Consider the following 55,232-nt stretch of genomic DNA (forward strand, 5'->3'; position numbering starts at 1 on the left):
CGGAAAATACGGCTGAAGACGCGCCATCTGCTCGTCCGTCAGCCAATACAAATCACTCATCATTCAGGCTCCTCACCCCAAGCCTGAATCACAGCCGTCACCGCAAATCAATGGGTCCTGACCCTAGCGGTTTCGAAAGGAACAGATGCGGCCGCTTCGTTCCAACATCTTTAAGTCTAAGTCAGCTTTATTGCTGCCGCGGCCTCCAACTATATCTTCGCGCAATTTGCTGCCATGAATAGCCGAATAAGCTGAAGAGGCGATCGGCTTGGGGGAGAAATTTCGATGTGGCCTTTTTCGAAGAAAGCCAAGACGGCGGAGCCCGAACAAACAAGGCCCAGCACACTTCCGCATGATGTCCTTGCGCAAGGCATATTGCTCACCACCTGCAGCGGCGTCCGCCTGGCAGCCGTTTATGCAAACATGGCCGGCTTCCCTGACGAAGTCATCACGCCCGAGAATGCGGCGCGCTTCGACGAGATCATCCAAGCGCCTCCGGCCTTCACGCCGGCGGGGATCGAGGTCGGCGTGAACCGCGTGGTCGAAGGCTGCAATATCCTTTGTCAAAGCGGCGCCTTCAACACTTTGATCTTCGGCGTCACAGGCCAAGATCATGCCGCCAATCGGCCAGAGCTCGAGCGCTTTTGTTCATCAGTGCGGCGTCAAGGGCTGAGCAGTCTCTGTGCGGAGGCCGGCTTTGATCTTCGAGCTTTTTTGACCGAGACGAGCACCGAGCGGCGCGAGGCCGATTTGCGAGCGCTGTTCGCAAAGCTTGAAGAAAAGCGAGATTATATGAAGCCGCTCTTGCTCCGCGCGCGCGCCAAGGGCCGGAACAAATATGGCGACCTTGATTATACGGATTATGTCGCCGAGCTCGCCGAGTTCCTCCGGACCTATTTCAAAGACGGGGATCTTCAGTTTTTCTACAACCGCGTCCCGCTGCTGGCTTGCATGAATTTTATCGAGGACTGGTTTGGCGAAGGCCTAGATCCGCTCGCAATGCCGCTTGATGGGATTGATTTTGAGCATTGGTGCGCATCGAGGATAGAGGCCCAAGGCTGGTCAGTTCGGGTGAGCAAATCGACCGGAGACCAAGGCGTCGATATCGAGGCCATGCGCGACGGAAAAACGGTCGCGATTCAATGCAAACGCTATCAGCAGCCGATCGGCAATAAGTCGGTTCAGGAGGCCTTTACGGGTATGACGCATTACCGCGCGGACCTTGCGATGGTGATTGGCACGGGGGGCTTTACGAAGGCGGCGCTGGATGTCGCGGCAAGTAGCGGCGTCATTTTGCTCGATGCGGAAAATATCGGCGAATTTTCGTCCATCGTGGAAACCCGCTTTCAGCAGATGGGATAGGGCAGCTGTAAGGCGCGGTGGGGGCCGGATCGCCAGCTGACGAAGTCACGCTTCGTTATGCGACGATCTCTTTTGGAAGTTCTTTGAATTGAGCGGAGCCAGCAGTCTGACTATCTTGCTGGTTGGGGGAGAGAAATATGCGCGCAATTTGTTTGGCACTGGCCGGCACGCTTCTGGCAGTTCCGGAGACCGCAGCCGCGCGCAGCTGGCCCGAGACGGCCGGCTGGACGGTGTTCGAGGGCGATGACCATTGCGGCGTCACGATGGAATATGAGGGCAAGGGCTCGAGCGAGCTTAGCGTTGGCGTCAACGTCGATGGCGGCGTGATCGCGCTTTTGACCAATACAGGATGGAGCACCTCGGAGACCGAAAGCTATGAGATCAGCTGGGTGCTCGGCGACCGGGAATATACGGGAACGAGCAAAGGCTTTGGCAAAAGCTATGAGATGCGCAAGGGGTTTGGGGGCAAATTTGGCCCTGAGTTCTTGGATGATTTTGCCAAAGCCTCGAGCCTACATGTTTATCGCGGCGAGATGCTGATCGATCAGCTCTCGCTGAGCGGGAGCGGCGCCGCGACCGCAATGGCGCGCCGCTGTCTTCAGACGATTAAGACGCGGCTCGCGGCTGAAGAGAAGGAGCGCCAGCGTTTTTCGCATATTGCCGATGATCCTTTCGCTGGCGGCCCGACGGCTGAGGAGAGCGCCAAGCGTGCCGGCGAGCCCCCTCGCCCACTCAACCTTTCGAGTTGGGGACAGATGAGCGATTATCCGGCGCGTGCGATGCGCGAAGAGCGCGAAGGCACGGCGCATTATCTTTTGACGGTGAGTGCAGCGGGCCGTGTCACCGACTGCCGCGTGACCAAATCAAGCGGCCATGCGGATTTAGACGCCGAGACCTGCGCGGTTGTACTGCGGCGTGCGCGCTTCGAGCCAGGAGGTGTTGAGGGCCAATATGAGGGCGAAATGAAATGGGCTCTGCCGCGATAACAAAACTCTCCCCATCAACTCAAATTGGCAGACCCAATTGACCTATGATTTTCGTTCGCTGCTGGCGGCTGATTTTGAAGATTTGGCGCGTGATCTGATCGGCGCAGCGCTTGGCATTCGTTTCGAGGCCTTTGGCGCGGGGCGCGACGGCGGCATGGACGGCCGGCATACGAGCGCGGCGGGCAACATTATTTTGCAAGCAAAGCATTATGTCGACTCGAGTGCTGCAGCGCTTGTGTCCACGATGCGCAAAGAGCGGCCAACGATCGATGCGCTTGCCGCGAAGCGCTATATCCTCGCAACATCGCAGCCGCTCAATGCTGACAGAAAAAAGAAGCTTGCGGCCGAGATCGGCCCAACGCTGCGGCGCCATTCGGATATTTTCGCGCAAGGCGATCTCAATGCGAAGCTGCGCAAATTCCCAGAGATTGAGCGCACGCATCTGAAGCTTTGGCTCTCGACGACGACGGTGCTCAGCGCGGTATTGGATGGGATTGTGAATGCGGGATCGCACGCGTTCACGATGACGAGCGCGGCTGAGATTGCCGCGAAGGTGAAGGTTTATGCGTCGAACCCGAGCCTTGCGGCAGCGCGCGATCTTCTCGACCAGCGGCATGTGCTCATTGTGTCTGGCCCGCCGGGGGTCGGGAAATCGACGCTCGCGGAGATCTTGACCTTTGCGTATTTGAGCGAGGGCTGGGAGCTTGTTGCGCTTCGTTCGCTAGAAGATGGCTTTGCTCGGATTGACGACAGCCGGCGTCAAATTTTCTTCTTCGACGATTTTCTCGGTGCCATCGCACTCGACCGCAAAGCCCTATCCGCGAAAGATAATGAGCTCGCCAAATTCATGCGGCGCGTTCAGTCGAGCCCCAATGCGCGGTTCATTCTTACGACGCGCGCTTATATCCTCAATGAGGCCAAACAGGTTTCGGAAAAGCTCGCCGACAAAAGGGTCGACCTTACAACCTTCGTTCTGGATCTCAGCGCTTATACGCGCGGGATTCGCGCGCGCATCCTCTACAATCACCTGGCACTAAGCGGCATCCCTCACAGCCATATTCTGGCGCTGATCGACAGCGAGGAGCTGCCGAGCGTTGTTGACCATCCGCATTATAGCCCGCGTATTATTGAATGGATGACCGATGCGGCGCGCCTCGAAACCATGGCGTCGCAAGATTATCCCGCCGCCTTCCTAGCCGCCCTCGACAATCCCACCGAGCTTTGGGACAAGGCCTTCCAGCACCATATCGATGCGGCGTGCCGGCATCTTTTGATCACCCTCTTCTTCGCACCAGCATTTGGAGCGAGCATAGCGCAGCTACGCCGACAGTTTGAGGGTGTCCACGTGAGGATGTGCGATGCGCATGGGATAGCACGCGACGCAAAAGACTTTGAGCAAAGCCTCAAAAAGGTGGAGGGAAGCTTCGTCACGATCGTCGACGGCGAGGTCGACTTCATCAATCCTTCGGTTCGCGACTATTTGTCGAGCTATCTAGCAGACGTTTCTCTCTTATGTCGGCTCGCCCCAGAGCTTGCGGTAGTGGAGAGTGCGCGTGAGATATGGCGCTTGGCCAACAATCGATTTCGCGACGACGCGCAGGCACTGCGCGAGATAGCCAGGGCCTTAGCGCAATCTGCGCCTCGGGTGGCCGAAGCATCCGATGATTGGACAGTCTTCTACGGCCCTGCTGATCGCATACAGCTATTGCTCGATTGGTGGGCGCACAGCGGGGAGCAGATATGTTTCGCGACGGCGCTCGAAATTGCGCAGAATCCGCCGCAAGCTTTCTCGGTCTGGAGCGATGGCACAGAGCTTTTGAACATCATTCACAAACTCCATCCCGAAAACCATTATAGCCAGACGGAAGAGACGGAACAGTTATCGAACCTGCTGGAAGAGATCGCCATCACATTGTTTGAGGAGAGCATGGGAAGCGATCATCTTCTCGCCATGTCCGAGCTGGTTGAGCGCCACGCTTGCTACTCCGAAGCGATGCGGATCGCCGTTCGCGAAGCGATTGAGAATGAGATCGACAATGCTTGGCGAGCTACGTCAGATCTCTCTTCAGAGTCGGAATTGGAAGACCATTCTGAAAATCTGAAAGCGCTTGCGAAACTGGCAGGGACATCACCCACAAAGCTCCAGAAGGCGATTGAAGCGATCGATGAGCGCATCGCGGAGCTGGAGCTCGAGAGCCAGTCGTTCGAGGGTCCGGACATTGGCAAACTTGATGTCGAAGATGATGACATATTCGGCGACGACGCGCTGCACGATCTGTTCGGCAGCCTTCGCTACACACCGGCAGATTAGGTGATCGACTACCGATCCTTAACGGCAGCTTTGAGATGAACGACACTAGCTCGTGAGCGACGAAAATGAGGCGCATTGCCGTCGAAATGCGAGGTTACCTTTTAGGTCCACGCCGCCACGCCGATGAGCGTCCAGAACGCCCCCAACAGCAATCCGCCGGTGCCCGCCCAAGTCACCCACCAATCCTGTTCCGCACTCGAGCGCTTCTGCTTGATCATGCCCTCGACGCGCCCGAGCGACCGGACCAGCTCCGCGCGGGCCTCGCCGACGGATTTGCGATCCTCGGAGCCATAGGATCGCGAGGCTTCGTGGCTTTCGGCGGCGAGTGTGAGCGGCGTGAGGCGCATAGCCGGCTTGTCATGAATGCTTTCGACGCGCTGATCGATATTGTCGAGACGCGCCTCGATCTTGCGAAGCGTGGGCGAATAGTCGGGCATTTTCTCCTTCGCGGCAGTGAGGCCTTCGATCGCCGCGTGCAGAAGAGACACCTGGTTGCGCAGCTCGTCGAAGGCTTCGGCGGCATTGTTGGAGGGTGTGGGCGAGCGGGTCCGTTTTGCAGTCATGGCTTTCGTCTACATCGATATTCCCATGCCGCGCGAGCGGCCGAGCCATTGCTGGAGGTCGTGGGACAAACTTCCTGTCGCACGCGATTTCAGGCCCAGTTCGGCGCGGCGGTCTCGGAGCAGCGACTCGAGCTGCGGATCGCGGTGGAGGCTCTTCGCCATGTCGTTAAGATTGTCACGCGCCGCGTCACGCGCGGCGTAGGTCGGGGCGTCTTTCACCTTCGCGCTCTCTTTCTTCCATGTCGCAACGAACAGCTCCGCGCGCTTCTCGGTATCGACAGCCAGCCGCTTCGCTTCGGCGGCAAGCCGTACGCGTTCGCGCGCTGCGCGCTCGGCCGCGGCTCGTTCGGCTGCGCGAGCGGCATCCTGACGATCCATCGCCGCCATAGCGCCGGCGGTCCGACCCTCCGCTGCGTCCTTCGTCAGCTGGTAGCTCTTCCCGAACGCTTCGCGCAGATCGTTCGCGCCGCCCGGACGCAGCGCATCGAGCTCGGTTCGCGCCCTGCGATAGGCGTCGATCTCGTGCGGCAGTTCCTTCCCGCCGCCCCGCCGCACATCGACGATCTGTTTCGTGATACCCGCAAAGCGCTCGACCGCCTTGTGGAGCGGCGACTGCGCCGGTGCCGCATCGAGCGAGCGAGCATTCACGCGAACATCCGCAAGCCCGACTGCCCGCTTGACCTCGGGCACCGCCTTCCTAGCATCTTTGCGCGACACGGAGAGCTTCAGCCCGTCGAACATGCCGCGCTTGGGCTCCGCCGCCTTGGCGGGTGCCGGTGTCCGATAATCGCTCGCCATGTCCTTGCCGCGCTCGCGCGAGGCAGCCCGAACGAGCTTGGACTGGCTCGCAAAATCATCGCGTCCGTAGTATAAGTCCGCCTGCTCGCGATGCCTGGACAGCGCGACGTAAGTCGAGTGGCTGTCTACCCCCGGCGTCGCGAGCACCTGCACGCGGTCGATCGTCATGCCCTGCGCCTTGTGGATCGTCGCGGCATAGCCATGATCGACATGGGCATAGTCCTTCAGGTCGAACGCCACGCTACGCCCGTCGTCGAGCATCACCGCCATGCGCATGCGATCGACATTCTGCACCGTCCCGAGCGAACCATTCTTCACGCCGATGCTCCGCTCATTCCTGAGGAACATCACACGGTCATTCTCGGCGAACATCCGTTCGCCGCGTTCAACGCTGAGCGCGACCTCGGCGCCGAGCGCGCCGCCTGCCTTGAGCCGGTCGCGAACCTCCTCGTTGAGCGCCCGCACCTCGTCATTGGTGTGAGTCAGGATGATCCGGCTGGCATCGGGATATAGCTGCCGGTCGCGATCCCAGGCATCAACCAGCTCGGCGCGCGCCGCCTCGCGCGTCGCGGCGGCATGAACCATGCCGGCCTCCGCATAACGCCCGATCGCCTCGCCCGTGCGCGCGGTCGCGAGCTCGCGCGTTGCCTCGCGCTGCCAGTCTTGTTGCTGGCGACGGATGTCCATAATCTCGATGGCGCCATGTCGTTCGGCGACAGATCGGAATGCCGCGCCCGCCTCGATCGCCTGCAGCTGCTGCGGGTCGCCGACCAGCACGACTTTCGCGCCCTGAAGCTCCGCTTCGGACACGACGCGCTCGAGCTGGAGCGTGCCGACCATGCCCGCCTCGTCGATGACGAGGATATGTTGGTCGGTCAGACGATTGCGGTCATTGGCCCATTGATGTTCGAGGCTGGCGAGCGTGCGCGAACCGATGCCCGAACCATGCTCCAGTCCCTCCGCCGCGATGCCCGACAGCGCGGCGCCCTGCACCTGATAGCCCGCGGCTTCCCACGCTTCGCGCGCGACACCCAGCATCGCGCTCTTCCCCGTGCCGGCATAGCCGATGATATTGCTGATTCCGCGCGAACTGGTCACATGCTCAAGCGCGCCGCGCTGCTCGACGGAGAGGTCGAGACCCCGTTTCGCGGCCAGCGCCAACGCACGCTCGCGCTGGCGGTCGGGCACCGCATGATTGCGCCGCGTATCAAGCGTCGCGGTCGCGCGTTCGAGACGCTGCTCGGTGTCGATCATCGATCGCGACGTGAACCGATCCTCGCCACGCCCGTCTTTGCCGAGCGCGACGAGGTCGGGCGATGATTTGACTGCCGCCATCACGGCGTCGAACTGTTCTTTCCCATCGCTATGTCGGTGCACAAACATGGCAAGGTCGCGGTTCGTGAACGTCGCCTGCCGGTGGGTTATCGCGTCGAGCGCGATGCTGGGATTGGCGATGATCCTCTCGCCATTCGACCGCGCGATCTCGAGGTGCTCGCCGAACCTATCGGCGTCCAGTCCTTCCGCCGCCATGCGCGACGCCGCCGGGCCGATCTTGTGCTGCGGCTCGAGGTCGATGCCCTGCGCTTGGAGCGACCGATGATCGACGCGCGCATCGATATCGAGCGCGGCCAGCCGCTCGTTGACATGCTCGGCCCACGCTTCGCGCCAATGGCTTAGCAATTCGGTGCGGTTCCAGTCGCGCACCTTGGCGCCGAACTCGGCGCTACCATCCTCGCCAATGCGGATCTCGCGCATCGTCAGCATGACATGCGCGTGCGGCTTCGCGAGCCCGTCGGCGCCAATATCCCAATGGACATTGAGGTCGGCGATCATACCGCGATCGACGAATTCGCGGGCCACGAAGTCGCGGGCAAGCTCGATGCCTTGGCTCTCGGTCATCTCGCGCGGGATTGCGAACTCGATCTCGCGCGCGAGCTGCGCGTCCTTGCGGATCTCCGCCGCCTCGACATCATTCCAAAGCTCTTCGCGGTCGCGCCACTCTTCGGGCACACCTTCGGGCAGCATCACCTCGCTGTGCACGACGCCCGCCTTGTTCGAGAAGTCGTGGGCACGGCCGAGCCGCTCATCGTGAAGGCGATCGGCCGAACGATAGGCCGCGGCGGCGACCGCACTGCTGCCGGCGGCGCGGGAAATCACTTTTGCGGAGAAATGATAGATCGCCATGAGGGCAATCCATTTACAGCAAAACGGGCACGTCGGCACGACGTATAAGCGCGCCCTCACACGATTTCATCGCGCTCGGGATCACGGCATCTCATTAGATTTCAGCACCTTGCCGGGCTTTGAGATTCGGCATAGCTGGTTAGTCCGACCCACAAACATGGAAGGACAGACGATGCGGAAACCGCGTGATTTTGATGCTGAACTCCAGGCGCTCACCGACAAGGCGAAGGCGCTCAAGAATAAGAAGCAAAGCCAGCTTGGCGAGCTGGTCGTGGCGACAGGCGCCGATGCCCTTTCGATCGAGCAGCTTGCGGGCGCGCTGCTCGATGCGGCGGGTGCCGACGCCGCGCGAAAGGAGGTGTGGCGCAAGAGCGGCGCGAGCTTCTTTCGCAATGGAGGCACCCGCGCTCGCAAAGTCGCTGGCCGGAACGCGAGCGGCGGCGCGCCGAGCGATGCAGGCGCACAATCGCCTTCAGGCGAAGCGGGCGCGGCATGACACGCGGGCATGGCAGGTGAAGCGCCGCGAGCGAACGCGCCAGCTGATCGAGCTTGGCGGCCTCGTCGCTAAGACCGACCTGATCGAGCTGACCGGCGACGATCGTGCGGTCATTCTCGGGCTGCTCGTCGAGGCGTGTGCGAAGCTGCGCGGCGAAGAACGCGAGCAGCAAATGGCATTATGGCGCCGCCGGGGGCGGCGCGCCTTCGGTCCGGAAAATTGCTTGTAGCAGCTGGCGGTCAGTCGAGCGTCGCTTCTCCCGTCGTCGTGGCATCGGCGCCAATCTGCGTGCGCGGCGGATCAACTGATTTGAAGTCGATCGCACCCGGTTCAACGTCAGGAGCTTTGGCGCGCTCGGACCGAGCCGAACATCCCGAAGCGAACAGGAATATGGTCGCCGCTGCCACTATTTTAAGCGTCATAAGCAGTCCCCCATCACCGATGTCAGCGAGATTTGCCTACAGACTATTTGCCCTTGGCGCCACCGCGCCCACGCGCTGCGGGCTTGCGTCCGCCCCCGCGCTCCTTGGTTCCAAGGCCGATCTGCTTGGCGAGAACGCGCCGCTTCTCGGCATAGTTCGGCGCGACCATCGGGTAGTCGGCGGGCAGGCTCCACTTCGCGCGATAGTCGTCGGGCGTCATGCCAAAATGCGTCATCAAATGACGGCGCATCATCTTGAGCTTTTTGCCGTCTTCGAGACAGACGATATAGTCGGGCTTCACCGATGCGCGCACCGATACAGCAGGCTTCTGCGGCTCGGGTTCGGGTTCGGCGCCGGAAGCCAGCCCCGCAAGCGCTTCGTGGACCGAGCGGATGACGAGCGGAATATCCGATATGGCGACGCTGTTGTTGCTGACATGCGCGGCGACAATATCGGCGGTGAGCGTGACCAGCGTTTCGGCATCTTCCATTTCGAGCACTTCCCTTCGAACGCTAAGTTATTTCGCTTGGCGCTCTAGCAGAGCGATGCGCTCCGAACAAATGGCATGAACCGCGCGCCCCAATTCTTCAACGCGCTCGCCGAGCCACAGGAGCTCTTCCTCGGTGATCCGGAAGTGTTTTGAATATCTCGCCTTGACGTAAGCTTCTTTCAGCTTCTCGAAACGCGAGCGGTCGGCTTTGATTTCGCGCGGCCAGGCATCAACGAGGCGCATGTCGATGCGCTCGGCCTGTGTGCGCAAGAAGCCGAGATTGTGAACGTGCGGCGTGTAGAAGGTGCAGACCAGAAGCACGGTGTGATACAGGCGCTCCGCCGTCTGATGAAGGTCAAAAGCGGCCTTTTTCAGATCGCCATCATCAACCGCGTGTTTATAGCCACGAAGGAAGCTCTGCGCGCTCGGCACCCAATCTTCGAAATACTCCTTTGCCATGTCTAGCGCCTGCTGCGGCGTCTTGGGCTTCGGCGTGTGCAATTCCTTGTCGTCGAACTCGTATAGCGCGATGCCGTCCTTCGCGATGTCCATGAAGAAATAACGCCCGTGCGCGAGACCGTCGTTCACCTCCTGCATCGTGTGAACAATGAAGTTCACCGGTGTATGCAGCGTCTTGTCGATCGCAAGCTCGCGATTAAGCCGATCCTCGACCTTCAGCCAATAATCGACCTTGTCGGTGAGCCTTTTGTCGCTGACGATGATGAGCAGATCGAAGTCGGAGCGATAGCCCTTCGCGGTGTGCGGCTCATCGACCCAGCCGCCGCGCGCGTAGCTGCCGTAAAGGATCAGCTTCTCGATGCGGCCTTTCCTCTTCCAGTTCATTGTCGCGAGTGCGATGCTGTCGGCAAATTCCTCGAAGATGATATTCTTCACGCGCTCGATTTCGCGCTGCTTGTTGGCCGGAAGATGATCAAGGTCGGTACGCATTGATTTCACCCTGTAATTGCGCGGGCCGGATGGCAAGCGCCATCCGGCCCGCCGGGCCTCCTAAAGCCGGAATCGCCACCACCATGGATCCTTTTCGTCCATGGCAGTCATGAGGACGCGAAGCGCGCCCGAAAAATGCCATTCGACCTCGGCGACCGTGATGCCGAACCGCACGGCGATTTCGGGATAGCTGAGTTCCTCAACACGGATCGCGAGGAAGATTTTGCGGTCCATCTCCTCCATCCGGTCAACGGCGCGCTCGGCACGCCACAGGCGCAGCCGGTCGTCGCGCGGCATGCGGGCGCTCATTGTCCGTCACCAACAAAAGCGAGCAGAAAATCGCTCGCGTTGCTTGCCGCACTGGCAGCGCGAAAGATCGCCTTCTCATCGTCCCGCAGCACCGACAGCCATGATGCGATATAATCCGCGTGGCGAACGGTCGGCGCGATGCCGAGCGAAGCACAGGTGAACGCCGCCGCCATCTCGGCAACAAGCTCCTCCTTGGCGTAGGCCTCCGACCCGAACCCGCCCTTCTGATCGCGATCCAACCGGCTCCCATGACCGGTCCAGTGACCAAGCTCATGGAGCGCGGTGCGATACCAATTCACCGGTTCGTGGAACGCGGCCTGCGGCGGCACCTGCACAAAATCATGGCTCGGGCTATAAAAGGCTTCGCCGCCGCCGATATTGAAGTGCGCACCGCTTGCGGCGATCAGCGCATCGGCCTCGGCGATGGCGAGGACCGGATCGGGGCTGACCATCGGGGCGATGAAGTCGTCGGGCAGTCCCTCGCACTGGTCGACGTTGAACACGACAAAGCGTTTGAGGAACGCCACTTGCCGCGCCTCGCGATCCTCGCCGCGCGCCGCCTCGGCTTCGGCCTTGGGTGTGAACCGGTCTGCGTAGCAGATGACGGTGCCTTTCGCTCCGCGCTGCACGTTGCCGCCCGATGCTTCGGCTTGCCGGTAGGTCAGCCAGCGCTGCGACGCATAGCCTTTGGCAATAGCTTCCGCCCACAGGATCAAGACGTTGATGCCGCTATACTTGCGGGCGGTTCCGGCATTCTGCGGCATGGTGCATCCGCACGCCGCACTATCCCACGGCTGCACCCAAGGCAGCCGCCCGTCTTCCAGCTCAACGATGATCCGGTTGGTGACCTCGCTGTAGAGGCTGGCCCGTTCCTTTCGTTCCGCACGCATATCCCTTCTCCTTCCAGCCACCGCACCCCGGCCCGGAAGGGGGCGGGGTGGGCGGCAGGAGGGAGCCGGCAGACCCGCATTATCGGGCGGGCCGCACCCGAAGGGCCGGAACGAAGAGTAGGACCCGCGGAACGCGGGTTGCGGCCCGGCCGGGCGGGGCTAAGCGAGTGACGCCCACCCTGCCCCCGCCCCGCCGGGAACAATCGACGCCGCCGCATAGCGGCGACCGCTTGGGCGCCGGAAGCGTCCGACCATAGCGAATCGATAGCGCCGCGCCGGTCACGGCGCGACATTCGGCAACCTCGCCGTGCGGTTCGAGACATAATGAGAATAAAAATGGCGGAATGCGCCGGGGTAGTCTGGAGCTGCCTGAAGATGCCTGCGGATGCCGGCGGATGCCCACGGAACTACGCTCTCGCGCTACGCCAGAACGCGTGGTTTTCTGCGGTGTTGACTATGGATGCGGGCCTCCCCTTCTATGGTTTTACGTCGACGTATGATCCCGCAACATATGGAGAAATACCGCATGGCATATCAGTCACCCTTGCGCATGATGCGCCTCGATGAAGTCCTCGCCCTCACCGGCCTCAGCCGCGCGACCCTCTACCGCAAGATCGCCGCCGGAACCTTCCCGCCACAGCACAAACTCAACGAGCGCTGCTGCGGCTGGCGCGCCGGCGAAGTCGACATCTGGCTTCGCAATCCGATCTCGTTCACCCTCGCCGATCTCAAGCGCGACGCAAATCGCGACGCCGCCTGACCTGCACGGCAAAGCCCCGCGCCGCATCTGCGGCGCGGGGTGGAAGCCCAGCTCAGTCGGCGGGGTTCCAGATCAGCGCGTAACCGTCTTCTCCGTCTTGACCGGCGGCGCGGCCGAGGTTGGCATAGAGGCGGCGCGGCCCGAACTCGGGAGCGGCGAGGCTGAGCGACACATATTGCTCGCCCGAGACCTGACCGACGCGGATCCAGCCGGCACCGATCTCGACGCCTTCCGAATAGACCCGGTAGTCGGGCTGGACGTCGCCGCTCTTCGAGCGGTTGGGCCGAATCTCGATCGCCGCGCGGATCGAGAGGGTTTTCAGCTGGCCCACGAAACCCGTTTCGATGGTGCCGTTCACAAAGCCGATTGCTGCCATTGGTCGTCTCCTTGAATTTACCGCGGGACCATCCCTGCGGCATGGGCGGACCAAGGACCGGCGCATGAGGTGACCCGCGAACCTGCAGGGCCGCAGCGAAGCGGAGGAGTGCGGCGGCGCGATTATTTGAAGCGAAGCGGCCGCGAGGAGACTGCGCAGCAGTCGGGGAAATAATCACGCCGCCGCACTTTCGCGGGACGCCGCGCCGGTCCAGGTCATATCGCCCGTCGCCGGGGATGGATCTGCGGCTGAGGTCGCGGAGACGGTGGCAGCTTCGCCTTAGCGACTAGCGAGAATTTCGGGGGTGCAAGCGGAGGTCGCGTCACGCGCGCTGCTCATTTCTACGCCCGGAAGGCGGCCCAAGCCCTTCCAGGCTATCCAAGGCTAGTGGCCGAGAATCCCGAGGTGGGACAATCGGCCGAGGAAATTGCGACGAGTTGCAGTGGTTTGCTCGCAACTCTGTCGGGTTTCTACAATCCTGCGATCCCGCCACCGTTAATAAGTAGGGTACGAAATCTTCCGCTGGGCGGTCGCTACTGCGACCCACGCGACGGCTCGGTGGTGGGGGGCGATGTTTTGCGATGCATACATCGTTGAAGGGCGGCGCGAGGAATTCCTCACGCCGCCTTTCTTTTTGTACCCGCGCGCCGATGCCGCCTGCGGCAGCGGCGCGCGCCGAACGACCAACGCCGCGCCGGTCCACAAGACCGGCGCGTCAATTTCCCCCGAGGAAGAAGAGGCGGGCGACCGAAGCCGCCCGCCCAGCCGGTCAAGCCGCCAAAGGCGGCTGCTCCTCGTCATCACCCTCTTGGGCTTCCGCAACGTCGGCGCTCGCCGCAAGCTCGTGCCGGACGCTCGCAGCCGAGTTCACGCTGCCGACCCCACCGCGCGTCGTGTAGGCCGACGGCGGAAAGGCCATCCACTGCGGCATCCACGGCTCGGCCTTGGCGCGACCGTTGGCGCCTTCAAGGCAATCAGCAACGATAGCCTTCAAGGCCTTGCCCTTCTCGCCCGCGTTGGCTGCTGCAACCTCCGGCCCTGCGACCTCGCCGACGATGGCGAGCAGGACTTCGCGGTCGCGAAGCTGGTCGAAGAACGCCGCGTCCGCTGACCAATGCTGGCGCATGTCGGTGCCGAGATGAAGGCCGATCATCTCCACCGCCTCGCTCCCTGCTTGCAGCGTCTCGCCCATGACGATCGCCGCGATTTCCAGCACCACCGGATCGGGAAGGTCGAGCAGCCGCGCAAACAGCGGGGCAAAAGGGGGACGGTTCATCGGCCTTCCCGTGACGGTCGGGGCATCCTCGTCGAGCCCGAGAACGCCAAGCACCGCGCGGCGCTTGAGGTCGAAGGCTGTCTCCGCAGAACAGGTTTCGACGCTCTCGGCGATATCCTCCTTCGGCGCGCGCTGGCCCTCGACATCGACGCGCCACAGGTCCGCGCCCGCGATGACATGCGCGAGCATCGCCCGCAGAGCCACGCCGCCATTGCTTGCCAGATCGGCGCGAACCGCCGCATGGCGATGAAGGTCGATATAGGCATTGAGCGGACCCGACACCTCTGGACGCGCCGGCTTGGCAATGGCGGCATCGCCGTCTTCGCCATTGCCGCCTCCCGAAAGCCTTTTCGCTTCCTTGGTGGTGACGAAGCCTTCGTGGAAGTTCACCTCGCCGCTCTCGCGGACCTCGACATAGATACGACCGCCCTTGCGCTTGCCCGCATGGGCGTAATCCCACGACCGGAACCAGTCACCGCGCGCCATGATGACGACATCGGACCAGCCCGCTTCGAGATAGTCAGCCTTGCGTGCTTCGATGGCTGCCATCTGCGCCGACCAGAAAGCATCGGCGTCGGCAAAGAAGCTGTCCTCGCCGAACAGATCGGACACGACCGCGAGCTTCGCTTCGTCGGCGTCGAACAGCGCGTGCTTCACCGCGATGGCGGTGCCGCCGAACAGCCACGCTTTCAGCTGATGGCCGGTCGGGCAATAGCCGCCCTCATCATCGAACAGGGCAAGCCATGATTTCTGCTGGCTCTTGGAAGCGAGGGTCAGGTGGCGGACGGTGCCCGCGTCGATTTCGCCGCCGCGATAGAGCGTGCGGATGCGCGGGAGCAGGTTGCCGAGCGCAAGAATGCGCTTCACCGCGCGCGGCTCGAACCCGAAACTGTCCGCGACCTCCTCGACCGTGCGCCCCGCCTTGACGAGCGCGACGAACGCCTCCCACTGGCTGACCTCGTCGGGCTGCACGCGCGCGAGATTTTCGAGCATCGACGCTTCGAGCGCATCGGCATCATCGCCTTCGTCGAGAATGGCGCAGGGAATGGGCCGAACCGCCCCGCCCTCGCGCGCCACCGCGCCGACGGCGGTAAAGCGCCGACGCCCGGCGACGATCTCGAAACGGCCTTCGGAACAATTGGGCCGAACGAGCAGTGGAACCAGCACGCCCCGCGCGCGAATACTCGGCATAAGGTCTGCGACGTCGGGGTCTTTCCCTTTCCCGCGCATATTGGCGGCTGCGATGGACAGCTTGCCCAGATCGATAAAATCCAGCTTCATGACGTTCTTCCTTCTCTCACCACACCCGGCCCCGGACGGCGGGGCGGGCGGCGAGAAAAGGCGACGGGACCGCGCCAAAGGCCGGCGCGCACCCGAAGGGCCGTAATGAAGTGAAGGAGCCGACGCGCAGCGGCGGCTTGCGGGGCGGCCGAGCGGTCCCATAGCCGCGCGCCGAACGACACGCTGTCCGTGGCCGGCCTACCGACAACGCCGCCGTGCGGTCAGCGCGGCGTCCTCATCGGATAACAGACGCGCCCTTGGCGAAGCCGCAGGCCGGGCGGCGTGCGTGCGCAGATGTGCTTAGCCGCCGCCCGCCAAGATCAGCGAGCCAAGAGCGCTGCGCGGCAACCCAAGCAAACGCGCGACCTCTGGCGGCAGCCTGCCGCCGCCAGTGCGCGCTCAATTGAGGCCGCGCTCAATTTAGACTGGCGACGCCGCTTTTTCTGATGCGGCAGTGCCGCCGGCACAATAGTCCCCCCACGCCTCCATTAGCCTGACGCGCGCGCCCGGTTGAGTCGGCGTGCCAAGATAGGTTGTGCGGCGATAGGCCGCCTGCACAGCGTCGGGTGTCTTGTGAGCCAGTGCCGCCTCGACGACGGCGTCGGCGAAGTCTTCGTTGGCCGCCCAGTCGGTGAATGTCGAGCGAAAGCCATGGACATGGAAAGGTTCGCTCATGTCGCGAAGCACTTTGAGCAGCGTCATGTCCGACATCGGCTTTCCGGCCACGCCCGGGAAAACGACATCGGTATCCGGAAGGCGGAAGGCATTGGCCTTGGCGAGCACCGCCAAAGCGGCGTCGGATAGCGGGACCATGTGCGCCTTGCCCCGCTTCATATGGTCGGCCGGAATGGACCAGAGGCGCCCTACGAAATCAAACTCATCCCATGTCGCGAGCCGAACCTCCTGGCTGCGCACGCCTGTAAGTATGAGCAGTTCGAGTGCCAGCCGCCCGAATGCCGGCTTTCGGCGCAAGGCGACCATGAAGCCGGGCAGCGCGCTGTAAGGCATCGCCTTGCGATTCTCGCGCGATTTCACTTGGCGGGGCAATCCGCGCCCGGCCTTCAGGCTTCCGTTGCCAGAGGGGGCTTCGGTGGAGCGCCAACCCTTCGCGTGCGCATAATCGAGAACGACGCAGATCCGGTTGCGCACCTGACGCGCCGTTTCGGGAATCTCCTGCCAAATCGGCAACAACACCTCGATAATATCGGCAGCGGTGATTCCCCCGGTCGGAACATCGCCCAATTTCGGAAATGCGTGGCTCTCCAGAGCCGCGAGCCATTGGCGCGCATAGATGGCGCTTTTCCAGCCGGCGGCATTCTCGCGATGATATTGGCGCGCCGCTTCGCGGAACGTCACCTTCCCGGCAGCTTCGCTCTTTCTCTCCGCAAGCACATCGCGACGCTCGATCTTGACGGCCTTGCGAAGTTCATTGGCTTTCTCACGCGCCTCCGCAAGCGGAAGCAGTTTGGCGCTGCCCAGGCCGATATCCTGGCGTTTGCCGTCGCGTTGCAGCCTCAGAAGCCAAGAGGCCCCTCCCCGCTTGTCGACCTTCAGAAACAGCCCGTCGCCGTCCTGATATGTGCCGGGATTTGCCAAGGCTGCCTTGACTGCCAAAGCTGTAAGCTTTTTCATAGGGTTAACCCATTTTTTTACCCCCACACTCGGAAGCCCGATTCGTAGGGGTCGAAAAATTTACCCCCACATTCTCCCCACACATTTTACTGCGCTGCAGTGATACGGTATGGGATGCAGAAGAACGACCGAGGGATAATACCCTAGGTTTTCTGAGGCTTCCAGCGATTTTAGGAGATGCCCTCGGACCGGAGGGTGGTGGACAGGGCTGGATTCGAACCAGCGTACGGAAAACCGGGCAGATTTACAGTCTGCTGCCTTTAACCACTCGGCCACCTGTCCATGGGGTCCGCGTTGGGAAGCGGTCCAATGGCGAAACGAGGCTTGCCTGTCAATGCCAGTCGTGGAAAAGGCCGCGACTATGAGGCAATTTTCCCGTCATCGTCGTCCCGCAGGCCAAAATCCGCGCGGTCAGGGCATCCGTTTCTGGGGTCGGCACGCCGTTTTGGCCGCACTTGGCAATCCCGAACGCCGCGTAAAGCGAATCTGGGGCACGCGCGAAGCGCTGGCTCAGCTCGACCTGCCGCCAGTGATTCCCATTTCCTTTGCCGACGTCGCCGACCTCGCCCGGCTGGTCCCGCGTGACGCCCCGCATCAGGGACTGGTGGTCGAAGTCGACCCGCTCGAGGGTCATTATCTTGGCGATATCCTGCAGGAAGAGATCGATGCCGAGAGCCGGCGGCCGCTGATCATCCTCGACCAGGTGACGGACCCGCACAATATCGGCGCGGTGCTGCGTTCCGCCGCCGCCTTCGACGCCGCGGCGATCGTCACCCAGGATCGGCACAGCCCGCCAGAAAGCGGCGTGATCGCCCGATCGGCATCAGGCGCGCTCGAAACCGTGCCGTGGGTGCGTGTGGTCAACCTGTCGCGCGCGCTGGAAGAGATTGCCGAGGCGCAGTATTGGCGCATCGGCCTGACCGGCGACACCGAAACGACGCTGGGCGAAACGCTTGACGGCAGCAAGGTCGCGCTGGTGCTCGGCTCCGAAGGCGACGGGATGCGCCACAATGTCATGGAGCATTGCGACGTGCTGGCGCGGCTGCCGATCTCGCCGCGCATGGAAAGCCTGAATATCTCGAATGCTGCGGCGGTCGCGCTTTACGCCGTCGCGACGGCGGCCGGCTGATACCAACCCGATCACGCCATGGGGCGCCCGGCAAAGGCCGGACGAAACGCTCCATGGCAGCTTGTGCAGCGAGCACCGGTCCACGCCGGGCTCGCGAGGGCGAAGAATCGCCCGATCAATCCTCTTCGGCGATCCGGATTTTCAGGCCGTCGAGCGCTTCGCTGAACGGAATCTGGCACGACAGCCGTGAATTTTCGTCGCGGTCGCTGGTCGAATCGAGAAGATCATTTTCATCTTCGCTCATCGCAGGGATCGCGTCCTTGTCGCCCGCCTCGACATGGACGTGGCACGTCGCGCACGAACAGCACCCACCGCACAGCGCCAGCAGCTCATCAAAACCGGCGTCGCGAATATTTTCCATCACGGTCAGGCTGGTGTCGCCCTCAATCTCATGTTCGGTCCCGTCGCGCGTCACCACAATCAGCTTGGCCATGCTCATCCCCATAGTTTCGTGTCGCAGGCGCTATGTCTCGCGTTGCACCGCAAATCAAGCGCTGCTATCGGAGATGGGAGAGAACAAAAAGGGAATATGGCATGGGATTGAGCCAGGAAACGCTGAACCGGAGCATCGATGCGCTAGCCGCAACCGATACCAATTTCGCGCGCGCGCTCGGCAATGCGGGATATCCCGAGCCGCGCATTCGCGAGCCCGGCTATACGACCCTGCTGCGGACCATCGTCGGACAGCAGGTCAGCGTCGCCGCCGCGACGTCGATCTGGAACAAGCTGGAGGCGACGTTCGGCACGGGATGTCCCGCCGAGGTGATGGCAGCCGCGGAATTCGATTCCTTGCGCGCCTGCGGCCTGTCCGCGCAAAAGCAGAGCTATGCCAAAAGCCTGGCGCAACTGATCCTGGACGGCGAACTCGATGTATCGGCGCTTCCCGCCGATGACGAGGAAGCGATCGCGCTGTTGACGAAGGTGAAGGGCATCGGCCGCTGGTCGGCCGAAATCTATCTGCTGTTCGCCGAAGGACGCCCCGACATCTGGCCCGCAGGCGATCTGGCTGTTCAGGAAGCCGTCGGCCGCATCCTGCAACTGGGCGCGCGCCCCAGCGAAAAGGTCACGCGCGAACTGGCCGAACCCTGGCGCCCGCATAGGGGCGCCGCCGCGATCTTTAGCTGGCACTGCTATAATATGGACGTGATCTGACCGCAGCTTCCCTGCCGGTCACAGCCGCCGAGGGGCGCTGAGGAAGGTTGAGGCAACAAAGGAAACAAAAGGGCCGGGTGAAGCATCCTCCACCCGGCCCTTTTTGTTTCGATCAGCCGCAGCTTAGTCCTTGGCAGCAGCCTTCTTGGCCGGTGTCTTCTTCGCCGGAGCTTTCTTGGCGGCGGGCTTGTCGCCCTCTTCAGCCTTGGCAGCAGCGGCCTTTTTCGCCGGAGCCTTCTTCGCGGGGGCTTCGGCAGCGGCCGCTTCCTTCGGCTCGTCCTTCTTGGCAGCGGCTTTCTTTGCCGGAGCCTTTTTGGCGGGCTTTTCGTCATGGTCGTGACCACAGCCCGGACCGTGAACATGGCCGTCTTCGTCCGCCTCGATCGCCGCTTCGATTTCTTCGCGGGTCACTTCGCGGTCGCTGATTTCCGCCTTTTCGAACAGGAAGTCGACGACCTTGTCCTCATAGAGCGGCGCGCGCAGCTGTGCGGCGGCGAGTGCATCCTGCTGGACATATTCGACGAAGCGCTGGCGATCTTCGGGGCGGTACTGCTGCGCTGCCTGCATGATCAGGCGCTGCATTTCCTGGCTGCTGACCTGGACACCATGAGCCTGGCCGATTTCGGACAGCAACAGGCCCAGACGGACGCGGCGTACCGCGATGCTGCGATATTCGTCGCGATCCTTTTCAAGCTCGGCCTTGGCGGCGTCGACATCGTCTTCGCGCGCGGCTTCCTGTTCGAGCTGTGCCCAGATCTGGTTGAATTCGGCTTCCACCATCGTCGGCGGCACGTCGAAGTCATGCGAAGCGGCGAGCTGGTCGAGCAGCTTGCGCTTCATATAGGTGCGGGTCAGACCGTTGAGTTCCTGTTCGACCTGATCCTTCATCAGCTCTTTCAGCTTGTCGAGGCTTTCGAGGCCCAGCGACTTGGCGAACTCGTCATCGATCTTGGTTTCGGCCGGAACCTTCACCGTCTTGACGGTGACGGCGAATTCGGCGGCCTGGCCCTTCAGATTTTCGACCGGATATTCGTCCGGGAACGTCACCTTGATGGTCTTTTCATCGCCAGCCTTCACGCCGACGAGCTGGTCCTCGAAGCCAGGGATCAGCTGGCCGGAGCCGATTTCGACCGCCATGTCTTCGCCGGTGCCGCCGTCAAAGGCAACGCCATCGACGCTGCCGGCGAAATCGATGATGACCTGGTCGCCGGTCGCGGCCTTCTTGGTCTTCGCCCCATCCTCGAAGCGCTTCATCTGCGCGGCGAATTCCTCGATCTTGGCCATCACGGCCTTGTCGTCGGCGGGAACGGTCAGGCGCTCCAGCTTGAGACCATCAATCGACGGCGTCGCGATATCGGGCAAGACTTCGAGCGCAACGGTGATTTCGGCGTCCTTGCCGCGTTCATAACCGTCGGCCAGCGTCACTGCCGGCTGCAACGCGGGGCGCAGCTTCTGTTCGGTCATCAGATCGCGAACGCTCTGGTCGATCGCCTTGTTCAGCGCGTCGGCCGACAGCGCTTCGCCGTGCATCTTGCGGATCAGATTCGGCGGAACCTTGCCAGGACGGAAACCGGGCATGCGCACCTGCGGCGCCACGGCCTTCACTTCCTCATCCACCCGCGCATCGATGTCCTTCGCGGTGATGGTCAGGCTATATTCGCGCTTCAGGCCTTCGTTCAGCGTTTCGACGGTCTTCATTGCCTTGCTCATATCCTTGCTCAAAATCTCGTGTCCTGGGCACCGGCCGGCTGGCGCGGTCCCCCTTCCCGGCTCCCGACTCCGGTCAGCGTGGACGAACTGGTGCGGGCGAAGGGACTCGAACCCCCACATCTTGCGATACTGGTACCTAAAACCAGCGCGTCTACCAATTCCGCCACGCCCGCAGGAGCTGTCGGCCGGGTGCACGGGATGCCATGCGCTGTGCCGCGCACGCCCGTGCGGGCCGCGCGGGGCTATAGCAGACGCGCGGCCAAGGGCAAGGGCGGAAAGCCGTGGTCTTCGCCAGGGCGGAACATGCAGCGCGCCGGTTCGTTGATAGGGCAAGGAGAATGAACATGACCGGTGGCAATACCCCCCTGCCCAAACCGCGCCCCGACCGCATCGAGCCGCAATCGCCGCCCGAAACCCCTGCGCGGCCAAGCCCGCAGGAAGATCCGGCAGGCCAGCCGATCGAAATTCCGGGGCGCCCCGGCGGCGGCGATATCGACGAACCCGGCCGCGGACCGAGCGAACTTCCGCCCAGCCACTGACCGCCTGCCGCGATCAGCGCGCCGTGCAAAAGGCGACGAAGCGGCGGATCGCATCACGCCCCTTGCGCGTCGCCACCATATCGATGCTATGGCCGCCGACGGTCATCCGCAGCCAGCCACGGGCGGCGAAAGCCGCGATCAGCGCCGAATCAGCGGCGATTTCCTGCGACGTGAAATAGGGCATCTCGTCGATCTCGGTCGCCGTGCTTTTTCCGGGCACGGAAAGCCGCTGATCGCCCGACGCCAGCGTCAGGTCGCGAAGATCCGCAGGCCCGCCCGAGATCCCGGCAAAGATGCGCCGTCCGCCCTCTTCGCATTGCAGGCTGAGCGGCTGATCGTCGGTGCCGTCGACTTCATAGGCAAGAATCGCGTCGGAAACGCGGCCCTCGTTGATCCGCAGCGCCCAGTCATACCCCTTGTTCACCGGAGGCGAAGGCGCGGCCTGGGCGGCATCGGTCGCACTCGCCGCACTCGCCGCCACAGCCGCACAGGCCAGCGAAACCAGAAACCGCGTCATCATCATCTCTGTCCTTGTCCACGACGACCGAATATCGGCGTTATGACAGGTAAGACCCTGAATCCGCTGTGAACTGGATCACCGTCAGCTGAGCGCCTTCTTCAACAGTTCGTTGACGACCTGCGGGTTTGCCTTGCCCTGCATGGCCTTCATCGTCTGGCCGACGAAAAAGCCGAACAAAGCTTCCTTGCCGCCCCTGTACTGCTCGACCTTGTCGGCATTGGCGGCGAGGACCTTGGCGATCTCGGCCTCGATCGCGCCGGTATCGCTCGTCTGCTTCAACCCTTCGCGATCGACGATCGCCGTGGCGCCGTCGCCGGTTTCGAGCATCTTTTCGAACACCTGTTTCGCAATGGTGCCCGAAATCGTGCCGTCGGCGACGAGGCCGAGCAATTCCGCCGCTTGCACAGGACTGACCGGCGAATCCGAAATGTCGCGGCCCAGGCGATTGAGCGCACCGAACAATTCGCTCGTCACCCAGTTCGCCGCCGCCACGGGCTTGGCGCCTGCTGCGAGCAGCGCGTCGAACCAGCGCGCCGCCTCGACCTCCGCGGTCAGCACATCGGCATTATAGGCCGAAATGCCTTCGCCCAGATAGCGCGCGCGCTTCGCGTCCGGCAGTTCAGGCAAGGACGCGCGGCATTCGGCCAGAAACGCATCGTCGAGCTCGAGCGGCAACAGGTCGGGATCGGGGAAGTAGCGATAATCATGCGCGTCTTCCTTTGACCGCATCGACCGCGCCCTCTCAACGATCAAGGAAGGGAAGACGGTATGGCGGGCGCGGCCGCGGTGGAAGGAGCGCTAGTCGGCTCCATCAACCGCAATCGGCGCCGCTTTCAGGTCGATGATCTTGTCGCGATCATAAGCAAGCACTCCCGGGACCGGTGGCATACGCCCGACGATCGCACGATAGAAATTGTCGAGCTTTCCGTACGCGCGAAAATCGGCTTGCTCGTTCGGAAACGACCGGAGCGATTCGGGCAGACCATAAGTGACGGCGCCCCATTGTTCGCTTCCGGCGACCGGGCGATATAGCCCGGCTTCCGATCCTTCGAGCTTCGCTGGCGGCGGCGGGAACGCCGGATCGACGCCGGGACCCGCCAGGAAAAAATTGCCCGTGTCGGTGATCGACCCTGCCTTCACCTCGAAGGAGACGGTGCCCATGCAATAGCAGGCGCCCTGCATACCGACATTTGGCAGAAAGAACAGCGGTCCGTAGTAGGCATAACGTCCCGGCTTCACTTCGACCAGATAACTGTAGCGGTCAGGATCTTGCCCCTTGGCAAAAACGTACTGCGGCCCGAACGACACCGGGTCGCGCAGTTCGATCGCGCCAATCGCAAAATTTTCCTCGGTCGGCTCCATCGGCTTCTCTGGCACCCTGCTCTGCCTCTGCTCTGCAAGTTCGGCGCGACGCTCCCAGCTTTCCAGCTTACCCGGATATTTCTCTTGCACCTTGGTCAGTGCGGCACGCCATTCCTGCTCATATTCGGCGATGGTTGCCGCATCGGGCAGGCGAAGCAACATGCCCATCTGCCGAACGGGTCCGCTAATGTAGATGTAACCCTTCGTAGGATCGATCCTGTCCTTTCCGGACAGAAGATTCTTCTCTTCGACCGCTTCGGCAAGTGCGACCGAAGGCAGGGCGACGGAGAGCGCGAGCGCGCTGACGAGTATCCGGATCATCGCGGCAGAACCTCCCCAGACGGCTTGGGTCCAGAGGCGACCCGTGCCTGCTTCATCAAATGGCCTTCGCGTTTCTCGTCACCCATTCGGCCAAAGCCTTCCTCGAAATGAAAGCTCTGCCAGCGCTCCTTTTCCATTCCGTAGCGGTCATAGCCTTTGAACCCCATGCAATTGCGCATATTGATCCGGCGCGCGCGGCGCCGCTCGGCCGAACCGAAGATGGCATCGGCAATCGCTGATCCGATTACGCTTCCCGCTGCGCCCGCCAAGCCATATTGGGTCGCATAATAACTCGACATGTAACTGTCACCGCCTGCGTAATAATTGAATCCGCTCGACACTGCGTCACATTCGCTGATGTCATTATATGCGGTATCGAAATCGGTATTTTCGCGATGGAAAAAGAAATATTTATCGTAGGTATCGATATCAGCCTGCGTTTGCTCAAAGGCCAAGTCCGGCATTGTGACCGCAGAGACCTCATCTGGCGTGAAGTTTCGTATCGGTTCAGGCGGTTTAATTGCCTGCGCCTGGGCGCTGACTGTCACTATCGACAAAGACGTCGCCAATATAACGGCCGAAACAAATATGCTTCGCATCCCCCCCCCCCTTTGAACTGCCGGGTCAGGTGTGATTCGTCGCCCCCCTGCTCCCCGTTACTTCTTTCGCTGAAATAATGATCGCGACAAGAGGGAAATGAATGGACGAGCGAAATTGCCACACGCTCGCGTCAGGGCGTGCGTGCTCCCTAGGCGCTGCACAGGCCATGAACCCGACCGCGAAGCGCCTCCATTCGCAGCGAACTGGCTTATATGGAGACGCTCAACCCAGCGCCTTCTTCAACAGCTCGTTGACGACCTGCGGGTTTGCCTTGCCCTGCATGGCCTTCATCGTCTGGCCGACGAAAAAGCCGAACAGTGCTTCCTTGCCGCCCCTATACTGCTCGACCTTGTCGGCATTGGCGGCGAGGACCTTGGCGATTTCGGCTTCGATCGCGCCGGTGTCGCTGGTCTGCTTAAGGCCCTCACGATCGACGATCGCCGCGGCGCCGTCGCCGGTTTCGAGCATCTTTTCGAACACCTGTTTCGCAATGGTGCCCGAAATCGTGCCGTCGGCGACGAGGCCGAGCAATTCCGCCGCTTGCACAGGACTGACCGGCGAATCCGAAATGTCGCGGCCCAAGCGATTGAGCGCCCCGAACAATTCGCTCGTTACCCAGTTCGCCGCTGCAACGGGCTTGGCGCCTGCTTCGAGCAGCGCGTCGAACCAGCGCGCCGCCTCGACCTCCGCGGTCAGCACATCGGCATTATAGGCCGAAATGCCTTCGCTGAGATAGCGCGCGCGCTTCGCGTCCGGCAATTCCGGCAAGGACGCGCGGCATTCGGCCAGAAACGCATCGTCGAGTTCGAGCGGCAACAGGTCGGGATCGGGGAAGTAGCGGTAATCATGCGCGTCTTCCTTTGACCGCATCGACCGCGTCTCGTTGCGATCGGGGTCGTAGAGCCGCGTTTCCTGTACCACCGCGCCGCCGCTTTCGATCAGCGCGACCTGTCGCTTTGCCTCGCCCTCGATCACCGCCATAACGAAGCGCACCGAATTGACATTCTTTGTCTCGGTCCGCGTGCCGAATTCGTCGCCGGGCTTGCGGACCGACACGTTGACGTCGGCACGCATCGAGCCTTCTTCCATATTGCCGTCGCAAGACCCGACGTAGCGCAGGATCGAACGCAGCTTGCGGACATATGCCCCTGCTTCTGCGGGCGAGCGCATGTCGGGGCGCGAAACGATTTCCATCAGCGCGACGCCCGAGCGGTTGAGGTCGACGTAGCTCATCGTCGGATGCTGGTCGTGCATCAGCTTGCCGGCATCCTGCTCGACATGGATGCGCTCGATCCCGATGCGCTTGGCCTCGGGAATCCCCGCCTTTTCATCGGCTTCGATGTTCAGCGAACCTTCGCCGACAAGCGGATGGTAAAGCTGCGAAATCTGATAGCCCTGTGGCAAATCGGCATAGAAATAATTCTTGCGGTCAAAGCGCGACCATTTGTTGATCTCTGCCTCGATCGCCATGCCCGTGCGCACCGCCTGGCGGATACATTCGCGGTTCGGCACGGGGAGCATCCCCGGCATCGCGGCGTCGACCAGCGACACCTGCGTGTTCGGTTCCGCCCCGAATGCCGTCGCGGCGCCAGAGAACAGCTTGGCGTTCGACGTGACCTGCGCGTGAACCTCCAGGCCGATCACGACCTCCCACTCGCCGGTTTCGCCCTTGATACGATAATCGCTCATGTCAGTGCTTCTGCTGTGTCATGCGGTCGACCCATGCAATGCCGATCGCGGAAAGGATGAAGGCCATGTGGATGATGGTTTGCCACATCACCGCTTCGCTGGTGATACGCCCCGTCGGCTGGCCGATGGCGCCCGCCTCGATAAAGGTGCGCAGCAGGTGAATCGACGAAATGCCGATGATCGCCATCGCCAGTTTCACCTTCAGCACCCCGGCATTGACATGGCTGAGCCATTCGGGCTGATCAGGATGCCCCTGAAGCCCAAGTCGAGAAACGAAAGTTTCGTATCCGCCGACGATCACCATCACCAGCAGGTTCGAAATCATCACCACGTCGATCAGGCCGAGCACCACCAGCATGATCTGCTGTTCGGTAAATTCCCACGCATGCATGACGAGGTGGACCAGTTCCTTCAGGAACAGGAACACATAAACGCACTGCGCGACGATCAGGCCGACATAGAGCGGAAGCTGGAGCCAGCGCGAACTGAAGATCAGCAGCGGCAGCGGTCGCAGCCTGAGAGCGGTATCAGAGGGTTCGGAGGCCATCTTACCACCACTTCCCGGCACGAGCGGTGAACCAGGCGCGTTCTTCGATCGCGAGGCCGGCATTGAGCACGCCCTGTTCGTCGAACGCCTTGCCGATGATCTGCAAGCCCAGCGGCAGCCCTTCGCGGTTCAGCGCCGCGGGGACCGACATCGCGGGCAGCCCCGCGAGGCTCGCGGGCACCGCGAACACGTCGTTGAGGTACATCGCCAGCGGATCGGCCATCTTCTCACCCAGCCCGAACGCCGCCGACGGCGCGGTCGGCGCCAGGATGACGTCGCAGCTTTCGAACGCGGCGTTGAAGTCGCGGGCGATCAGTGCCCGTACCTTTTGCGCCTGCGTGTAATAGGCATCGTAAAAGCCCGCCGACAGCACATAGGTGCCGATCATGATGCGGCGCTTGACCTCGGGCCCGAAGCCTTCGGCGCGGGTTGCGGCGTACATGTCCTGCAGACCAGCACCCTGCGGCAGGTCGCGCAGGCCATAGCGCACGCCATCATAGCGCGCGAGGTTCGACGAAGCTTCGGCAGGCGCGATGATATAATAAGCGGGCAGAGCATATTTGGTGTGCGGCAGGCTGATGTCGACGACATCGGCGCCCGCATCCTTCAGCATCGCGATGCCTGCATCCCACATTGCGTCGATATCGGGATCGATGCCTTCGAGACGATATTCCTCGGGAATACCCACCCTTTTTCCGGCAAGGTCGCTCGACAGCGCAGCTTCCCAGTTCGGCACCGGAAGGTCGAGACTGGTCGAATCCTTGGGATCGAAACCCGCCATATTTTCAAGCATGATCGCACAGTCGCGCACGTCGCGCGCCATCGGCCCCGCCTGGTCGAGCGAGCTGGCGAAGGCGACGATGCCCCAGCGCGAACAGCGGCCATAGGTCGGCTTGATACCCGAAATGCCGACGAAGGCCGCGGGCTGGCGGATCGAACCGCCGGTGTCGGTGCCGGTCGCCGCAGGGCACAGCCGCGCCGCAATCGCCGCCGACGATCCGCCCGACGACCCGCCCGGCGCCAGCGCGGCATCGCCGCCGTCGTTTCGCCGCCAGGGCGAGATGACATTCCCGAAATAGGAGGTTTCGTTCGACGAACCCATCGCGAACTGATCGAGGTTGAGCTTGCCGAGCATCCCCGCGCCGGCATCCCACAATTTCGCCGATACAGTGGATTCGTAGCGCGGCACGAAACCTTCGAGCATATGGCTGGCGGCAGTCGTCTGGACGCCGTTCGTCGCGAACAGGTCCTTCATGCCGATCGGCACCCCCGACAGCGGTTTCAGCGTCCCCGCCGAACGATCGGCGTCGGCCTGCTTCGCCGCGGCGATCGCATTGTCCGGGGTTTCGACGATGAAAGCGTTGAGCGCTTTCGCATCCGCCACATTGGCATTGAACGCCTCTGCGACCTCGACGGCGCTGAAATCGCCCGCGCGGTGTCCGTCGCGGATCTGCGCGACGGTAAGATTGGTCAGGTCGGTCATTATTCGATTACCTTGGGAACGCCGAAAAAGCCGTGCTGCGGTTCGGGCGCATTGGCGAGGACATCATCGCGGCGGTTGCCGCCGGTCAGCGGATCGGCATCGACGACATCGTCCCGCAGCCGGAGCTGGTTCGGGATCACCGCAGTCATCGGTTCCACCCCGGTCACGTCGACTTCGCCGAGTTGTTCGACCCAGCCCAATATGTTGTTGAGTTCGCCTTCCATCGCGGCGGCCTCTGCATCGCTGATCGCGATGCGCGCCAGCGACGCGATTTTTTTCACCGTTGCCTGATCGATTGCCATTGATTCCTGCCTTTGCGGGGGACGCTGCGCCGCTAGCATCCTGCCCCGCGTGCATCAAGCCGCCGCTATTCGAAGCTGTCCGATTCCGCGATGCCGTCGACCGTGATGCGCCGCTGGGCGACGCTTTCTATGGCGACCACAGCCTTTGACAGGTCAATGCTGCGCTTGTCGGCCTGTGGATGCTTGGAATGATCACCGTTCATCCAGCGACCCGCGTCGTTCAACGATATGCGATCGGATTGGATCGGCTCGCCCGGCATCCCCTGTCCCAGAACCGCTATCCGCCGGTCATCGATCCAGACCGCAACGCAGACGTGCGCATGCTGGCACATATAACTCGATTCGATGAGGGCGAGCGCCTCGGTCGGCAACGCCCGCCCCTTCGGCAAAATGCGCAACCGCTCCTCGATCGGCTTCAACGGGACGCGCCCCGCCCGGCCACTCAGCACATAGCGATCGGTCGCCTGCAACGCGGCCTTTGCGGCATCGGACAGCGGCTTTTGCGGCGAGACCGACAGCCGCTCGAGCGCCTTTCGTCCGGTCGGACCAAAATCAAACGCCAGCGCCGCCCAGTCGAACTTCTCGACCGGCGTCGCGCCCGATTTCAGGCGGGCGACCTGATCGCGCGTCGAAATCGCGCCGAAATCGAGGATCGGCAGCGCCAAAAAGGCCGCGAGCAACATCAGTCCAATCGCCAGCTTTTGCTGCAGAGGACGCAGAATATCGTCAAAATCGCGCCGCCCCCTGATCACCGACCAGAGCCCGGCCGCACCATAGGCAAGCGCAATCACCGCCGCGATCACGCCCCAGATACGTTCGGGGGTCCAGCCATATTGGACCACGCGCAGATGCATCGCGTAGAAGGCAATCATGGCAAGCGGCAGGACCGCGACCACCAATACGCCGGCAGCCCCGTGAAGCAGGCGATTGCCCGCGCGCTCGTCCCTGCCGTTCCCGATCGCGGCGTTGGCGAGCAACACCGCAAAGGCAGCCGCGGCCATCATCAGCGCCGCTGCCGAAAAGCCCGATGCCCACAGCTTGTGCAGCCCAACGCCGAGCAGCGACAGAAGGAAGATCGAAAGCGCCGCCGCCAGCACCGGGGCCAGCACCGCCAGCACGATCATCACCAGCCGCTGAAGCGTCGCGACAAGCTTGTCACGCTCGCGCAGCAAACCGACCGCACCGCCAAAGGCCGCCCCGGCGAGCATCCAGCCGAACCAGTCATCCTTGATCAGATCGCGGATCAGATCGACGCCGATCAGGTGGAACATCTCGCTGATCAGCACCACGAGGAGGAAAGTGATGCCGACAAAAGCCAGGCTGGCCGCGCCGATCACCGCATCGGTCCAGGCATGGCTGTGCAGCCGGTCATAAGGCATCTGCCACAATTTCCAGAAGCGCCGGTCGGGCGCCACGTCGCGCCGCGTCTGAAACAGCGGCGTGGCCACCAGCACCGCGAGCACCCCGGACCAGAAGGGCCATTCGATCGGGGTTCCGTGCAGATTATATCCCGCCGACCGCCACACGATCAGCCCCATGATGGCGCCCCACAGCAACGCGAAACCCAGCGCCCACAGCCATCGACGCTGCTCGACCCCGAGCACGAAGACGGTGGCGAAGAAGGCCACGAAGGTCGCAAGCGCGTCGCGCAAAGGCGCGGGTTCGCTGCCATAATCGCGATCGACGAGCATGTGGAACAGCAGTCCGGCCACGGCGCAGATCGCCGCCATGATCCACGGACGCAGCGGCCAGGGCGGGTCATTATCGTCAAAACGGGCGGACACGGGCAGCGCCGAATCGGCGGCGACGGATGCGGTGGCGTCGGTCATAGGCGAAGACCTATCGTGGAACTTCACCATGGCGAACTTGTTTCAGCATGACGAGTTGTTTGTAGCCTCGCTCCGGAGAGGCTAGAGAAGCCCCGATTTCGTGTTCCCCGACCGCATGGAGCGCCGCTTGGCCCGCAAATTCCTCTATTTCATTGCCGCGATCATCCTTCTCATCCTTGCCGCCGGGGTCGTGTACCAGCTGTTCCCCGGCTGGCTCGCGCGGGTCGCCTTTGTCCCCAGCGCCGATTTCCAGCAACAGGCGGCGCCCGAGCCCAATGCGTATGACGATCCGGCAATGTGGTTTGCGCGGCCGGGCATGGAAGATGATCCCTCGACCTGGCGCCCACAGCTCGCAGAGGCCGAAGCGCGCGAAGCGGCCCCCGACAGCGCCGAGGCACAGGCCCATGACCAGCTGGTTCCGCCGGCCCATGCCGCCAGCACCGCAGCGACGACCGCCGCGCCCGTCGAAACAGGCAACGCCGCCGTCTTTTTCGTCCATCCGACCAGCTATTACAGCCGGTCGAGCTGGAACGCACCGCTCAGCGATCGCGATTCCGACCACCGCGCCAATCTGTTCGTCCGCGGCATGGCGAGTGCCTTTGCCGACGCCGGCGAAATTTGGGCGCCGCGCTATCGCCAGGCGACGCTCGGCGCCTTCCTCGCCACCGACCGCGTGACGGCGGGCAAAGCGATCGATTCGGCCTATCGTGACGTCGAACAGGCATTCGACGCCTTTCTGGCTGCGCAACCCAAGGACAAGCCGATCATTCTGGCTGGCCACAGCCAGGGCGCGCTGCACCTGACGACGCTGTTGCGCACTCGCATCGCGGGCACCCCGCTCGCGAAGCGCATCGTCGCTGCCTATGTCGTCGGCTGGCCGGTCAGCATCGACACCGACATGGCGGCCCTCGGCCTGCCCGCATGCCAAAGCGCCGGTCAGAAGGGATGCATTCTAAGCTGGGCGAGCTTTGCCGAGCCCGCCGATCCCGCGATGGTGACAGGCGCCTATGACGGCACCATCGGTTTCGACGGGCGCCCGCGCGCCGAAACCCGGATGCTGTGCACCAACCCCATCACTGGCACCCCTGACGCCGAGGCGGCGGCCGAAGCCAATCTCGGCACGCTGGTTCCGACCGAAGGGTTCAAGAGCGGGTCGCTGATCGCGGGCAAGATCGGCGCAAAATGCGACGATACGCGCGGATATCTGATGATCGGCGACGGCGATGTTGCGAAGAATTATGTCGTCGCGGGCTATGTGCTGCCCGGCAACAACTACCATGTTTATGACATCACCCTGTTCTGGGCGAATGTCCGCGCCGACGCGCTGCGTCGCCTGGCAACCTATGAGGGACGCGCGGAGCCTGTCCGCTGACAAACGGCTGGGTGGAGGCGGCCGGGTGGAGCCACGCTCCCCCCCCCCCGCCGTTTATGAGCACGCTGACACGGTGCAGGGGCCAGCCAAGCCCTTAGGCTCTTGGCTGAGGCCCATAGGGGTATGGCGAGCCTCGAAACACCCCGGTGATCGCAACGCCAAAGATCGATCCGCCCGCGCCGTCTGTGCGGCATCCGCCATCCATCTGGTTGCGAGCATGGAACGGCGGTGGTCGCATAACATCCGCGCATAGCAAAACGCCCGCGGAAATCCGCGGGCGCCTTGTTTCGACAATGTCTGCAACCGTGTCGAGGCGATCAGCCCTTGGCGACGGCTTCGATCGCCTGATCGACAAGCGCCTTGTCGGAGGCGGCGTCGTGCTTGGCGGCGATCAGCGTCGCGGCGGCAGCGGTCGCGGCCTTGGCAGCGGCGCCGCGCACATCGGCAAGCGCGCTGGCTTCGGCGGCCGCGATGCGGTCTTCGGCCATCTGCTTGCGGCGCGCGATCAACGCGGTCGCATCGTCTTTCGCCTTGGCGATCAGCGCTTCGGCCTCTGCGTCAGCGCGCGCGCGCAGCTCTTCGGCTTCCTTGGCGGCACGCGCCAGCTTCGCCTCATACTCCGCCTTCAACGATTCCGCTTCGAGACGAAGCTGCTCGGCTTCGCCCAGCTGCTTCGAGATCTCGGCGATTTTCTTGTCGAGCGCCCCCGCGATCATCGCCGGAACCTTCTTCCACAGAAGGATGGCGATAAAGGCCAGCATCGCGATCGACACCCATACCGTCGCATTCAAGCCGAACGCGGTGGGTTCGCTCGCACCTTCGGCGAGAATCAAGGTCAGATTAGCCATGGAGCACCGCCTTCACTGCCGCCTTCGCGTCCGCAGCGCCGACCTTCACGCCCGACAGCTTCGCCACCAGGTCGCTCGCCGCTTCGGCCGCAACCGATTCGATTTCGGCCATTGCCGACGTCTTGGCGCTGGCGACATCGGCCTCAGCCGAGCCCAGCTTTTCCGCCAGCTCGGCGTCGATCTTTGCCAGACGCTTTTCCGCGTCACGGGCCGCCTTGTCCTTTGCCTCGGCAACCGCCTTTTGCGCAGCGGCACGGCTTGCGTCGCTTTGCTGGCGATAGTTTTCCTCGAGGCTGTCGGCGGCGGCATGCGCCGCCTTTGCAGCCGCCAGATCGTCGGCAACCTTGCGATCGCGCGCGTCCACCGTCGCTTCAATCTTGGGCAGCATGCCGCGGCCGATCACCAGATAAATACCGGCGAAGACGACGAGCAGCCAGAAAAGCTGCGAGGCAAGATACCAATTATCAGCGGTTAGCTGGGCTATCTGGGGCATGAAAGGCGAGCCTTAAATATGGAAAAACCTGCGAAGGTGCCGGCCCCGCCGGGACCGACCCCTTCAAATCCGGCGTCGATTAGACGACGAAGAGCAGGATCATCGCAACGACGAACGCCAGCAGGCCGAGAAGTTCGGCAGCGGCGAAGCCGATGAACAGGCGACCCTGCTGACCGTCGGCAGCAGCCGGGTTGCGCAGTGCGCTTTCAAGGAAGCTGCCGAAAACATTACCCACGCCGATGGCGGCCATGCCGGCACCGATAGCGGCGAGACCAGCACCGATCAGCTTTGCTGCTTCTGCGTCCATTGTAATACTCCTTGGGTGTAAACGTTTGATATAAACGGGATTAGTGAAGGTTGACGGCGTCGTTGATGTAGAGCGAAGTCAACAGGGCGAAAACATAGGCCTGGATACCGGCAACGAGCAGTTCGAGCGCGCTGATGCCGATCATCAGGGTGAAGCTGAGCACCGACACGACCGAACCGATCATCAGATTTTCGGCATTGAAGCCGTTGATGACGAAACCCGACAGCACTTTGAGCAGCACGTGCCCGGCGGTCATCGCGACGAAGAGACGCAGGCCGAGGCTGAAGGGACGGATCATGAAGGAAATGAATTCGATCACCGCGATGAACGGGATCATCGGCAGCGGCGTGCCATGCGGCACGAACAGCGAGAAAAAGTGCAGCTTATGGCGCCAGAAACCGACGACCAGAACGATCGAGAAGGACAGCAGCGCCAGAACGCCGGTGATCGCGATGTGGCTGGTGACGGTAAAGGGGTGCAGCCTCAGAACGCCGAGCGGCAACATGCCGAGCAGGTTGCAGAAAAGGATGAACATGAAGAGCGAGAAGACATAGGGCGTATATTTGCGCCCTTCGGTCCCGATATTCTGCGTCATCATGCTGGAGATGAAGCCGGTAAAGCCTTCGACCGCGGCCTGCCAGCGGCCCGGAACGAGCTCGCGGCGCATCCCGCCCCACATGAACAGGCCCAGGGCAACCGCCGCGATGACCATCCAAAGCGCGCTGTTGGTGAACAGGATCTCGTGACCACCAAGGTTGAAGCCGCCACCAAGCGGGCTCACCTCGAACTGGTGCATCGGGTCGATCTTGCCGGATTCCGCCGCCACTATCATTCACTCCACACGCATTGCGGAACGGCCTTTTTCGGCGCCCCGCAGAAAAAACCTGTTGCGCCGCACTATTTGCGCGGCGTCGAAGAGATGCGGATAATGTTCCGGAACGCCACGACGACCCCCAGGAACAACATCCCCAACAACCCCCAGGGCGAGGTTCCCGCAAAACGGTCGATCAGCCAGCCGAACAAGGCTCCGCCGATCAATCCGCCCAGCAGCTCGGCCAGCACCCGATTTCCGAGCCGGTAATTGGCATCGGATTCCGGCCCGGCGTTCACCGCGGTCCGTTTCGCTTCTGCGGCTTCGGCCCGGTCCAATCGCTCTTCGAGCGAGACCAGGCGCGAATCCTCCGAAGCTGGTTCCGGATCGCTGCCGTTCCCCGTCATCTTGCGCCATCCTCCTGAAACAGAACCGAATACCACCGATTCCGCCTGCAAAAAAAGGCCCGAAAATTCGGGGGACCCCTAAGGCGCGGTCCGTTTAGGAACGACGCCCGATGAAGTCAATGCCCGTACGCAACTGCACAAATTGACTTTGGTGCCGGCCGACAAAAATGCCGCCGCGTTTAGGGGCGCGGCGGCATATGGCGGCACGCATGCCGCCGCTTGATCGTGTCGATCGTCAGGGGCAGCGCGAATCCCGGATCGGGGGGCTGCCGTCGCGGGTATGCCAGCTGCCGTCGGGCGAGCGGTATTTTTCGCCGGGCTTGGTCTTTGCGATCAGGTTACAACCGGTCACGAAGGCGAATTGCTCAACCGTGCTGCCCTGCGGCGCGCCGCTGGTATAGGCCGCCTTGCGCTTGATATTGATGTCGGTGACCATGTCGCGCACCGCCGGCGTCGGTGACGTCACGAACCCGAGATAACCGTCGGGCTGTTCGCCGATCTGCCCTGCCGAGCGCGCGGCCTCGTAAGCCGGGTCGCGCTGGGCCATCGCCGAAGGCACGGCAATCACGGTCGTCGCCGCGATTGCGGCCAACGCCAGTCCCGCCGGTTTCCATTGCTGCATGCGCGTCTTCATCATCATTCCCCGTCAGAATATCCCACTATTCTCTTCGATCAGCTTCTTGGCGTCACCATCCAGCCTGTACACAATTTCCTGACGGATGTTGATGTTCAGGTTGATTTCGATCGGTTTGTCGGGCGTGTCAATCTGGACGCAGCCGGTCAAGGCCGTCATCCCGATAAACAGCGCCAGACACCGGCCACGGATGGTCAGCCTCCTCGCTTTTGTCGTCATATTCTTCATTGCACAGGCTCGCTTGCTGGGGGCTGAACGGGTGCGAATGCACCTTTTTGGGCGGCTTCCTGTTCCTCCTGCACGCGCAGCAGGGTCGGAAGATTCTGTTCGATCAGGATCGTCGGATCGTAGAAACCCTTGGCCGAGGTCACAAGCTGGCGGAAGGGCGCCTTGATCTTCACATTGAACACCAGCGGCAGCTTCGCGATCTGCCGGGTCAGGAAATTGCGGGTTGCGCCCTCGCCCTGCCCGACGCCGCCGAAACGGATATCGGTCACCATCTCGCCGTCCAGATCGCCGTTCATGATGATCGAAAGATCGTCATATTTCAGCGAACGCAAGGCACCAAAGGCGAAATTGGCGATCGTCCCCAGATTGCGATTCGACAATTCGCCGACATAGGCGAGCGTACCACCGCCGTCCCGCGAATCGATCCGCCCGTCGACGATCCGTCCGCCCAGCCCATCGAATTCGACCGGCAATGTCCCGTCGAACTTGCCCGTGGCATTGATATTGTCGAAGCCGAAGCGCTGGAGGAACACCGCCGCATCGACCCCGACGATGTCGAACGACAGGCGGCGCGGTTCCGATGCGTTGAAATCGAGCGTCGCGGGATGCAGCAGCAGCGTCCCGCCCGCGAACGGCCAGCTGCCGCCTTCGACCCGGATACGATTGTTGCCGAGCAGGTGATATTCGATTTCGCCGTCGATCACCGGGATGCCCGGATTCACCTCTTTCAGCTTTGCCACCTGTCCCGGCGCCGACCGCAGGTCGAGCAGGTCATCGAACGTCAACGTGGACGTCAGCCCCGTTACAGGGCCAAAGGCCGCCGCGAGGTTCATGTTCGCGGTGGCAAAGGTGCCGCGACTCGTGACCCCGGCCTCGTTCCAGTCGATCCGGCCGTCACCGACCACCGACCCGTCGACATTGGCGACTACGCCGAGCGCGAGGCGGGTGAGTTGATCGGGCTGAAAACGATCGCCAAAGCGGATTTCCTCGACATGGAGGTCCGCGCTCCCCTCCCCCGTGCCCAGCGCATGACGGATCACCGCATCGACGATCCGCGTCCCGGTGCGCCGTTCTGCAAAACTGGCCCGCGCATCGATTACCCCGTCGGCGAAGCGCAACTGCGCGCCGTTGGCGACAAGCGGAGCAAAGCGGGCGTCCTGCTCTGCATCGGTCAGCAGCAGATTGCCGTCCAGTCCCAGCACGCCGCCCGTCCAGTGCCACTTCCCTTCGATTTCGCTCATGCCGAGCGGGACAGCACCAATCCGTGCCGTCGCGCCTGCGAGCCTGCCTGCCATCCCACCGGCAACCGCGCCGCCGCCAAGGGTCGCGGCGGTGAAGCGCGTCGGCGTATCATCGCCCCCCAACTGTATGTTCGCGTCCGCCACCGTCCAGCGCATCGACGCAAGATCGACGCCCACGCCGCCGCTGGCGACCGAAAAAGGCGCATCGCCGCTGGAACCGCGCAGGTCGAGCGACGGAATGCGCAAATAGCCGCCCAGCCCGCGCCCGCCGAAGCGGATCAGCGGCGCCCCCGGTCGACTGCACAGGTCGATCGCCGGCCGTGCGAGACGAAAGCCCGAAACCTCGATGCGATCCGCACCGACCCGGCGGCAACCACCGTCGAGCGCAAAACCGCCGGTGGGCGCCAGAAACCCCGAAATCGGCATCGCCAGCCGCTCGACGCGCCCATCGCCCAGCGGCCCCGACAGCTCGGCTCGGGTCTGGAAACGCATCATGCCGCTGCGATCACCCGAGAAGCGGACGGGCGCGAGCGCCAGACGCGCACCGTCCGCGGTATAGGGATCAAACCGCGCCTCGCCGCGCAGCCTGCCATCGGCGCGGCGATCGAGATCGATCGACCCCGACGGCATATCCCCACCGCCAAAGGACCAGCGCCCCGACGCGACGACGGCGGGGGTCGCCAGACCGAAAATATAGCTGATGCGGCTCGCTTCGCTTCCGCGAAAACGGGCGCCGCTGGTCGCCGCCAGTTGCGGGGCGACAAGGTCGATACGGGCGGTTTCGCCTTCGCCCGCCAGCGCGAAGTCGGCGCTGCCCCCGACATCGGCCAGCATTCTGGCCAGCGCCGAACCCGCGCGCGAGACGAGAGGCCCGACAGGCGTTCCGGCCGCGCCGCGCGCGCCCTCTACAATCGAGCCCCGCAATCGATCGCTCGCACGGGCATCCCGAAAAGCGACGCGGCCGCCGAACTGCGGCGCGCCGGTGCCGACGCGCCCCTTCGTATCGACGGACACCTCGGCCGCGGTGAAGTCGGGGCCACGTAGCCGCGCCATATCGGCATTGATGTCTAGGCGCGTCTCGGCGGTCGTGCCGTGAAACCTTGCCAAGACACTCAGCCGCTCGGCGACCACCGGCCCGGCGGCGAGCCGCAGCAGGCTGGCGTCGGCTTCGCCGTTCCATTGCGTGAGCTGTTCGGACAGCGCAAGGTCGAGCGCGACCTGCGGGTTCGCGGCGCGGACGCCACCGGCGGCGCAGTTCAGGGCCAGGCCCCGCAGTGGACCGACCAGGCGCGGTTTGACGTCACGAACCGTCAACGCGCCATAAAAGCTGATGTCGTCGCCCTGGCATCCCGCCGCGGTGATACGCGGCGCGACCAGCGCCAGCTTGCCGATGAAATCCTGGCGCAGATTGCCGCCGCCATTGAGCACGGCCGCCACTGCCCCCCAGGGCGTATCCACCCTGGCACGCGCGTCGTTCAGCACGACTCGCAGGTCAGGCAACGCAAAAGGGTCCGTGCTGGTCGGATCGCGGAACTTGTCGAGCGCGCCGAGAGAAAGGCGCCCGTCGATGAAACGTCCATAGAGCCGAACCCCATCGGCGCGAATGCCCGCGACATAAGGGCCGCCAAAACCATAGCCCAGCGTGACCTCTACCACCCGCGCCGTCATGTCGGGGCGTTTGGGATCACCAATCGCGATGTCGGTCAGCCGCTGCGTACGCAGCCCGATCTTTTGAATCGTATAGCGGGCAGGAACATCGCGCCCCGCCATCTCGTTGCGGATGAAATTGTCGGCAAGCGGGGCCCTTGCGAGCCAAAGGCCGCCTGCCAGCGCGGCAACGGCCGCCCCGGCAATCCAGCGGCGCTTTATCCGGCGCTTCCGATACGGCGGGTCCGGGGGCAGTTCATCGTTCATCAGCGCGTCCGATCCTGTCGGCCGCGGCACCATTCCAGCATGAGGCCCCGACACTCGGTCCACCGCGCGCAATCCAAGCTTCATCCAATCCTTGCATCCAGCCGACAACGCGGCAAATCGCCTTTCGCTGCAAGACTTTGAACGGCGGCATAACGAAGCCGACTCTATGACCGTTGAGTAGCGCCGACAAGGCGGTTATTCCCCGGTCATGGCAGACATGCCCGCCGCCGCCGCCGCCGACCATGCGGGTCACCGCTCCCGCCTGCGCGCCCGGTTGCTCTCCGATCCCGGAAGCCTCGCCGATTATGAACTGGTCGAATATCTGCTCGCGCTCGCCATCCCGCGCCGCGATACCAAGCCGCTCGCAAAGGCCCTGCTTCGCGAATTTGGATCGGTATCGCAGATCATCAGCGCCGACCCGCAATCGCTGCGCCGGGTCGATGGCCTCGGCGATACGGGCATTACGGCGCTGAAGATCGTCCAGGCCGCCAGCCTGTTCCTGTTAAAGGAAGATTTTCGCGACAAGCCGCTACTTTCCAGTTGGGATGCGCTGCTAGACTGGCTGCGCGCCGACATGGGCCCCATCGACATCGAACGTGTCCGCGTTCTTTACCTGAACAACCGCAACATGCTGATCCGCGACGAAATGGTCAGCGAAGGATCGATCGATCAATCGGCCATCTATGTGCGCGAGATTATCCGGCGCGCCCTGGAACTCGGGGCTTCCGCACTGATCATCGTCCACAACCACCCAAGCGGCAACCCGGAACCCAGCCGACAGGATATCGCCATCACCCGCGACCTTGCCGAAGCCGCGGCAAAGCTGGGCATTGTCCTGCACGACCATATCGTCATCGGCGGCTCCCACCATCGCAGCCTGCGATCGATGGGCTTGCTGTAACAAAGCTTTCGGCGTTCCCGTCGCGCCCCCGGCGATTTGTCCGTTTGACTTGGCAACGTCGCCGCACCATCATCGCGTGATGCAGACTCGGATCGGCTTTCTTCGCTTTCGCCTCCACGGAGGTCAGCTTCTCGCGGGCATTTAGCCCCGGGTTCCGGCGTCCCCGTGGCCCGAGCCCGGGGTGAACCGAATAAAGATACTGCCGCGGGCGCCGGTGATGCGCCCCCCCTGTCTCGAAAGCCAAGTCATGACCACGCAACTCGCGGCCCGTCGGCCGCGCATCCACATGATCGACACCGAAGCCGATGCGCTGACCAGCCTTGCGCTCAGCAAGGAAGAACAACTGCCGCAGGTGTCCGAACTGCTGCTGGGCGAAATCGAACGCGCGACCGTCCACAGCGCGGCGAAGTTTCCAGGCGATATCGTCGCCATGGGATCGACCGTCACCTTTATCGACGAAGCGAACGGCGCGGAACGCACCGTGCGCCTTGTCTATCCGGGGGAAGCGGACATCGCGAACGGACGCATTTCCATTCTGACGCCGATCGGCGCGGGATTGATCGGCCTGCGCAAGGGCCAATCGATTCCGTGGCCCGACCGCGACGGGCACAAGCGAAACCTCACGATCGTCGAGGTCGAACAGGCCGCCAGACAGGGTTAAGCGGGCGGTCGCCCGAGCGTTTCCCATAGCGAAGTGCAGCCGCCGGATCGCTCCGACGGCTGCACCGTGCCGCAGCGATGCCTATCAGGCGCCGCGCGACAGGAAGCTGGTCAGTTCCGCCTTGTTGACGCCGCCAGACTTGTCGGCATCGGCGGCGCCGAAGGCTTGACCGATCCAGCTTTTGACAGCTTCCGATTCGGTATCCACACCCGGCTCGGTCGCCGCACGCAGTTTCTTCATCCACGCAGCAAATTCGCTCTCGTCGAGATCGCCGTTCGCATCGCCGTCGTAGCTAGCGAATTCACTTTCGACGATCTTTGCCACCTGTGCGGGGGTGGCCGTCGTGCCCGATGGTGCGGGCTGCGCGGATACCGGATCGCTGCTCGCGGGTTCGGCCGGGGCCGGTTCCGCCATAGGCTCGACCTGCTCGGTCGGCGGGCTGCTGTCGTCCGAAGCGGGCGTTGCTTGCGCCAATGCCGGGGCGCTGATCGCGGCCGCACCGATCAAAAGAACTTGCTTCAACATTCGAAATCTCCTGTAGCGGCGGCAGGTTCGCCGGAGCATCTGACCCACCGCCTTGTCTGAAGGGGCATGGGGTCAACGGCGGGCACAAACGGGAAGTTGCGAGATGGCGGTGATTGGCGAAGCGGCCCGCCGCTGCTAGGGGGCGCCTAAGCGCGGTTCCGCTTCGAATCCGCGACAAGCCGACAAAAAGGAAGGAATTTCAAATGGTCCCGCGTTACGCCAGGCCGGATATGACCGCGATCTGGTCGGCCGAGAATCGCTTTCGCATCTGGTTCGAGATCGAAGCGCACGCCACCGATGCCCTCGCCGAGCTGGGAACCGTTCCGAAATCCGCCGCCAAGGCCCTGTGGGACTGGTGGGCCACCAACCCGAAAATCGACGTCGAGGCGATCGACGCGATCGAAGCGGTGACGAAGCATGACGTCATCGCCTTTCTGACCTGGGTGGCTGAAAATGTCGGCGACGAAGCGCGCTTCATGCACCAGGGCATGACCTCTTCGGACGTCCTCGACACCTGCCTTGCCGTCCAGCTTGCCCAGGCGGCCGACATTTTGCTCGCCGACCTCGATGCGCTGCTCGCCGCGATCAAGCGCCGCGCCTATGAGCACAAGCTGACCCCGACGATCGGCCGCAGCCACGGCATCCACGCCGAACCCGTCACCTTCGGGCTCAAGCTGGCACAGGCCTATGCCGAATTTTCGCGCTGCAAGGCTCGCCTTGTCGCCGCACGCGCCGAAATCGCGACCTGCGCCGTATCGGGCGCGGTCGGAACCTTCGCCAACATCGATCCGCGTGTCGAGGCACATGTCGCGGAAAAGCTGGGCCTCGCTGTCGAGCCGGTGTCGACGCAGGTGATACCCCGCGATCGCCACGCGATGTTCTTTGCCACGCTCGGCGTTATCGCCGGGTCGATCGAGCGCCTCGCGACCGAAGTGCGCCATTTGCAGCGTACCGAGGTGCTGGAGGCCGAGGAATATTTCTCGCCCGGCCAAAAGGGTTCGTCGGCCATGCCGCACAAGCGCAACCCGGTGCTCACCGAAAATCTGACCGGCCTCGCGCGCATGGTGCGCAGCGCCGTCACCCCGGCGCTCGAAAATGTCGCGCTGTGGCACGAACGCGACATCAGCCATTCGTCGGTCGAACGCTTCATCGGGCCCGATGCCACCATCACGCTCGATTTCGCGCTCGCGCGGCTGACCGGAGTGGTCGACAAGCTGCTCGTCTATCCTGAGCGGATGCAGAAAAACCTCGACCGCATGGGCGGGCTGGTTCATTCGCAGCGCGTGCTGCTGGCACTCACCCAGGCGGGCGCGAGCCGCGAGGACAGCTATCGCCTCGTCCAGCGTAACGCGATGAAAGTATGGGAAAGCGATGGCCAGCTGTCGCTGCTCGATCTGCTCAAGGGCGATACCGACGTCACCGCGCGTCTGTCAGCCGATCAGCTGACCGAACTTTTCGATCTCGGCTATCATATGAAGCATGTCGACACGATCTTCGACCGGGTGTTCGAAGGCGGATAGGCCAAGGCTGGAAAACCCGGAAAAACTCGCCTAGAAATGGGCCAGGGACCGAACGAGGAGCAAGATATAGTGGGCATCCTGCGAACGATCATCTGGGTTTTCCTGACCGTCATCCTTGTCGTGTTCGCGATGGCGAACTGGAGTCCGGTGACGGTAACGATCTGGCCCGGCCAGGTGCTCGACACCAAATTGCCGGTGCTGATTTTCGCCGCCTTCCTGATCGGCAGCCTTCCGATGTGGGTGGCCTTGCGCACGACACGCTGGTCGATGCGCCGCCGTCTCGATAGCAGCGAACGCCAACTGTCCGACCTGCGCGCCATGGCCAACCGCGCGTCGGACCCGGCACCATCAGCCAGCCCGGCGCCGACCACGGCCGCCACCGCTCCTTCGGCATCGGCCGGCACTGCCGCGCCATCGCCCACACCGCCGCCCTCGCCCCTCGACATTCCATGACGGACACAACATGAGCTCCCCTCTTTATCTCGCCATCGACACCCCGCATCTTGACGCCGCATTGACGCTGGCGCAGCGGGTCCGCCACCATGTCGGGGGTCTGAAACTGGGGCTCGAATTTTTCTGTGCCAATGGCCATCATGGCGTGCACGAAATGGCGAAGATCGGGCTTCCCATCTTTCTCGACCTCAAGCTGCATGACATTCCGAACACGGTGGCAAAGGCAATCCAGGCGTTGCGGCCGCTGGAGCCCGCGATCCTGACGGTTCATGCTGCGGGCGGCCGCGCCATGATGGAAGAGGCAAAGGCCGCCGCTGGCCTGAATACCAAGGTGGTCGGCGTCACCGTGCTCACCAGCCTCGACGCCCCCGACCTCGATGACATCGGCGTCAGCGGGACACCGCATGATCAGGTAGTCCGGCTGGCGGCGCTCGCCCGCACCTCCGGACTCGATGGCATCGTCTGTTCGGGACAGGAAGTGAAGGCCGCGCGCAAGGCGTGGCCGGGCGGTTTCTTCGTCGTACCGGGGGTTCGCCCCGCGGACGGCAAGGCGGGCGACCAGAAGCGTATCGTCACTCCGGCCCAGGCAATGGCGGACGGCGCCTCGATCCTGGTCGTGGGCCGCCCGATCAGCCAGTCGTCCGACCCCGATCTTGCCGCCCGCGCGATCGAGGCAACGCTCTAGGCGAAGCCCCCCTATCGTTGGTGTCGAGCACGGCTGCGGCAAACAGGGCGATGCACGAAGGCCGCCGCCTTGGAGCCTTCACCTTCGAAGCAAGCGGCAAGCGCAGTCATTAAGGACAACCATGCCCCCTCTCGTCAAAATCTGCGGCCTCAAGACCCGTCAGGATATCGATGCCGCCATCGCGCACGGCGTCACGCACATCGGGCTCGTCCATTTCGAGCCGAGCTCGCGCCACCTTGACCTCAAAACGGCGGCTGACCTGCGCCAATATGCAAAGGGGCGGGTCCAGGTCGCCCTGCTTCTCGTCAACGCATCGCAAGCACTGACCGGGCAGGCGCTGTCGATGATCCAGCCCGACATCATCCAGTTTCACGGCAGCGAGACCCCCGAGTGGCTCGCCGCCGTCAAGCGGCTGGTGCCCGCCGAAATCTGGAAGGCGGTAGGACTGAAGGACACCGGCACGCTCGACCGCATGCAGAAATATCGCGGCATCGCCGATCGCATCCTGTTCGACGCCCCGGCACAGGCGCTGCCCGGCGGCAACGGCACGCGCTTCGACTGGTCGCTGCTGGCCGGGCACCGGCACAATATGGACTGGGGCCTGGCGGGCGGGCTGACGATCGACAATGTCGGCCAGGCGATCGCCGAAACCGGGGCGCCGCTGGTCGATGTTTCGTCGGGGGTCGAAAGCGCGCCGGGCGTCAAGGATGTGGACAAGATCGCGGCTTTCCTTAAAGCGGCGGGACGATGACCAACTTGCCCAACAGCCTTCGCACCGGCCCCGACGCGCGCGGCCATTTCGGCGACTTTGGCGGCCGCTATGTCGCCGAAACGCTGATGCCGCTGATCCTCGATCTCGAGCGTGAATATCGCAGCGCGCAAACCGACCCGGCGTTCAAGGCCGAGTTTGATGATCTGCTCAAAAATTACGTCGGGCGTCCGAGCCCGCTGTGGTTCGCCGAGCGGCTGACGAACGCGCTCGGCGGCGCCAAAATCTATCTGAAGCGCGAGGATCTCAACCACACCGGCGCGCACAAGATCAACAATTGCATCGGCCAGATCCTGCTCGCCAAACGCATGGGCAAGACGAAGATCATCGCCGAGACCGGCGCGGGGCAGCATGGCGTCGCCACCGCGACCGTCGCGGCGCTGTTCGGCCTGCCCTGCACCATCTTCATGGGCGCGGTCGACGTCGCGCGGCAACAGCCGAACGTGTTCCGCATGAAATTGCTCGGCGCCGAGGTCGTTGCCGTCGAAAGCGGCGCCAAGACGCTGAAGGATGCAATGAACGAGGCGCTGCGCCACTGGGTCGCGAACGTCCACGACACTTTCTATATCATCGGCACGGTGGCCGGGCCGCACCCCTATCCCGAGCTTGTCCGCGATTTCCAGTCGGTGATCGGCGAAGAAGCGCGCGCACAGATATTGGAGACTGAGGGGCGCCTGCCCGACATGCTGATCGCGCCGGTCGGCGGCGGGTCGAACGCGATCGGCCTGTTCCATCCCTTTCTCGACGATGAAAGCGTCGAGATCGTCGGCGTCGAGGCGGCGGGCGAAGGGCTGGATGGCAAGCATGCCGCGAGCCTCGCGGGCGGAAAACCCGGCATCCTGCACGGCAACAAAACCTATCTATTGCAGGACGAAGACGGCCAGATCACCGAAGCGCACAGCATCTCGGCCGGCCTCGACTATCCGGGTATCGGACCCGAGCATAGCTGGCTGCACGACATCGGCCGCGTGCGTTATGAGCCCGTCACCGACGCCGAAGCGCTCGCGAGCTTCCAGAAGCTGACGAAGCTCGAAGGCATCATCCCCGCGCTCGAAAGCGCGCATGCGATAGCGGCTGCCGAACGCATCGCGCCGACACTGGGCCCGGACAAGATCATCATCGTCAATTGCTCGGGCCGGGGGGACAAGGATATATTCACTGTCGCTGAGGCGCTGGGGGTGAAGCTTTGAAGCAGAGGCGACACGCGATCGCACTGTTCTGGATCGTGGGTGTAATCTGTGTGATGCCCCTGCTTTACTACCTGAACGAAATTGTGGAATGGCCTTGGCTTGCGGATCAACTCGATCAACGTCGCGGTGCTAAAATGATCGCGGCCTATCTGTTATCCCCCTTACTGCTGATTTTGTTATGGCCTAGCAGAAACGAAAGAGACGAATGACCCGCTTCGCCGCCACCTTCGCCAAGCCGCGCCCCGCGCTCGTCGCCTTTATCACCGGCGGCGATGGCGATACCGCCGCGAACCTCGACGCGCTTGTCGCGGGGGGTGCCGATGTGATCGAGCTGGGGATGCCCTTCACCGACCCGATGGCCGACGGCCCCGCGATCCAGGCTGCGAATCTGCGCAGCCTCGCCAAGGGCACGACCACCGCCGACATTTTCGCGATGGCCGCCGCCTTTCGCCAGCGCCATCCCGACACGCCGCTCGTCTTGATGGGCTATGCCAATCCGATGACGGTTCGCGGTCCCGAATGGTTTGCCGCCGAATGCGCGAAAGCTGGTGTAGACGGCGTGATCTGCGTCGATATTCCGTCGGAGGAAGACGCCGAACTCGGCCCTGCGCTTCGCACCGCCGGGGTCGACCTGATCCGTCTTGCGACTCCGACCACCGACGCCGCGCGACTGCCCGACGTGCTGAACGGCGCGGGCGGCTTCCTCTATTATGTCTCGGTCGCCGGGATCACAGGTCTGCAGCAGGCTGCGCAGGCGAGCATCGAGGATGCCGTTGCGCGCCTCAAGGCCTCGACCGACCTGCCCGTCGCAGTGGGCTTCGGCGTCCGCACGCCCGAACAGGCCGCAAGCATCGCGCGCGTCGCCGATGGCGTGGTTGTCGGATCGGCCTTTATCGATATCATCGCCGAGCATGGGGACGCCGCCGCGCCGCATGTCGAGGCTTTCACCCGCACCCTCGCCGATGCTATTCACGGCGCAAAGGAGATCGCCGCATGAGCTGGCTCGACCGCGTCCGCAACGCCCTGCCCTTCACCGCCAAGCGCGATACGGCGGACAATCTTTGGCACAAATGCCGCCAGTGCCAGCAGATGGTGTTCGTCAAGGAATGGGAAGATAATCTGAACGTCTGCCCGCGCTGCGACCATCATGACAGGATCGGCGCGAAGGAGCGTTTCGCGCAGCTGTTCGACGGCGGATTGCACGAAATCCTGCCTGCACCCGCCGCGCCCGAAGATCCGCTGAAATTCCGCGATACCAAGAAATATGTCGATCGCATCAAAGCGGCGCGCGCGCAGACCGGCGACCGCGATGCCTTTCAAAACGGGTACGGCCATATCGACGGCCGCCCGGCCGTCGTCGGCGTCCAGGATTTCGCCTTCATGGGCGGATCAATGGGCGTCGCGGTCGGCGAAGCCTTTGTCGCCGGGGTCGAACAGGCGATCAAGCGCGGATGCCCCTATATCGCCATCACCGCGGCGGGCGGCGCGCGGATGCAGGAAGGCACGCTGTCGCTGATGCAGATGCCGCGCGCCACGGTGGCGCTAGCGCGCCTGCGCCGTGCCGGCCTCCCCTATATCGTCCTCCTCACCGATCCGACGACGGGCGGCGTCACCGCCAGCTATGCGATGCTCGGCGATATCCAGATCAGCGAACCCAAAGCGCTGATCGGCTTCGCGGGCCAGCGGGTGATCGAGAATACGATCCGCGAAAAGCTGCCCGAAGGGTTCCAGCGCGCCGAATATCTGCTCGATCACGGGATGATCGACATGGTCGTCCACAGGAAGGAACTGCCAGCAACGCTGGGCCGCCTGATCGGTTATATGGCGCCGGAGAAAGCGGCCTGAACTATAACCTTTCGCCATTACGAGCGACGCGCAGCAATCCAGCGAAGTTCACGCTCATTCTGGATTGCCGCGCCGCCTTCGGTTCCTCGCAATGACGCCCTTTTGCAGGTCCGCCCGCCATGCCCGACCACGCGCACAGCTCTGATTCTGCCGTCCAGGCCCAGCTCGACCGCCTCGCCGCGCTGTCGCCAGGCCGCGACATTTTGGGGCTCGAACGCATCGCCGAACTCTGCCGCCGTCTCGGTAATCCCCAGCATCGCCTGCCGCGCACCTTCCATGTCGCGGGGACCAACGGCAAGGGATCGACCTGCACCTTTCTGCGCGCCATTCTCGAAGCCGACGGGCGCCGTGTGCACAGCTACACCAGCCCGCATCTGGTGCGCTTTAACGAACGCATCCGCCTCGCGGGCACCTTGATCGACGACGCGCATCTCGCGGCGCTGCTCGCCGAAGTGCTCGACGTCGCGCATGATTTGCACGCGAGTTTTTTCGAAATCACCACCGCCGCCGCCTTTCTCGCCTTTTCGCGCATTCCCGCCGACGATTGCATCGTCGAGGTCGGGCTTGGCGGGCGGCTCGACGCGACGAACATCATTCCCGCCCCCGCGGTCTGCGGCATCGCCTCGCTCGGCATCGACCATGAAGCCTTCCTGCTCGCGCCCGAGGCCGGAACGCCCGCCGGCGCCGCCGAACGGATCGCGTGGGAAAAGGCGGGGATCATCAAGCCCGGCGCCGCGCTCGCGACCCTTGCCTATGCCCCGCCGGTCATGGACGTCATCGCCGGCCGCGCCGCCGCGGCGGGCGTCACCCCTTTTTCCGAAGGCGAAGGCTGGTCGGTCGAGCCCGCCGAAGCTGGCTTTCGCTGGCATTCCAAGCGCCGCAGCCCCCCGATGTCGCTCCAGCCGCGCATGGCGGGGGAGCACCAGATGCGCAACGCCGGGCTCGCCATCGCGATGCTCCAGCTCGCCGACCCGTGCCCAGCGCCCGACGCCATCGCGCGCGGCGTTGCCAACGCCTTCTGGCCGGCGCGCCTGCAAAAACTGGCCCCCGGACCGCTCACCGAACTGCTTCCGGCGAACACCGAAATATGGCTCGATGGCGCGCACAACGCCGACGCAGGGAAGCATATTGCCATACATTTCGAACGCGAGCCGCGCCGCATCCATCTGGTTACGGGGATGCTGGCGAACAAGCATCCCGACGCGCTCCTTGCGCCGCTGAAATACCGGCTTTCGAGCGTCACCGTCGTCCCGGTGCCGGGGCACGAACATCATGCCGCCGCTGCCTTCGGCCCCGCCGCGCGCAGCGCCGCCAGCATCGAAGAGGCGCTGGTCGGCCTTCCCATCGATCCCGACAAGGACATCGTCCTGATCGCAGGGTCGCTCTATCTCGCAGGCACGGTGCTGAACGCGAACGGCGAACCGCCCGTCTAGGCCAAAAGCCGATCAGCCTCCCGCTGGTTTCGGCCTGTCCCCTTCAGCAAGGGCGGGTTCGTGGCCGTCATCCTCCGTGCTCGGCTGACGCACCGTCTGGACGACGAAACCCTTGCGCCACAATATCCACAACAGCAACATGCCAGGGATCGCGATGACCACGGTCACGACCCAGAAGCCAACCCAGCCAAGCCCCTCAGCCAGATAACCGCCCGGGGTCGCGAGCCACGTCCGCCCGACGGCGGCGAAGGACGACAGAAGCGCGAACTGGGTCGCCGTATAGGCAAGGCTCGACAGCCCCGACAAATAGGTCACGAAGACGGTCAGGCCGATGCCGCTGGTGAAATTTTCGGTTCCAACGGCAATGGCGAGCATCAGCGGCGAATGCCCGACGCCGGCCAGCACCGCGAACAGCAGGTTGCTGAACATCATCAGCAGCCCCGAGACAAGCAGCGCGCGCCCCATACCGAGCCAGGCGATAAAGGGCGCCCCGCACGCAGAGCCGACGATCAGCGCGACGAAACCGACCCCCTTGTTGATCGCCACGAACTCGGTGTCGGTGAAACCCAACTCGACAATCATCGGATTGAGCATTCCTTGCCCCATCGCATCGCCAACCTTGTAAACCAGGACGAACAGCAGGATCAGCACGGCGCCATTGCGGCCAAGGAATTCGCGGAACGGATTGACCACCGTATCCGTCAGCCATGCGCCGAAACCGCCGGCCAGCGCATTGGCGCGGGACGGGTCGAAACGGCCCGGCCCCGCATAAAGCGCGCCGAGCAGTGCGGGCAGCACGGCAAGGCCGGTAAAGCCATAGGCCGCCGCCCAGCCAAGATTGAACCCTTCCGGCGACGCAAGCGCGATCGTCCCGACGCCCGCGATCAGATTGCCGGTGCGATACCCGAACTGGTTCATCGCGGTGCCGTGCGGCAACTCCGCATCGGACAATATCTCGATACGATAGGCGTCGATGACAATGTCCTGCGTCGCGGACAGAAAGGCGACAGCGATCGCCCAAAAGGCGAAAGGCGCCAGATTTTCGTTCGTCGGATTGCTGGTGCCGAGATTCCAGATCGCGACGACAAGCAGCGCCTGGATGAAAAACAACCAACCCCGTCGCTGTCCAAACGCCTTGGTCAAAAAGGGCAGCGGCAGGCGATCGACCAGCGGCGCCCACAGGAATTTCAGCGTATAAGGGGTGGTCAGACCGATCGCGAAGCCGATGGTCGACTTTTCAATCCCGACCTTCGACAGCCAGAAGGTCATGGTGCCAAGCAGCAAGGTCAGCGGAAATCCGCTTGAAATGCCAAGCAGAAAAGCGACGATCGGCATCGGCTTTCGGTATGGTGAGAAACTCGGGATCACGAAAGCCAGGCCGATCACCAGTGCGATCACCGCGACCAGCACAGCCGTATCGAGCCCAAGTTGCATTTGCGTTCCCTTCCCGCACACCGCGATTGAAGGAAAAGGCCTAAAGCCTTGGCACCAAATTGGAAGCGGCTATTTATCAACCCGCCCCGGGCGCTGTGCGCTCCGACGCCCTAGGCGGCTTCGGGCCGCCAGAAAGTTTCGAGGCCGGTGATCTTTCGCGGCGCCTTGTTCTTGCAGATCATGCTCTCGATCGCCCGCAAGGCGCCGACCAGTGCCGCCGCGCCATGCGGTTTGTGCAGGCAGGCCAGCGCGATTTCGGCAGCATCGTCGGGGCACTTTCCCGTGACCAGCAGCACCGCAATACCGCGGTCGCGTGCTAGCCGTGCCACTTCTCGCCCCGACATATGGCCGGCGAGTTCCAGGTCGAGAACCAGCGCATCAATCTGTTCCGATGCGATAGCCGCCACGGCATCTTCGCCCGAATCGACCGTCGCGACGACATCATAGCCGCCATGTTTCAGCGTCCGCTCGTTATCGAAAGCGACCAGCGGGTCATCCTCGATAACCAACAGGCGCTTGATACAGGACGGGCGGGACGCGAAGAGCATAAGGTCTCCCTTTGTTCATGTGCATGGCTGCCTCCCGACGCGGGTGCAAGACCCCTTTTGCTTCCCATCGACGAAGCGACACTTTTCCGGCTATGAGCGTGGCGCGGGCGCAACAGTTGCTGCCTGACCAACGACATGAAAGCCGTTTCCGTTCCCATGACGACCCGTCGCCCTCCCCGTTCGCCCAATCCGGCCGCACCGCGCGGCAATCCACCGGGTGGCCGCCGTGCCGCCCGCGCCGCGCAGCCTCCGCGCAAGGCGGCGCCTGCCCCCGAAAACGAAGAGGGGCCGCAGCGGATTGCCAAGCTGCTCGCCCGCGCCGGAGTCGGGTCGCGGCGCGACGTCGAACGGATGATCGAGGAAGGGCGCATCGCGCTGAATGGCGAAACGATAAGCCAGCCCGCCCCGCTGCTCGCCTCGCTCGACGGCCTGACAGTGGACGGCAATCCGGTCGCGAAACCGGTATCGACGCGCCTCTATCGCTTTCACAAGCCGGCGGGATGCCTGACCGCCGCCCGCGACCCCAAGGGCCGCAAGACCATTTATGACATCCTGCCCAAGGGACTGCCGCGACTGATGCCGGTCGGTCGGCTCGATTACAACACCGAGGGGCTGTTGCTGCTGACCAACGATGGCGAGTTCAAGCGGCAACTGGAATTGCCCGCGAGCGGCGTCGAACGCACCTATCGCGCCCGCGCTTTCGGCGACATCAGCCAGACTCAGCTTGAGGATCTGGTCGAGGGGATCGAGATCGACGGCATTCGCTATGGCAAGATCGACGCCAATCTGGAACGCCGGACGGGCCGCAACCAATGGATCGAACTGACACTGACCGAAGGCAAGAATCGCGAGGTTCGGCGGGTCCTCGAACATCTGGGGTTGCAGGTCAGCCGACTGATCCGGACACGCTATGGCGAATTCGACATAAGGGACCTGGACGTCGGCGCGGTCGAAATCGTACCGCGCGATGCCTTGTTCCAATTCCGTCGCCGGATGGCGAAATGAGGGTCATCGCCGGAGAATGGCGGGGGCGAAAGCTGGTCGCCCCGCGCAACGACGCGACCCGCCCGACCGCCGACCGCACCCGGGAAACGCTGTTTTCGATGCTGGCGAGCCGCCTCGGCAGCTTTGAAGGGCTTTACGTCGCCGACCTGTTCGCCGGATCGGGCGCGCTGGGAATAGAGGCACTGTCACGCGGCGCCCAGCATTGCCTGTTCGGCGAACAGGACCGCGATGCCCTCGACGCGCTGCGCAAGAATCTGGCGACACTGGGCACGCTTTCGCGGGCGGACGTGCGTGCGGGATCGGTTCTGTCGCTTGGCCCCGCCCCGCGCGCCTATGACCTGCTGCTCATCGATGCGCCTTATGCGACCGGCGCGGGCAGCGTTGCGCTCGACAAGCTGGCGCGGCTGGGCTGGGTCGGCCCCGAAAGCTGGATATCGATCGAAACCGCCGACAAGGAAGACATCGCCGTCGCCGGTTTCGAAATCGACGCCGAGCGGCGCGTGGGCAAGGCCAGGCTGACGTTGCTGCGCGCGGCGTAAGCCGCCACCCCGGGGACGGGACCCTAACGGGCGGCCTTCGCCACCATGGTCAGGCCGATCCAACTGAGGACGCCAGCAAGCGCAAGGTAGAGCCCGACCATTTCGGTGCCGCCCCAGTCGCCCAGCGCTTGCGCAACGATCGGCGCCGCCGCGCCGCCCAATATGCCGCCGCCGTTGAACGCGACCGAAGCCCCGGTGTAGCGCACGTGAACGGGAAATAATTCGGTCAGCCAGACGCCGAGCGGACCATAGACCAGTCCCATCACAAACAGCGCGCTGGCAAGCCCCAGTCCGACAATAGCAAGCGAGCCGGAGGCGAGCGCCGGGCCGAAGATCAGCCCGATCAATATCGTCGCGCCGCACCCCCAGGTCAGCACACGCTGCGCGCTCGACGCGTCGCTCGCATAGCCCGCATATATGATCCCCGCCGCCATGAAGAGGATCGCACCAAGCTGTACCAGCAGAAAGGCTTCCTTCGGGTATCCAAGGGTCGTCGTGCCGTGCGCCAGCGCAAAGCTGGTCGCGAGATAGAAGATCGCGAAACAGGCGACGACCGCGAAAATGCCGGCGAGCGTCGTGAGCAGATGGTGACGCACCAGTTCGCCGAGCGGCACCCCCGGCGGCGGCCCCTGTTCCATCGCCTCGGCAAAAGCCGGTGTCTCTTCGATCTTGAGCCGGACCCAAAGGCCAAGCCCGACGAGCAAGGCTGAAAACAGGAAGGGAATGCGCCATCCCCATGCCATGAATTCGGCGTCGCTGAGCCAAAGGCCGAGCAGAAGGAACAGGCCGTTGGCGGCAATGAAACCGACGGGTGCGCCGAGTTGCGGGAACATTCCGAAGCGGGCCCGCCATCCCGGCGGGGCATTTTCGACCGCCAGCAGGGCCGCCCCGCCCCATTCGCCGCCTAGCCCCAGCCCTTGCCCGAAACGCAAAATACAAAGCAACAGCGGGGCCACCCATCCGACCATCGCATAGGTCGGCAGAAAAGCGATCAGCAACGTCGAACCGCCCATCAGCATCAGCGAAGCGACCAGCGTCGATTTGCGCCCGATACGGTCGCCATAATGGCCAAAAACGATGGCACCCACCGGACGCGCGAAAAAGGCGAGCGCAAAGCTCATGAAGCTGAGCATCAATTGCGCCGACGGCGATTCCGCAGGAAAGAACAGCGGCCCGAACACGAGCGCAGCCGCCGTGCCATAAATATAAAAGTCATAGAATTCGACGGCCGTTCCAACCAGGCTTGCGGTCAGCACGCGCCGATGCCTGCGATAGGGTGTTGTGTCCATTTGCGCCGCGCCCCATTTCATTATCAGCTTACGGTATCGGGCCGCTTTGGCCATGTTTGGCGAAGCGGCGCAAGCGCGAATCCCGCCGCACCATGCGATCGTGCCGCTGGCCTTGGACACAGCAGCGGCGTAGGACGCAGCCTATGACGGCAGCCCCCATGGATCGTATCGGCATTATCGGTGCCGGCCGTGTCGCACAGGCACTCGCGCTCGGCCTGGCGCCGCACGCCAGCGCGCCTCCGATGCTCTGGGCGCGTTCCAGCGAGCGGTTGCAAACGGCCCTTGCCAACGCCAGTACCGGCGCGGCTGCGCCATCGATGACCGCACTGGTCCGCGAAAGCGACGTCGTCGCAATCGCCGTATCCGACGACGCCATGGAAGCCGTCGCCGCAGAAGTTGCCGCCGCCCTGCCCGCAAAGCCGCCTCGGTTGATATTCCATGTCAGCGGGCGCAGCGGCGTCTCGCTTCTGGCCGACGCGGCCGCGAAGGGAGCGCTGACCGCCGCGATCCACCCCGCCATGACGTTCACCGGCAACCCTGTGGCCGAGGTTCAGCGCATGTCCGGCGCCTGTTTCGCCATCACCGGTTCGGCCCCGGCCGCAACCGTGCAGGCGCGGCGCCTTGTCGCGTGGCTCGGCGGCGCCGCGATCGAAATTCCCGAACAGCACCGTCCGCTCTATCACGCCGCGCTCTGCCACGCCGCGAACCACCTCGTGACACTGATCGCGGGGGCATCGCATGCCCTGGAACGCGCCGGGGTCGAACATCCGGGCGCCCTGCTCGCACCGCTGGTTCGCGCCGCGTTGGACAACAGCCTTTCCGACGGCTTTGCGGCGCTGTCGGGGCCCTTGCTGCGCGGCGATGCTCAAACGATCGAGGGGCACCGGGATGCGATCGCGTCGGACTGCCCGCGACTGCTTCCCGCCTATGACGCCATGGCCGCGGCGACGCTCGACGAACTGGCGCGACAGGGCGTATCCGGCGAGCGTTCCGCGCTTCACGAGCTTCTGGTATCACCACCTTTTGCATCCCGTTGATCGCCGACCGCACACCCCAGCTTCCAATGCAGGCAAATGACGGTTGAGAGCCCGGCTCGCACTGGACAGCGCCGCCGCTGTTCCCTAATCGTTCGCGCGTGAACAGCCTGCCCACCTCGCCGCCCGACCTGCCGCCGTCAGACCCGTCGGACCCGCCCTATATTCAGGGGCTCAACGGGCCGCAGCGCCAGGCGGTGCTGACCACCGAGGGGCCGGTGCTGATGCTCGCGGGCGCGGGCACTGGCAAGACCGCGGCGCTCACCGCGCGGCTCGCGCATATCATCGCAACGCGGCGCGCCTGGCCTTCGGAGATATTGGCGGTCACCTTTACCAACAGGGCGGCCCGCGAAATGCGCGAGCGCATCGGACGGATGATCGGCGACGCGGTCGAGGGAATGCCCTGGCTTGGTACCTTTCACAGCATCTGCGCCAAGATGCTACGCCGCCACGCCGAACTTGTCGGGCTGCAGAGCAATTTCACCATCCTCGATACCGACGACCAGCTGCGCGTGCTGAAACAGCTGATCCAGGCCGAAGGGCTGGACGAGAAACGCTGGCCGGCGCGCCAGCTTGCGGGCCTTATCGATAAATGGAAGAATCGCGGCCTTGTGCCGGGCGATCTCGATGCCGCCGACAAGGACGCCTATGCCGACGGCAAGGGACAGCATTTCTATGCGCTCTATCAGGCGCGGCTCAAGACGCTGAACGCCTGCGACTTCGGCGATCTGTTGCTTCACATGCTGGTGATCCTCAAGACCCACCGCGAGGTGCTGGAACAATATCAGCAGCGTTTCAAATACATCCTCGTCGACGAATATCAGGACACCAACGCCAGCCAATATCTGTGGCTCCGGCTGCTCGCGCAGGCGCGAAAGA

General features: G+C 63.4%; 56 protein-coding genes, 2 tRNA genes and 1 pseudogene (1 of these 59 running past the window's edge). 24 read left to right on the top strand and 35 right to left on the bottom strand.

The window, feature by feature from the left end; translation table 11 throughout:
• Positions 1-285: 285 nt before the first annotated feature.
• The 3 genes from U0S50_RS05930 to U0S50_RS05940 all read left to right on the top strand — a co-directional run bounded on the left by U0S50_RS05930 (position 286) and on the right by U0S50_RS05940 (position 4,659).
• Entirely contained in the window at positions 286-1,362 is a 1,077-nt protein-coding gene (locus U0S50_RS05930) for a restriction endonuclease (protein ID WP_322307857.1), read from the top strand.
• 137 nt (positions 1,363-1,499) lie between these two features.
• On the top strand, positions 1,500-2,348 hold the full coding sequence (locus tag U0S50_RS05935; protein ID WP_322307858.1) for an energy transducer TonB: 849 nt from the start codon (positions 1,500-1,502) through the stop codon (positions 2,346-2,348).
• 37 nt (positions 2,349-2,385) lie between these two features.
• Complete coding sequence (locus U0S50_RS05940; protein ID WP_322307859.1) at positions 2,386-4,659, top strand: ATP-binding protein; 2,274 nt, start codon at positions 2,386-2,388, stop codon at positions 4,657-4,659.
• Between the two features lie 101 nt (positions 4,660-4,760).
• Here the strand turns inward: U0S50_RS05940 and U0S50_RS05945 are convergent, their stop codons facing one another.
• Positions 4,761-5,222, bottom strand: coding sequence for a DUF6118 family protein (locus U0S50_RS05945; RefSeq protein ID WP_322307860.1), 462 nt, complete (start codon positions 5,220-5,222; stop codon positions 4,761-4,763).
• A gap of 9 nt (positions 5,223-5,231) precedes the next feature.
• Positions 5,232-8,204 (bottom strand): Ti-type conjugative transfer relaxase TraA, encoded by a 2,973-nt coding sequence (gene traA / locus U0S50_RS05950; protein ID WP_322307861.1) that lies wholly within the window; start codon positions 8,202-8,204, stop codon positions 5,232-5,234.
• Positions 8,205-8,376: 172 nt separating this feature from the next.
• On the opposite strand from traA, the gene traD reads away from it, so the two are divergent.
• Together traD and U0S50_RS05960 are read left to right on the top strand one after the other, a co-directional pair.
• A complete protein-coding gene (traD, locus tag U0S50_RS05955; RefSeq protein WP_322307862.1) occupies positions 8,377-8,700 on the top strand; it encodes a conjugal transfer protein TraD in 324 nt (107 codons plus the stop codon).
• A 16-nt stretch (positions 8,701-8,716) separates the two neighbouring features.
• Positions 8,717-8,929 (top strand): conjugal transfer protein TraD, encoded by a 213-nt coding sequence (locus U0S50_RS05960; protein WP_322307863.1) that lies wholly within the window; start codon positions 8,717-8,719, stop codon positions 8,927-8,929.
• A 10-nt stretch (positions 8,930-8,939) separates the two neighbouring features.
• Here U0S50_RS05960 and U0S50_RS05965 read toward each other — a convergent pair whose 3' ends face one another.
• The 5 genes from U0S50_RS05965 to U0S50_RS05985 are packed head-to-tail and all read right to left on the bottom strand — an operon-like array spanning position 8,940 to position 11,759.
• The gene (locus U0S50_RS05965) at positions 8,940-9,122 is read right to left on the bottom strand and encodes a hypothetical protein (protein WP_322307864.1); all 183 of its coding nucleotides are present in this window, start codon (positions 9,120-9,122) and stop codon (positions 8,940-8,942) included.
• 43 nt (positions 9,123-9,165) lie between these two features.
• Positions 9,166-9,612 carry a MucR family transcriptional regulator gene (locus U0S50_RS05970; RefSeq protein ID WP_322307865.1) on the bottom strand — a complete coding sequence of 149 codons (447 nt, stop codon included), beginning with the start codon at positions 9,610-9,612 and terminating at the stop codon, positions 9,166-9,168.
• Between the two features lie 27 nt (positions 9,613-9,639).
• Positions 9,640-10,560, bottom strand: a complete 921-nt coding sequence (locus tag U0S50_RS05975; RefSeq protein WP_322307866.1) for a HEPN domain-containing protein — start codon at positions 10,558-10,560, stop codon at positions 9,640-9,642.
• A 60-nt stretch (positions 10,561-10,620) separates the two neighbouring features.
• Positions 10,621-10,857, bottom strand: coding sequence for a sigma factor-like helix-turn-helix DNA-binding protein (locus U0S50_RS05980; RefSeq protein ID WP_322307867.1), 237 nt, complete (start codon positions 10,855-10,857; stop codon positions 10,621-10,623).
• An 8-nt stretch (positions 10,858-10,865) separates the two neighbouring features.
• Positions 10,866-11,759, bottom strand: a complete 894-nt coding sequence (locus U0S50_RS05985) for an ArdC family protein (RefSeq protein ID WP_322307868.1) — start codon at positions 11,757-11,759, stop codon at positions 10,866-10,868.
• A gap of 511 nt (positions 11,760-12,270) precedes the next feature.
• Between U0S50_RS05985 and U0S50_RS05990 the strand changes: the two genes are divergently transcribed.
• Positions 12,271-12,519 carry a helix-turn-helix transcriptional regulator gene (locus U0S50_RS05990; RefSeq protein WP_322307869.1) on the top strand — a complete coding sequence of 83 codons (249 nt, stop codon included), beginning with the start codon at positions 12,271-12,273 and terminating at the stop codon, positions 12,517-12,519.
• A 52-nt stretch (positions 12,520-12,571) separates the two neighbouring features.
• Here U0S50_RS05990 and U0S50_RS05995 read toward each other — a convergent pair whose 3' ends face one another.
• The 4 genes from U0S50_RS05995 to U0S50_RS06010 form a co-directional block, all read right to left on the bottom strand.
• Positions 12,572-12,895 (bottom strand): DUF736 domain-containing protein, encoded by a 324-nt coding sequence (locus U0S50_RS05995; protein WP_322307870.1) that lies wholly within the window; start codon positions 12,893-12,895, stop codon positions 12,572-12,574.
• Positions 12,896-13,664: 769 nt separating this feature from the next.
• Positions 13,665-15,452: a ParB/RepB/Spo0J family partition protein gene (locus U0S50_RS06000; RefSeq protein ID WP_322307871.1), complete on the bottom strand. Its 1,788-nt coding sequence runs from the start codon at positions 15,450-15,452 to the stop codon at positions 13,665-13,667.
• Between the two features lie 420 nt (positions 15,453-15,872).
• On the bottom strand, positions 15,873-17,084 hold the full coding sequence (locus U0S50_RS06005) for a tyrosine-type recombinase/integrase (protein ID WP_322307872.1): 1,212 nt from the start codon (positions 17,082-17,084) through the stop codon (positions 15,873-15,875).
• A 196-nt stretch (positions 17,085-17,280) separates the two neighbouring features.
• A tRNA-Tyr gene (locus tag U0S50_RS06010) sits at positions 17,281-17,366 on the bottom strand.
• 79 nt (positions 17,367-17,445) lie between these two features.
• Between U0S50_RS06010 and rlmB the strand changes: the two genes are divergently transcribed.
• Entirely contained in the window at positions 17,446-18,213 is a 768-nt protein-coding gene (gene rlmB / locus U0S50_RS06015) for a 23S rRNA (guanosine(2251)-2'-O)-methyltransferase RlmB (RefSeq protein WP_322307873.1), read from the top strand.
• 115 nt (positions 18,214-18,328) lie between these two features.
• Here the strand turns inward: rlmB and U0S50_RS06020 are convergent, their stop codons facing one another.
• Entirely contained in the window at positions 18,329-18,646 is a 318-nt protein-coding gene (locus U0S50_RS06020; protein WP_322307874.1) for a 2Fe-2S iron-sulfur cluster-binding protein, read from the bottom strand.
• A gap of 101 nt (positions 18,647-18,747) precedes the next feature.
• Here U0S50_RS06020 and U0S50_RS06025 point away from each other — a divergent pair, with 101 nt between their 5' ends.
• Positions 18,748-19,365 (top strand): DNA-3-methyladenine glycosylase 2 family protein, encoded by a 618-nt coding sequence (locus U0S50_RS06025; RefSeq protein ID WP_322307875.1) that lies wholly within the window; start codon positions 18,748-18,750, stop codon positions 19,363-19,365.
• A gap of 123 nt (positions 19,366-19,488) precedes the next feature.
• Here U0S50_RS06025 and tig read toward each other — a convergent pair whose 3' ends face one another.
• Complete coding sequence (gene tig / locus U0S50_RS06030; RefSeq protein ID WP_322308260.1) at positions 19,489-21,063, bottom strand: trigger factor; 1,575 nt, start codon at positions 21,061-21,063, stop codon at positions 19,489-19,491.
• A 100-nt stretch (positions 21,064-21,163) separates the two neighbouring features.
• Positions 21,164-21,248 (bottom strand) — tRNA-Leu (locus tag U0S50_RS06035).
• A gap of 171 nt (positions 21,249-21,419) precedes the next feature.
• Between U0S50_RS06035 and U0S50_RS06040 the strand changes: the two genes are divergently transcribed.
• Positions 21,420-21,614: a hypothetical protein gene (locus U0S50_RS06040; RefSeq protein ID WP_322307876.1), complete on the top strand. Its 195-nt coding sequence runs from the start codon at positions 21,420-21,422 to the stop codon at positions 21,612-21,614.
• Positions 21,615-21,627: 13 nt separating this feature from the next.
• Here U0S50_RS06040 and U0S50_RS06045 read toward each other — a convergent pair whose 3' ends face one another.
• The 9 genes and pseudogenes from U0S50_RS06045 to U0S50_RS06085 all read right to left on the bottom strand — a co-directional run bounded on the left by U0S50_RS06045 (position 21,628) and on the right by U0S50_RS06085 (position 30,267).
• Positions 21,628-22,137: a hypothetical protein gene (locus U0S50_RS06045; RefSeq protein ID WP_322307877.1), complete on the bottom strand. Its 510-nt coding sequence runs from the start codon at positions 22,135-22,137 to the stop codon at positions 21,628-21,630.
• Between the two features lie 78 nt (positions 22,138-22,215).
• Positions 22,216-22,869: pseudogene (gatB, locus tag U0S50_RS06050) on the bottom strand (Asp-tRNA(Asn)/Glu-tRNA(Gln) amidotransferase GatCAB subunit B); the annotation flags it as partial.
• 63 nt (positions 22,870-22,932) lie between these two features.
• The gene (locus tag U0S50_RS06055; protein WP_322307878.1) at positions 22,933-23,817 is read right to left on the bottom strand and encodes a hypothetical protein; all 885 of its coding nucleotides are present in this window, start codon (positions 23,815-23,817) and stop codon (positions 22,933-22,935) included.
• Positions 23,814-24,416: a hypothetical protein gene (locus U0S50_RS06060; protein ID WP_322307879.1), complete on the bottom strand. Its 603-nt coding sequence runs from the start codon at positions 24,414-24,416 to the stop codon at positions 23,814-23,816. Before U0S50_RS06060 ends, U0S50_RS06055 begins: the two co-directional genes overlap by 4 nt.
• A gap of 223 nt (positions 24,417-24,639) precedes the next feature.
• Positions 24,640-26,106, bottom strand: a complete 1,467-nt coding sequence (gatB, locus tag U0S50_RS06065; RefSeq protein WP_322307880.1) for an Asp-tRNA(Asn)/Glu-tRNA(Gln) amidotransferase subunit GatB — start codon at positions 26,104-26,106, stop codon at positions 24,640-24,642.
• Position 26,107: 1 nt separating this feature from the next.
• Positions 26,108-26,653, bottom strand: a complete 546-nt coding sequence (locus tag U0S50_RS06070; RefSeq protein WP_322307881.1) for a TIGR00645 family protein — start codon at positions 26,651-26,653, stop codon at positions 26,108-26,110.
• 1 nt (position 26,654) lies between these two features.
• Entirely contained in the window at positions 26,655-28,136 is a 1,482-nt protein-coding gene (gatA, locus tag U0S50_RS06075; RefSeq protein ID WP_322307882.1) for an Asp-tRNA(Asn)/Glu-tRNA(Gln) amidotransferase subunit GatA, read from the bottom strand.
• The gene (gatC, locus tag U0S50_RS06080) at positions 28,136-28,438 is read right to left on the bottom strand and encodes an Asp-tRNA(Asn)/Glu-tRNA(Gln) amidotransferase subunit GatC (RefSeq protein ID WP_322307883.1); all 303 of its coding nucleotides are present in this window, start codon (positions 28,436-28,438) and stop codon (positions 28,136-28,138) included. Before gatC ends, gatA begins: the two co-directional genes overlap by 1 nt.
• 65 nt (positions 28,439-28,503) lie before the next feature.
• The gene (locus U0S50_RS06085; protein WP_322307884.1) at positions 28,504-30,267 is read right to left on the bottom strand and encodes a DUF4153 domain-containing protein; all 1,764 of its coding nucleotides are present in this window, start codon (positions 30,265-30,267) and stop codon (positions 28,504-28,506) included.
• A 127-nt stretch (positions 30,268-30,394) separates the two neighbouring features.
• Between U0S50_RS06085 and U0S50_RS06090 the strand changes: the two genes are divergently transcribed.
• A complete protein-coding gene (locus tag U0S50_RS06090) occupies positions 30,395-31,639 on the top strand; it encodes a DUF3089 domain-containing protein (RefSeq protein WP_322307885.1) in 1,245 nt (414 codons plus the stop codon).
• A gap of 317 nt (positions 31,640-31,956) precedes the next feature.
• On the opposite strand, the gene U0S50_RS06095 is transcribed toward U0S50_RS06090, so the two are convergent.
• The 8 genes from U0S50_RS06095 to U0S50_RS06130 all read right to left on the bottom strand — a co-directional run bounded on the left by U0S50_RS06095 (position 31,957) and on the right by U0S50_RS06130 (position 38,522).
• Complete coding sequence (locus U0S50_RS06095; RefSeq protein ID WP_322307886.1) at positions 31,957-32,487, bottom strand: F0F1 ATP synthase subunit B; 531 nt, start codon at positions 32,485-32,487, stop codon at positions 31,957-31,959.
• The gene (locus tag U0S50_RS06100) at positions 32,480-32,980 is read right to left on the bottom strand and encodes an ATPase (protein WP_322307887.1); all 501 of its coding nucleotides are present in this window, start codon (positions 32,978-32,980) and stop codon (positions 32,480-32,482) included. Before U0S50_RS06100 ends, U0S50_RS06095 begins: the two co-directional genes overlap by 8 nt.
• A gap of 79 nt (positions 32,981-33,059) precedes the next feature.
• Positions 33,060-33,287: a F0F1 ATP synthase subunit C gene (locus U0S50_RS06105; RefSeq protein WP_003044110.1), complete on the bottom strand. Its 228-nt coding sequence runs from the start codon at positions 33,285-33,287 to the stop codon at positions 33,060-33,062.
• A gap of 40 nt (positions 33,288-33,327) precedes the next feature.
• Positions 33,328-34,113: a F0F1 ATP synthase subunit A gene (locus tag U0S50_RS06110; protein WP_322307888.1), complete on the bottom strand. Its 786-nt coding sequence runs from the start codon at positions 34,111-34,113 to the stop codon at positions 33,328-33,330.
• Between the two features lie 71 nt (positions 34,114-34,184).
• On the bottom strand, positions 34,185-34,505 hold the full coding sequence (locus U0S50_RS06115) for an AtpZ/AtpI family protein (protein ID WP_322307889.1): 321 nt from the start codon (positions 34,503-34,505) through the stop codon (positions 34,185-34,187).
• 235 nt (positions 34,506-34,740) lie between these two features.
• On the bottom strand, positions 34,741-35,142 hold the full coding sequence (locus U0S50_RS06120; protein ID WP_322308261.1) for a YdbL family protein: 402 nt from the start codon (positions 35,140-35,142) through the stop codon (positions 34,741-34,743).
• A 9-nt stretch (positions 35,143-35,151) separates the two neighbouring features.
• Positions 35,152-35,367 (bottom strand): YnbE family lipoprotein, encoded by a 216-nt coding sequence (locus U0S50_RS06125; RefSeq protein WP_322307890.1) that lies wholly within the window; start codon positions 35,365-35,367, stop codon positions 35,152-35,154.
• Positions 35,364-38,522 carry a YdbH domain-containing protein gene (locus tag U0S50_RS06130; RefSeq protein ID WP_322307891.1) on the bottom strand — a complete coding sequence of 1,053 codons (3,159 nt, stop codon included), beginning with the start codon at positions 38,520-38,522 and terminating at the stop codon, positions 35,364-35,366. The genes U0S50_RS06125 and U0S50_RS06130 overlap by 4 nt, the downstream gene beginning before the upstream one ends.
• Before the next feature lie 208 nt (positions 38,523-38,730).
• Between U0S50_RS06130 and radC the strand changes: the two genes are divergently transcribed.
• Together radC and rnk are read left to right on the top strand one after the other, a co-directional pair.
• Entirely contained in the window at positions 38,731-39,423 is a 693-nt protein-coding gene (gene radC, locus U0S50_RS06135; RefSeq protein WP_322307892.1) for a RadC family protein, read from the top strand.
• A gap of 247 nt (positions 39,424-39,670) precedes the next feature.
• Complete coding sequence (gene rnk, locus U0S50_RS06140) at positions 39,671-40,084, top strand: nucleoside diphosphate kinase regulator (protein WP_322307893.1); 414 nt, start codon at positions 39,671-39,673, stop codon at positions 40,082-40,084.
• An 84-nt stretch (positions 40,085-40,168) separates the two neighbouring features.
• Here rnk and U0S50_RS06145 read toward each other — a convergent pair whose 3' ends face one another.
• Positions 40,169-40,609: a calcium-binding protein gene (locus tag U0S50_RS06145; protein WP_322307894.1), complete on the bottom strand. Its 441-nt coding sequence runs from the start codon at positions 40,607-40,609 to the stop codon at positions 40,169-40,171.
• A gap of 203 nt (positions 40,610-40,812) precedes the next feature.
• Here U0S50_RS06145 and purB point away from each other — a divergent pair, with 203 nt between their 5' ends.
• From purB to U0S50_RS06185, 8 genes are all read left to right on the top strand, one after another.
• Positions 40,813-42,129 (top strand): adenylosuccinate lyase, encoded by a 1,317-nt coding sequence (gene purB, locus U0S50_RS06150; RefSeq protein ID WP_322307895.1) that lies wholly within the window; start codon positions 40,813-40,815, stop codon positions 42,127-42,129.
• Positions 42,130-42,198: 69 nt separating this feature from the next.
• On the top strand, positions 42,199-42,582 hold the full coding sequence (locus U0S50_RS06155) for a LapA family protein (RefSeq protein WP_322307896.1): 384 nt from the start codon (positions 42,199-42,201) through the stop codon (positions 42,580-42,582).
• A gap of 10 nt (positions 42,583-42,592) precedes the next feature.
• The gene (gene pyrF, locus U0S50_RS06160) at positions 42,593-43,267 is read left to right on the top strand and encodes an orotidine-5'-phosphate decarboxylase (RefSeq protein WP_322307897.1); all 675 of its coding nucleotides are present in this window, start codon (positions 42,593-42,595) and stop codon (positions 43,265-43,267) included.
• Between the two features lie 121 nt (positions 43,268-43,388).
• A complete protein-coding gene (locus tag U0S50_RS06165) occupies positions 43,389-44,018 on the top strand; it encodes a phosphoribosylanthranilate isomerase (RefSeq protein WP_322307898.1) in 630 nt (209 codons plus the stop codon).
• Positions 44,015-45,226 (top strand): tryptophan synthase subunit beta, encoded by a 1,212-nt coding sequence (gene trpB, locus U0S50_RS06170; protein ID WP_322307899.1) that lies wholly within the window; start codon positions 44,015-44,017, stop codon positions 45,224-45,226. The genes U0S50_RS06165 and trpB overlap by 4 nt, the downstream gene beginning before the upstream one ends.
• Positions 45,227-45,431: 205 nt before the next feature.
• Positions 45,432-46,223 (top strand): tryptophan synthase subunit alpha, encoded by a 792-nt coding sequence (gene trpA, locus U0S50_RS06175; RefSeq protein WP_322307900.1) that lies wholly within the window; start codon positions 45,432-45,434, stop codon positions 46,221-46,223.
• Complete coding sequence (accD, locus tag U0S50_RS06180; RefSeq protein WP_322307901.1) at positions 46,220-47,071, top strand: acetyl-CoA carboxylase, carboxyltransferase subunit beta; 852 nt, start codon at positions 46,220-46,222, stop codon at positions 47,069-47,071. The genes trpA and accD overlap by 4 nt, the downstream gene beginning before the upstream one ends.
• A 119-nt stretch (positions 47,072-47,190) precedes the next feature.
• Complete coding sequence (locus U0S50_RS06185; protein WP_322307902.1) at positions 47,191-48,504, top strand: folylpolyglutamate synthase/dihydrofolate synthase family protein; 1,314 nt, start codon at positions 47,191-47,193, stop codon at positions 48,502-48,504.
• A gap of 12 nt (positions 48,505-48,516) precedes the next feature.
• Here U0S50_RS06185 and U0S50_RS06190 read toward each other — a convergent pair whose 3' ends face one another.
• The gene (locus U0S50_RS06190; RefSeq protein ID WP_322307903.1) at positions 48,517-49,938 is read right to left on the bottom strand and encodes an AmpG family muropeptide MFS transporter; all 1,422 of its coding nucleotides are present in this window, start codon (positions 49,936-49,938) and stop codon (positions 48,517-48,519) included.
• Between the two features lie 110 nt (positions 49,939-50,048).
• The gene (locus U0S50_RS06195; protein WP_322307904.1) at positions 50,049-50,486 is read right to left on the bottom strand and encodes a response regulator; all 438 of its coding nucleotides are present in this window, start codon (positions 50,484-50,486) and stop codon (positions 50,049-50,051) included.
• 156 nt (positions 50,487-50,642) lie between these two features.
• On the opposite strand from U0S50_RS06195, the gene U0S50_RS06200 reads away from it, so the two are divergent.
• Complete coding sequence (locus U0S50_RS06200) at positions 50,643-51,491, top strand: pseudouridine synthase (RefSeq protein WP_322307905.1); 849 nt, start codon at positions 50,643-50,645, stop codon at positions 51,489-51,491.
• Positions 51,488-52,030, top strand: a complete 543-nt coding sequence (rsmD, locus tag U0S50_RS06205; RefSeq protein WP_322307906.1) for a 16S rRNA (guanine(966)-N(2))-methyltransferase RsmD — start codon at positions 51,488-51,490, stop codon at positions 52,028-52,030. The genes U0S50_RS06200 and rsmD overlap by 4 nt, the downstream gene beginning before the upstream one ends.
• Before the next feature lie 23 nt (positions 52,031-52,053).
• Here the strand turns inward: rsmD and U0S50_RS06210 are convergent, their stop codons facing one another.
• Positions 52,054-53,319: an MFS transporter gene (locus U0S50_RS06210; protein ID WP_416194961.1), complete on the bottom strand. Its 1,266-nt coding sequence runs from the start codon at positions 53,317-53,319 to the stop codon at positions 52,054-52,056.
• Here U0S50_RS06210 and U0S50_RS06215 point away from each other — a divergent pair.
• Entirely contained in the window at positions 53,307-54,356 is a 1,050-nt protein-coding gene (locus U0S50_RS06215) for a Rossmann-like and DUF2520 domain-containing protein (protein WP_416194962.1), read from the top strand. The genes U0S50_RS06210 and U0S50_RS06215 overlap by 13 nt on opposite strands.
• A 107-nt stretch (positions 54,357-54,463) precedes the next feature.
• On the top strand, positions 54,464-55,232 hold the start of the coding sequence (locus U0S50_RS06220) for an ATP-dependent helicase (protein WP_322308262.1). The gene runs 1,535 nt beyond the window's last position; the window shows 769 of its 2,304 coding nt (coding positions 1-769); its start codon is at positions 54,464-54,466; its stop codon lies off the right edge, out of view.

The organism is Sphingopyxis sp., assembly GCF_034380315.1.
In the GTDB taxonomy this organism is placed as follows: Bacteria; Pseudomonadota; Alphaproteobacteria; order Sphingomonadales; family Sphingomonadaceae; genus Sphingopyxis.

What these genes read in the sequence shown, in the direction of transcription:
- U0S50_RS05930 (WP_322307857.1), top strand. Translation starts at nt 286, where the DNA reads ATGTGGCCTTTTTCGAAGAAAGCCAAGACGGCGGAGCCCGAACAAACA.
- U0S50_RS05935 (WP_322307858.1), top strand. Translation starts at nt 1,500, where the DNA reads ATGCGCGCAATTTGTTTGGCACTGGCCGGCACGCTTCTGGCAGTTCCG.
- U0S50_RS05945 (WP_322307860.1), bottom strand. Translation starts at nt 5,222, where the DNA reads ATGACTGCAAAACGGACCCGCTCGCCCACACCCTCCAACAATGCCGCC.
- traA (WP_322307861.1), bottom strand. Translation starts at nt 8,204, where the DNA reads ATGGCGATCTATCATTTCTCCGCAAAAGTGATTTCCCGCGCCGCCGGC.
- traD (WP_322307862.1), top strand. Translation starts at nt 8,377, where the DNA reads ATGCGGAAACCGCGTGATTTTGATGCTGAACTCCAGGCGCTCACCGAC.
- U0S50_RS05965 (WP_322307864.1), bottom strand. Translation starts at nt 9,122, where the DNA reads ATGACGCTTAAAATAGTGGCAGCGGCGACCATATTCCTGTTCGCTTCG.
- U0S50_RS05970 (WP_322307865.1), bottom strand. Translation starts at nt 9,612, where the DNA reads ATGGAAGATGCCGAAACGCTGGTCACGCTCACCGCCGATATTGTCGCC.
- U0S50_RS05975 (WP_322307866.1), bottom strand. Translation starts at nt 10,560, where the DNA reads ATGCGTACCGACCTTGATCATCTTCCGGCCAACAAGCAGCGCGAAATC.
- U0S50_RS05980 (WP_322307867.1), bottom strand. Translation starts at nt 10,857, where the DNA reads ATGCCGCGCGACGACCGGCTGCGCCTGTGGCGTGCCGAGCGCGCCGTT.
- U0S50_RS05985 (WP_322307868.1), bottom strand. Translation starts at nt 11,759, where the DNA reads ATGCGTGCGGAACGAAAGGAACGGGCCAGCCTCTACAGCGAGGTCACC.
- U0S50_RS05990 (WP_322307869.1), top strand. Translation starts at nt 12,271, where the DNA reads ATGGAGAAATACCGCATGGCATATCAGTCACCCTTGCGCATGATGCGC.
- U0S50_RS05995 (WP_322307870.1), bottom strand. Translation starts at nt 12,895, where the DNA reads ATGGCAGCAATCGGCTTTGTGAACGGCACCATCGAAACGGGTTTCGTG.
- U0S50_RS06000 (WP_322307871.1), bottom strand. Translation starts at nt 15,452, where the DNA reads ATGAAGCTGGATTTTATCGATCTGGGCAAGCTGTCCATCGCAGCCGCC.
- U0S50_RS06005 (WP_322307872.1), bottom strand. Translation starts at nt 17,084, where the DNA reads ATGAAAAAGCTTACAGCTTTGGCAGTCAAGGCAGCCTTGGCAAATCCC.
- rlmB (WP_322307873.1), top strand. Translation starts at nt 17,446, where the DNA reads ATGAGGCAATTTTCCCGTCATCGTCGTCCCGCAGGCCAAAATCCGCGC.
- U0S50_RS06020 (WP_322307874.1), bottom strand. Translation starts at nt 18,646, where the DNA reads ATGGCCAAGCTGATTGTGGTGACGCGCGACGGGACCGAACATGAGATT.
- U0S50_RS06025 (WP_322307875.1), top strand. Translation starts at nt 18,748, where the DNA reads ATGGGATTGAGCCAGGAAACGCTGAACCGGAGCATCGATGCGCTAGCC.
- tig (WP_322308260.1), bottom strand. Translation starts at nt 21,063, where the DNA reads ATGAAGACCGTCGAAACGCTGAACGAAGGCCTGAAGCGCGAATATAGC.
- U0S50_RS06040 (WP_322307876.1), top strand. Translation starts at nt 21,420, where the DNA reads ATGACCGGTGGCAATACCCCCCTGCCCAAACCGCGCCCCGACCGCATC.
- U0S50_RS06045 (WP_322307877.1), bottom strand. Translation starts at nt 22,137, where the DNA reads ATGATGATGACGCGGTTTCTGGTTTCGCTGGCCTGTGCGGCTGTGGCG.
- U0S50_RS06055 (WP_322307878.1), bottom strand. Translation starts at nt 23,817, where the DNA reads ATGATCCGGATACTCGTCAGCGCGCTCGCGCTCTCCGTCGCCCTGCCT.
- U0S50_RS06060 (WP_322307879.1), bottom strand. Translation starts at nt 24,416, where the DNA reads ATGCGAAGCATATTTGTTTCGGCCGTTATATTGGCGACGTCTTTGTCG.
- gatB (WP_322307880.1), bottom strand. Translation starts at nt 26,106, where the DNA reads ATGAGCGATTATCGTATCAAGGGCGAAACCGGCGAGTGGGAGGTCGTG.
- U0S50_RS06070 (WP_322307881.1), bottom strand. Translation starts at nt 26,653, where the DNA reads ATGGCCTCCGAACCCTCTGATACCGCTCTCAGGCTGCGACCGCTGCCG.
- gatA (WP_322307882.1), bottom strand. Translation starts at nt 28,136, where the DNA reads ATGACCGACCTGACCAATCTTACCGTCGCGCAGATCCGCGACGGACAC.
- gatC (WP_322307883.1), bottom strand. Translation starts at nt 28,438, where the DNA reads ATGGCAATCGATCAGGCAACGGTGAAAAAAATCGCGTCGCTGGCGCGC.
- U0S50_RS06085 (WP_322307884.1), bottom strand. Translation starts at nt 30,267, where the DNA reads ATGACCGACGCCACCGCATCCGTCGCCGCCGATTCGGCGCTGCCCGTG.
- U0S50_RS06095 (WP_322307886.1), bottom strand. Translation starts at nt 32,487, where the DNA reads ATGGCTAATCTGACCTTGATTCTCGCCGAAGGTGCGAGCGAACCCACC.
- U0S50_RS06100 (WP_322307887.1), bottom strand. Translation starts at nt 32,980, where the DNA reads ATGCCCCAGATAGCCCAGCTAACCGCTGATAATTGGTATCTTGCCTCG.
- U0S50_RS06105 (WP_003044110.1), bottom strand. Translation starts at nt 33,287, where the DNA reads ATGGACGCAGAAGCAGCAAAGCTGATCGGTGCTGGTCTCGCCGCTATC.
- U0S50_RS06115 (WP_322307889.1), bottom strand. Translation starts at nt 34,505, where the DNA reads ATGACGGGGAACGGCAGCGATCCGGAACCAGCTTCGGAGGATTCGCGC.
- U0S50_RS06120 (WP_322308261.1), bottom strand. Translation starts at nt 35,142, where the DNA reads ATGATGAAGACGCGCATGCAGCAATGGAAACCGGCGGGACTGGCGTTG.
- U0S50_RS06125 (WP_322307890.1), bottom strand. Translation starts at nt 35,367, where the DNA reads ATGAAGAATATGACGACAAAAGCGAGGAGGCTGACCATCCGTGGCCGG.
- U0S50_RS06130 (WP_322307891.1), bottom strand. Translation starts at nt 38,522, where the DNA reads ATGAACGATGAACTGCCCCCGGACCCGCCGTATCGGAAGCGCCGGATA.
- radC (WP_322307892.1), top strand. Translation starts at nt 38,731, where the DNA reads ATGGCAGACATGCCCGCCGCCGCCGCCGCCGACCATGCGGGTCACCGC.
- rnk (WP_322307893.1), top strand. Translation starts at nt 39,671, where the DNA reads ATGACCACGCAACTCGCGGCCCGTCGGCCGCGCATCCACATGATCGAC.
- U0S50_RS06145 (WP_322307894.1), bottom strand. Translation starts at nt 40,609, where the DNA reads ATGTTGAAGCAAGTTCTTTTGATCGGTGCGGCCGCGATCAGCGCCCCG.
- purB (WP_322307895.1), top strand. Translation starts at nt 40,813, where the DNA reads ATGGTCCCGCGTTACGCCAGGCCGGATATGACCGCGATCTGGTCGGCC.
- pyrF (WP_322307897.1), top strand. Translation starts at nt 42,593, where the DNA reads ATGAGCTCCCCTCTTTATCTCGCCATCGACACCCCGCATCTTGACGCC.
- U0S50_RS06165 (WP_322307898.1), top strand. Translation starts at nt 43,389, where the DNA reads ATGCCCCCTCTCGTCAAAATCTGCGGCCTCAAGACCCGTCAGGATATC.
- trpB (WP_322307899.1), top strand. Translation starts at nt 44,015, where the DNA reads ATGACCAACTTGCCCAACAGCCTTCGCACCGGCCCCGACGCGCGCGGC.
- trpA (WP_322307900.1), top strand. Translation starts at nt 45,432, where the DNA reads ATGACCCGCTTCGCCGCCACCTTCGCCAAGCCGCGCCCCGCGCTCGTC.
- accD (WP_322307901.1), top strand. Translation starts at nt 46,220, where the DNA reads ATGAGCTGGCTCGACCGCGTCCGCAACGCCCTGCCCTTCACCGCCAAG.
- U0S50_RS06185 (WP_322307902.1), top strand. Translation starts at nt 47,191, where the DNA reads ATGCCCGACCACGCGCACAGCTCTGATTCTGCCGTCCAGGCCCAGCTC.
- U0S50_RS06190 (WP_322307903.1), bottom strand. Translation starts at nt 49,938, where the DNA reads ATGCAACTTGGGCTCGATACGGCTGTGCTGGTCGCGGTGATCGCACTG.
- U0S50_RS06195 (WP_322307904.1), bottom strand. Translation starts at nt 50,486, where the DNA reads ATGCTCTTCGCGTCCCGCCCGTCCTGTATCAAGCGCCTGTTGGTTATC.
- U0S50_RS06200 (WP_322307905.1), top strand. Translation starts at nt 50,643, where the DNA reads ATGACGACCCGTCGCCCTCCCCGTTCGCCCAATCCGGCCGCACCGCGC.
- rsmD (WP_322307906.1), top strand. Translation starts at nt 51,488, where the DNA reads ATGAGGGTCATCGCCGGAGAATGGCGGGGGCGAAAGCTGGTCGCCCCG.
- U0S50_RS06210 (WP_416194961.1), bottom strand. Translation starts at nt 53,319, where the DNA reads ATGGACACAACACCCTATCGCAGGCATCGGCGCGTGCTGACCGCAAGC.